Source organism: Akkermansia sp. AE01SA01 (assembly GCF_036417395.1).
Taxonomy (GTDB): Bacteria; Verrucomicrobiota; Verrucomicrobiia; order Verrucomicrobiales; family Akkermansiaceae; genus Akkermansia.
Window position 1 is genome coordinate 2,879,770 of the sequence record NZ_CP143890.1, and the last position, 57,671, is coordinate 2,937,440.

The 57,671-nt window shown below is 56.3% G+C and carries 48 protein-coding genes (2 of these 48 only partly in view); 32 read left to right on the top strand and 16 right to left on the bottom strand.

All coding sequences use genetic code 11. The features are described 5' to 3' along the window. The 5 genes from murG to recA form a co-directional block, all read left to right on the top strand. Nucleotides 1-91, top strand: partial view of an undecaprenyldiphospho-muramoylpentapeptide beta-N-acetylglucosaminyltransferase gene (murG, locus tag V3C19_RS11720; RefSeq protein WP_295932323.1) — the final stretch only. The gene continues 1,034 nt to the left of window position 1, outside the view; 91 of the gene's 1,125 nt are visible here — the last part of the coding sequence; the start codon falls outside the window, past its left edge; its stop codon occupies nt 89-91. Further along, nucleotides 84-2,381 carry a UDP-N-acetylmuramate--L-alanine ligase gene (gene murC / locus V3C19_RS11725; RefSeq protein ID WP_295932320.1) on the top strand — a complete coding sequence of 766 codons (2,298 nt, stop codon included), beginning with the start codon at nt 84-86 and terminating at the stop codon, nt 2,379-2,381. Before murG ends, murC begins: the two co-directional genes overlap by 8 nt. A gap of 21 nt (nt 2,382-2,402) precedes the next feature. Beyond that, entirely contained in the window at nt 2,403-3,338 is a 936-nt protein-coding gene (locus tag V3C19_RS11730) for a D-alanine--D-alanine ligase (protein ID WP_130084302.1), read from the top strand. 47 nt (nt 3,339-3,385) lie between these two features. After that, complete coding sequence (locus V3C19_RS11735; RefSeq protein ID WP_130084301.1) at nt 3,386-4,336, top strand: FtsQ-type POTRA domain-containing protein; 951 nt, start codon at nt 3,386-3,388, stop codon at nt 4,334-4,336. A 132-nt stretch (nt 4,337-4,468) separates the two neighbouring features. Beyond that, complete coding sequence (gene recA, locus V3C19_RS11740) at nt 4,469-5,509, top strand: recombinase RecA (RefSeq protein WP_067572044.1); 1,041 nt, start codon at nt 4,469-4,471, stop codon at nt 5,507-5,509. Between the two features lie 182 nt (nt 5,510-5,691). Here recA and V3C19_RS11745 read toward each other — a convergent pair whose 3' ends face one another. Beyond that, nucleotides 5,692-5,922, bottom strand: a complete 231-nt coding sequence (locus tag V3C19_RS11745; protein WP_161981670.1) for a hypothetical protein — start codon at nt 5,920-5,922, stop codon at nt 5,692-5,694. Between V3C19_RS11745 and V3C19_RS11750 the strand changes: the two genes are divergently transcribed. From V3C19_RS11750 to V3C19_RS11800, 11 genes are all read left to right on the top strand, one after another. Next, nucleotides 5,921-6,907, top strand: coding sequence for an N-acetylmuramoyl-L-alanine amidase (locus V3C19_RS11750; RefSeq protein ID WP_161981669.1), 987 nt, complete (start codon nt 5,921-5,923; stop codon nt 6,905-6,907). The two genes, V3C19_RS11745 and V3C19_RS11750, sit on opposite strands and share 2 nt — an antisense overlap. 28 nt (nt 6,908-6,935) lie before the next feature. Further along, nucleotides 6,936-7,565: a lipoyl(octanoyl) transferase LipB gene (gene lipB / locus V3C19_RS11755; protein WP_295932312.1), complete on the top strand. Its 630-nt coding sequence runs from the start codon at nt 6,936-6,938 to the stop codon at nt 7,563-7,565. Between the two features lie 85 nt (nt 7,566-7,650). Next, nucleotides 7,651-10,260: a two-component regulator propeller domain-containing protein gene (locus tag V3C19_RS11760; protein ID WP_302389305.1), complete on the top strand. Its 2,610-nt coding sequence runs from the start codon at nt 7,651-7,653 to the stop codon at nt 10,258-10,260. Continuing rightward, nucleotides 10,257-11,867 carry a hypothetical protein gene (locus V3C19_RS11765; RefSeq protein ID WP_295932306.1) on the top strand — a complete coding sequence of 537 codons (1,611 nt, stop codon included), beginning with the start codon at nt 10,257-10,259 and terminating at the stop codon, nt 11,865-11,867. Before V3C19_RS11760 ends, V3C19_RS11765 begins: the two co-directional genes overlap by 4 nt. 8 nt (nt 11,868-11,875) lie before the next feature. Next, the gene (locus tag V3C19_RS11770) at nt 11,876-13,489 is read left to right on the top strand and encodes a hypothetical protein (RefSeq protein ID WP_295932303.1); all 1,614 of its coding nucleotides are present in this window, start codon (nt 11,876-11,878) and stop codon (nt 13,487-13,489) included. Between the two features lie 176 nt (nt 13,490-13,665). Continuing rightward, nucleotides 13,666-15,078, top strand: a complete 1,413-nt coding sequence (gene leuC / locus V3C19_RS11775) for a 3-isopropylmalate dehydratase large subunit (RefSeq protein ID WP_295932301.1) — start codon at nt 13,666-13,668, stop codon at nt 15,076-15,078. A gap of 19 nt (nt 15,079-15,097) precedes the next feature. After that, nucleotides 15,098-15,706, top strand: coding sequence for a 3-isopropylmalate dehydratase small subunit (gene leuD / locus V3C19_RS11780; protein WP_130084297.1), 609 nt, complete (start codon nt 15,098-15,100; stop codon nt 15,704-15,706). A 32-nt stretch (nt 15,707-15,738) separates the two neighbouring features. Then, nucleotides 15,739-16,860 (top strand): hypothetical protein, encoded by a 1,122-nt coding sequence (locus V3C19_RS11785; RefSeq protein ID WP_130084296.1) that lies wholly within the window; start codon nt 15,739-15,741, stop codon nt 16,858-16,860. Between the two features lie 37 nt (nt 16,861-16,897). Then, nucleotides 16,898-18,469, top strand: coding sequence for a S1C family serine protease (locus V3C19_RS11790; protein WP_295932298.1), 1,572 nt, complete (start codon nt 16,898-16,900; stop codon nt 18,467-18,469). A gap of 7 nt (nt 18,470-18,476) precedes the next feature. Then, nucleotides 18,477-20,066 carry a trypsin-like peptidase domain-containing protein gene (locus V3C19_RS11795; RefSeq protein ID WP_130084295.1) on the top strand — a complete coding sequence of 530 codons (1,590 nt, stop codon included), beginning with the start codon at nt 18,477-18,479 and terminating at the stop codon, nt 20,064-20,066. A gap of 45 nt (nt 20,067-20,111) precedes the next feature. Next, nucleotides 20,112-21,269, top strand: coding sequence for a 3-dehydroquinate synthase (locus V3C19_RS11800; RefSeq protein WP_295874991.1), 1,158 nt, complete (start codon nt 20,112-20,114; stop codon nt 21,267-21,269). 16 nt (nt 21,270-21,285) lie between these two features. Here the strand turns inward: V3C19_RS11800 and V3C19_RS11805 are convergent, their stop codons facing one another. From V3C19_RS11805 to rpsB, 6 genes are all read right to left on the bottom strand, one after another. Next, entirely contained in the window at nt 21,286-22,500 is a 1,215-nt protein-coding gene (locus V3C19_RS11805; RefSeq protein ID WP_295874993.1) for an amidohydrolase, read from the bottom strand. A gap of 376 nt (nt 22,501-22,876) precedes the next feature. Then, a complete protein-coding gene (locus tag V3C19_RS11810) occupies nt 22,877-23,065 on the bottom strand; it encodes a hypothetical protein (RefSeq protein WP_295932296.1) in 189 nt (62 codons plus the stop codon). Nucleotides 23,066-23,501: 436 nt separating this feature from the next. Next, nucleotides 23,502-24,287 carry an ATP-binding cassette domain-containing protein gene (locus V3C19_RS11815; RefSeq protein ID WP_295874997.1) on the bottom strand — a complete coding sequence of 262 codons (786 nt, stop codon included), beginning with the start codon at nt 24,285-24,287 and terminating at the stop codon, nt 23,502-23,504. A gap of 118 nt (nt 24,288-24,405) precedes the next feature. Next, the gene (locus tag V3C19_RS11820) at nt 24,406-24,846 is read right to left on the bottom strand and encodes a hypothetical protein (RefSeq protein ID WP_295875000.1); all 441 of its coding nucleotides are present in this window, start codon (nt 24,844-24,846) and stop codon (nt 24,406-24,408) included. A 391-nt stretch (nt 24,847-25,237) separates the two neighbouring features. Beyond that, nucleotides 25,238-26,110, bottom strand: coding sequence for a translation elongation factor Ts (gene tsf / locus V3C19_RS11825; protein WP_215434353.1), 873 nt, complete (start codon nt 26,108-26,110; stop codon nt 25,238-25,240). Nucleotides 26,111-26,141: 31 nt separating this feature from the next. Next, a complete protein-coding gene (rpsB, locus tag V3C19_RS11830) occupies nt 26,142-26,837 on the bottom strand; it encodes a 30S ribosomal protein S2 (RefSeq protein WP_067572164.1) in 696 nt (231 codons plus the stop codon). Between the two features lie 318 nt (nt 26,838-27,155). Between rpsB and V3C19_RS11835 the strand changes: the two genes are divergently transcribed. Continuing rightward, nucleotides 27,156-28,547: an MATE family efflux transporter gene (locus V3C19_RS11835; RefSeq protein ID WP_330937108.1), complete on the top strand. Its 1,392-nt coding sequence runs from the start codon at nt 27,156-27,158 to the stop codon at nt 28,545-28,547. 20 nt (nt 28,548-28,567) lie between these two features. Here V3C19_RS11835 and V3C19_RS11840 read toward each other — a convergent pair whose 3' ends face one another. Both V3C19_RS11840 and V3C19_RS11845 read right to left on the bottom strand, forming a co-directional pair. Next, a complete protein-coding gene (locus tag V3C19_RS11840) occupies nt 28,568-29,239 on the bottom strand; it encodes a hypothetical protein (RefSeq protein ID WP_295932289.1) in 672 nt (223 codons plus the stop codon). After that, a complete protein-coding gene (locus V3C19_RS11845) occupies nt 29,230-30,483 on the bottom strand; it encodes a DUF6714 family protein (protein ID WP_295932287.1) in 1,254 nt (417 codons plus the stop codon). The genes V3C19_RS11840 and V3C19_RS11845 overlap by 10 nt, the downstream gene beginning before the upstream one ends. A gap of 336 nt (nt 30,484-30,819) precedes the next feature. Between V3C19_RS11845 and kdsA the strand changes: the two genes are divergently transcribed. From kdsA to V3C19_RS11885, 8 genes are all read left to right on the top strand, one after another. Continuing rightward, nucleotides 30,820-31,638: a 3-deoxy-8-phosphooctulonate synthase gene (gene kdsA / locus V3C19_RS11850; RefSeq protein ID WP_295932285.1), complete on the top strand. Its 819-nt coding sequence runs from the start codon at nt 30,820-30,822 to the stop codon at nt 31,636-31,638. Beyond that, entirely contained in the window at nt 31,632-32,111 is a 480-nt protein-coding gene (locus V3C19_RS11855; protein ID WP_295932282.1) for a hypothetical protein, read from the top strand. Before kdsA ends, V3C19_RS11855 begins: the two co-directional genes overlap by 7 nt. A 12-nt stretch (nt 32,112-32,123) precedes the next feature. After that, complete coding sequence (locus V3C19_RS11860) at nt 32,124-33,056, top strand: hypothetical protein (RefSeq protein ID WP_130084284.1); 933 nt, start codon at nt 32,124-32,126, stop codon at nt 33,054-33,056. Then, nucleotides 33,053-33,799, top strand: coding sequence for an LPS export ABC transporter ATP-binding protein (gene lptB, locus V3C19_RS11865; protein ID WP_130084283.1), 747 nt, complete (start codon nt 33,053-33,055; stop codon nt 33,797-33,799). Before V3C19_RS11860 ends, lptB begins: the two co-directional genes overlap by 4 nt. 23 nt (nt 33,800-33,822) lie before the next feature. Next, nucleotides 33,823-34,707, top strand: a complete 885-nt coding sequence (locus V3C19_RS11870; protein WP_295932280.1) for a haloacid dehalogenase-like hydrolase — start codon at nt 33,823-33,825, stop codon at nt 34,705-34,707. A gap of 32 nt (nt 34,708-34,739) precedes the next feature. Beyond that, nucleotides 34,740-36,122, top strand: a complete 1,383-nt coding sequence (gene mpl, locus V3C19_RS11875; RefSeq protein ID WP_130084281.1) for a UDP-N-acetylmuramate:L-alanyl-gamma-D-glutamyl-meso-diaminopimelate ligase — start codon at nt 34,740-34,742, stop codon at nt 36,120-36,122. Between the two features lie 21 nt (nt 36,123-36,143). Beyond that, nucleotides 36,144-37,463, top strand: a complete 1,320-nt coding sequence (locus V3C19_RS11880; protein WP_295932271.1) for an OmpA family protein — start codon at nt 36,144-36,146, stop codon at nt 37,461-37,463. 76 nt (nt 37,464-37,539) lie between these two features. After that, nucleotides 37,540-39,549: an ATP-dependent helicase gene (locus tag V3C19_RS11885; protein WP_295932268.1), complete on the top strand. Its 2,010-nt coding sequence runs from the start codon at nt 37,540-37,542 to the stop codon at nt 39,547-39,549. A gap of 12 nt (nt 39,550-39,561) precedes the next feature. Here V3C19_RS11885 and V3C19_RS11890 read toward each other — a convergent pair whose 3' ends face one another. Beyond that, entirely contained in the window at nt 39,562-42,159 is a 2,598-nt protein-coding gene (locus V3C19_RS11890; RefSeq protein WP_295932266.1) for a hypothetical protein, read from the bottom strand. Between the two features lie 343 nt (nt 42,160-42,502). Here V3C19_RS11890 and V3C19_RS11895 point away from each other — a divergent pair, with 343 nt between their 5' ends. Together V3C19_RS11895 and V3C19_RS11900 are read left to right on the top strand one after the other, a co-directional pair. Continuing rightward, complete coding sequence (locus V3C19_RS11895; protein WP_295932263.1) at nt 42,503-45,664, top strand: autotransporter domain-containing protein; 3,162 nt, start codon at nt 42,503-42,505, stop codon at nt 45,662-45,664. Between the two features lie 355 nt (nt 45,665-46,019). Further along, nucleotides 46,020-46,763, top strand: coding sequence for a PEP-CTERM sorting domain-containing protein (locus V3C19_RS11900; RefSeq protein WP_130084277.1), 744 nt, complete (start codon nt 46,020-46,022; stop codon nt 46,761-46,763). 162 nt (nt 46,764-46,925) lie between these two features. Here the strand turns inward: V3C19_RS11900 and asnS are convergent, their stop codons facing one another. Together asnS and V3C19_RS11910 are read right to left on the bottom strand one after the other, a co-directional pair. Then, entirely contained in the window at nt 46,926-48,293 is a 1,368-nt protein-coding gene (gene asnS / locus V3C19_RS11905; RefSeq protein WP_192907208.1) for an asparagine--tRNA ligase, read from the bottom strand. A gap of 104 nt (nt 48,294-48,397) precedes the next feature. Beyond that, nucleotides 48,398-49,603, bottom strand: a complete 1,206-nt coding sequence (locus V3C19_RS11910; RefSeq protein ID WP_161981380.1) for a C39 family peptidase — start codon at nt 49,601-49,603, stop codon at nt 48,398-48,400. Between V3C19_RS11910 and V3C19_RS11915 the strand changes: the two genes are divergently transcribed. After that, nucleotides 49,602-49,871 carry a hypothetical protein gene (locus tag V3C19_RS11915; protein ID WP_161981379.1) on the top strand — a complete coding sequence of 90 codons (270 nt, stop codon included), beginning with the start codon at nt 49,602-49,604 and terminating at the stop codon, nt 49,869-49,871. The two genes, V3C19_RS11910 and V3C19_RS11915, sit on opposite strands and share 2 nt — an antisense overlap. A gap of 234 nt (nt 49,872-50,105) precedes the next feature. Here the strand turns inward: V3C19_RS11915 and V3C19_RS11920 are convergent, their stop codons facing one another. From V3C19_RS11920 to V3C19_RS11935, 4 genes are all read right to left on the bottom strand, one after another. After that, nucleotides 50,106-50,708 carry a hypothetical protein gene (locus V3C19_RS11920; protein WP_295932260.1) on the bottom strand — a complete coding sequence of 201 codons (603 nt, stop codon included), beginning with the start codon at nt 50,706-50,708 and terminating at the stop codon, nt 50,106-50,108. A 481-nt stretch (nt 50,709-51,189) separates the two neighbouring features. Continuing rightward, nucleotides 51,190-51,630 (bottom strand): hypothetical protein, encoded by a 441-nt coding sequence (locus V3C19_RS11925; protein ID WP_130084273.1) that lies wholly within the window; start codon nt 51,628-51,630, stop codon nt 51,190-51,192. A 756-nt stretch (nt 51,631-52,386) separates the two neighbouring features. Next, entirely contained in the window at nt 52,387-52,704 is a 318-nt protein-coding gene (trxA, locus tag V3C19_RS11930; RefSeq protein ID WP_067572089.1) for a thioredoxin, read from the bottom strand. A gap of 38 nt (nt 52,705-52,742) precedes the next feature. Then, nucleotides 52,743-53,438, bottom strand: a complete 696-nt coding sequence (locus V3C19_RS11935; protein ID WP_130084272.1) for a hypothetical protein — start codon at nt 53,436-53,438, stop codon at nt 52,743-52,745. Between the two features lie 189 nt (nt 53,439-53,627). On the opposite strand from V3C19_RS11935, the gene V3C19_RS11940 reads away from it, so the two are divergent. The 4 genes in view from V3C19_RS11940 to V3C19_RS11955 are tightly spaced (at most 27 nt apart) and all read left to right on the top strand, a layout consistent with a single transcriptional unit that may run on beyond the window. Next, nucleotides 53,628-54,308 carry a hypothetical protein gene (locus V3C19_RS11940; RefSeq protein ID WP_130084271.1) on the top strand — a complete coding sequence of 227 codons (681 nt, stop codon included), beginning with the start codon at nt 53,628-53,630 and terminating at the stop codon, nt 54,306-54,308. A gap of 27 nt (nt 54,309-54,335) precedes the next feature. Beyond that, nucleotides 54,336-55,520: a hypothetical protein gene (locus tag V3C19_RS11945; protein WP_130084270.1), complete on the top strand. Its 1,185-nt coding sequence runs from the start codon at nt 54,336-54,338 to the stop codon at nt 55,518-55,520. 14 nt (nt 55,521-55,534) lie between these two features. Continuing rightward, nucleotides 55,535-56,758, top strand: a complete 1,224-nt coding sequence (locus V3C19_RS11950; protein WP_130084269.1) for a prenyltransferase/squalene oxidase repeat-containing protein — start codon at nt 55,535-55,537, stop codon at nt 56,756-56,758. 2 nt (nt 56,759-56,760) lie between these two features. After that, on the top strand, nt 56,761-57,671 hold the 5' portion of the coding sequence (locus V3C19_RS11955; RefSeq protein WP_295932254.1) for a prenyltransferase/squalene oxidase repeat-containing protein. The gene runs 346 nt beyond the window's last position; 911 of the gene's 1,257 nt are visible here — the first part of the coding sequence; the start codon lies at nt 56,761-56,763; the stop codon falls past the right edge of the window.

Consider the following 57,671-nt stretch of genomic DNA (forward strand, 5'->3'; position numbering starts at 1 on the left):
TGAATGTGCTTTACGTCTGGACATGCCTGATGCAGTATCCCGCATCGCCAACGTCATTGAAAACACGGACTCTCCAGCCAGCCATGATTAAAACCCTGCACAAACGCCTCATCAACAGGAAGTCCCCGGCGCGCCTTCACCTCATCGGAGTGGCGGGGTCCGGCATGTCCGGCCTGGCTCTCATGCTCATGGAAATGGGGCACAGGGTCAGCGGCTGCGACCGCGTAACCAGCACGGAAACGGAACGTCTGCAAAGCCTGGGGCTGGCTTTCTCCTGCCCGCACTCTGCGGACGCCGTGGCGGACGCGGAAATCGTCATCTATTCCAGCGCCATCCGGGAAGACAATCCGGCGCTGGCCGCCGCGCGCCAGCTCAATATTCCCTGCATGCGCCGGGCGGAATGTCTGGCAGCCATCCTGAACGGGAAAAAAGGCGTAGTCGTCTCCGGCACACACGGTAAAACCACCACCTCCGCTCTTTGCGCCCATCTGATGAGGGAAGGCCGCATGCGTCCCTGCCACTACGTAGGGGCGGAAATCCCCGTGCTGGGCACCAACGCCCACTGGAATGAAGACAGCGAATACCTGGTGGCGGAAGGGGATGAAAGCGACGGCACGCTGGTCAACTACATTCCGGAACACAGCATCGTCCTCAACGTAGAGCCGGAACACCTGGACCACTACAAGGACCTGGATGAAATCAAGACGGTGTTCCACCAGCTTTGCACCCAGACCCGCGGAAAAATCATTTACTGCAAGGCCCATCCCGGCGCGGCGGACGTCTGCGGCAGGTTTCCCAATGCCGTTTCCTACGGCTGGTCTGATGCGGATTACACCGCGGCCGACGTGGTGGAACGCCGCGGCCGCACCCTCTTCACCGTTTTCAAGGGAACGGAAGAACTGGGCCGTGTGGAACTGGGCATTCCCGGCCGCCACAACGTACTGAATGCCCTGGCCGCCATCGCCCTGGCCACGGAACTGGGCGTGGACTTTCCGTCTGTCACGCGCGGCCTGGCCTCCTTTGCCGGGGCCAAACGCCGCTTTGAAACCAAATACCTTTCCCCCTCCATCCGGATCGTGGACGACTACGGCCACCATCCCACGGAAATAGCCGCCACCCTGCAGACGGCCCGCTCCCTCCAGCCGGAGCGCCTGGTCGTGTACTTCCAGCCGCACCGCTACACGCGCACCCAGATGCTGGCGGAAGACTTCGGGAAAGTGCTCCAGGCTGCGGACCTCGTCTTCGTGGCGGACGTGTATCCCGCCAGCGAGCTTCCCATTGAAGGAATCAGCGGCCAAACCATCATTGACGCCATGCACAGGCACGGCGGGGTGGAAACCCGCTACCTGCCGGACCTCAACACGGCCCACCACGCCATCGGCAACACCCTGAAACCCGGCGACCTGTTCCTGACTCTGGGAGCGGGCAACGTTCACGAATGCGGCATGCGCATCGCCCGGGACCTAGCCCTGCTGGAAGACCTGGAACGCACGGCGGGAGAATCCCTGAACGGAACGCTGTATGAACCCATGTCCCGCCACACCACCATGGGAGTGGGCGGCTGCGCCCAATTCTGGCTGGAGCCCTCCACCTTTGCCGCCATGCAGACGGCTGTCAACTATTGCCGGGACAGAAACATCCCGGTTCACGTCGTGGGCCGCGGCTCCAACATCATCGTGCGCGACGGCGGCCTGCGCGGCGCCGTTATCCACCCTTCCGGCGGAGAATTCGACACACTGGAAATCCGGGACAACTTCATCACGGCAGGAGCGGGCGTACGCCTGAAAAAAATGGTCTCCGCCGCTCTCCGCAGCGGCCTCGGCGGCCTGGAATGGATGGACGGAATCCCCGGCAACGTGGGCGGAAGCCTCCGCATGAACGCCGGAGCCATGGGAAGGGACATGATCCGGAACCTTGTCTCCGTCACCTGCCTGGATGAAGACGGGGAGATCCGCAGCCATCCCTCCAGCGATCTCAACGCCCAGTACCGCTCCATTCCGGACCTGGCCCACAACTTCGTGCTGCAGGCCGTCTTTGAAGGAAGCCCCTGCGCCAAGGAAGAAATTGAAGAAAAACTGGAAAACGCCCGCGCCAAACGCAGGCTGTCCCAGCCTTCGGGCGCCAGCGCCGGCTGCATCTTCAAAAATCCGGAGGAAATCCCCGCAGGCAAACTAATTGATGAACTGGGGCTGAAAAACGCCTGCGTGGGGGACGCGTGCGTCTCCAGCGTGCATGCCAACTTCATCATTAACCGGGGCCATGCCAGGGCACGGGACATCACCATTCTGATCGACATGATCCGCAAGGAAGCCATGGAAAACCGGGGAATCGACCTGAAATCGGAAGCCCAGGTCATCGGCGACCGCGAACCTCAATTCTAACCAACCATTTACTGTTTCATCATGAGCACCCTCAAACGCGACCTCAGCATCGCCCTGCTCCTCGGCGGACCGGGCGCGGAACGGGAGGTATCCCTCGTCTCCGGCAACTCCGTTTACGACGCCCTGGCCCGGGCCGGATTCACCAACGTCACGCGGGTGGACGTGCAAGGCCCGGACTTCCGTTTGCCGGAAGGCACGGAACTGGCCTACAACATCATTCACGGCACCTTCGGGGAGGACGGAGCACTCCAGTCCATCCTGGAAAAACGCGGCATCCCGTACACCGGAGCAGGCTCCCGTTCCAGCACCGTCTGTTTTGACAAGACCAAATCCAAAAAAATCTTCACGGCAGCCGGAGTCCCCACCCCAAAGGCAGAAATCCTGAACTGTTCCAACGGCATCATGATGCCGTCCCTTCCGCTGCCTTTCGTCATCAAGCCGCCCTGTGAAGGGTCCAGTGTGGGCGTCCACATCGTTCACCGGCAGGAAGACGTGCTGCCCGCCATGGAGGAAGCCGTCACCCACGGCCCGGAAGTGTTGGTGGAGGAATTTATCCAGGGCAGGGAACTTACCGTAGGCATTCTGGACGGAGAAGCCCTGCCCGTCATCCATATTTGCCCCCGTTCCGGTTTTTATGACCTGAGTAACAAATATCCCTGGATGAACATGGGCGGCGGAACGGACTACATCTGCCCGGCGGACCTCCCGGAGGAAACCGCAAAAAAAGTTCAGGAAGCTGCCCTTCAGGCCTATCGCGCTGCGGGCGTGGAAATTTACGGCCGCGTGGATGTGCTGCTCCGCGACGGAGACGAAGCCCCCTTCGTCCTGGAAATCAACACCATTCCCGGCATGACCCCCTCCAGCCTGCTTCCGAAAGCCGCGGCGGCCGCCGGTTGGTCCTATGAAGCCCTCTGTGAAAAAATTGCAGAATTATCGCTAGCCACCCCCAGGAAATAGCGTAGTATTTGACAAAGGGCGGGGAGTCGCCCATCCCACACCCCCCGATGTCTCATAAAGTCACAACGCCAGTCCCTTCCTCCGCCAAAAGGCAGGAAATGCTTCTGCTGGAACGGGAGGCCAGAAAAGAGGCCATAGAACGCAAGGGCAAGAATTACCGTTTCTGGCTCTTCCGGCGCAAGCTGTACCACATCGTTGTCGTTTACACGCTCATCATCGGCCTCATCAGCGCCATCGTCTTCCTGTGGGCCAACTACATCCTCAAGTACGACTGGCTTTCCATCGACACCGTTACGCTGAACAGCAACGGCATCTTCAATGCGGAACAGGCCTTCGCCGTCATGGGTATCGGGCCACAGGACAACATCTTTTCCATAGACGCCTCCGTACTGGAACAGCGCCTGCAGAAATGCCCCGCCATCCGCCGGGCAGACGTCAAGTACCAGGTTTCCTCCAACCCCACGCTGATTGTGGACATTGACGCGCGCATTCCCGCGGCCTGGATTGACTGCCCGGAGCTGGGAATCCATCCCGGAGACGCCAAATATGGCGTACTGGCGGACAAGGACGGCGTGATGTTCCCATGCATGGAAACGATCCACATGCCCTACATCCAAGAGAAAAAGCTGCCTTCCGTCTCCCTCCGGCCACCCAGTTCCGGACAGCTCGCCTACGGCGTCCGTACCCGGGATCTGGAAGCGCCCATGCAGTTGATTGAACTGTTGTCCGGTGCCGTATCCGAATTCCTGCCCGGCATCGTCTCCATCTCCACGCCCAACGACTGGTCCTTCTGCGTGCGCTTCTCCAACGACTGCCAGGCCACGTTCAGCCACTACGGTCTGGAACGACAGGTGGACAAGCTGGAACAGGCGCTGGAACACGCGCGGCAAACCCACCGTAAAATCAACGCCATCAACCTCATCCCTGAACATAACGTTCCCGTCCTTTTTGACGGTGCCTACGAGGACATCCCGCTGGCGGAGCCCATTGAGGAATAACCCTGCTCCCGCGGGTTTTCACAGGATTTCCCACATGTCAGAATTCTACTCTACATCAAGGGAAAATGACTCTGGAAAGACCCACTGAACGCTTGCAAACAGGCCCCGTTCAGCTATAATTTTCCACGATATATGAGTAACGATACACCCTTATCTCCCGAAGCGGAAAAACTGTCGGCCGCACGCAAGCGCAACCTTGACCTTGCCCTGACCCAGATTCAGAAAGACTTCGGTGAAAACGCCATCATGCGTCTTGGCGACAACGCCAAAATGGAAGTGGACGTCATCCCCACCGGCAACCTTCTCATTGACCGCGCCCTGGGCGTGGGCGGGTTCGCCCGCGGACGCGTCGTGGAAATCTACGGACCGGAATCCTCCGGTAAAACCACCCTCACCCTCACGGCCATTGCCCAGGCCCAGAAATCCGGCGGCCTGGCCGCGTTCATCGACGTGGAACACGCCCTGGACCCGCAATACGCCGCCCGCCTGGGCGTCAACCTGGATGACCTGCTGGTCTCCCAGCCGAACTCGGGGGAAGAAGCCCTGCAAATCTGCGAAGCCCTGGTGCGTTCCAACGCCATTGACGTCATCGTAGTGGACTCCGTAGCCGCCCTTGTCACCAAACAGGAACTGGAAGGCGAAATAGGCGACTCCACCGTGGGCGCCCAGGCCCGCCTGATGTCCGCCGCCCTCCGCAAGCTGACCAGCTTCATCTCCAAGGCCAGGACCGTCTGCATCTTCACCAACCAGATCCGTGAAAAAATCGGGGTCATGTTCGGCAACCCGGAAACCACACCCGGCGGCCGCGCCCTGAAATTCTATGCCTCCGTGCGCGTGGACATCCGCCGCATCGGCCAGATCAAGGGCAGCGACGGCTCCGTAACCGGCAACCGCACCAAGATCAAGGTGGTCAAGAACAAGGTGGCCCCTCCCTTCACGGAATGCGAATTCGACATCATGTACAATGAAGGCATTTCCTCCGTGGGAAGCCTGCTGGACTTGGCGATGGAATACGACATCATCCAGAAGCGCGGCTCCTGGATCAGCTACAACGGCAGCCAGATCGCCCAGGGGCGCGACGCCGCCAAGGAGGCCCTCAAATCCAATCAGGAACTGTACTCGGAAATCGAAGAGCAGGTTAAAGCCAAAATGGACGAAAAGGCGGCCAAATAACTGCCGTCTTTACTTTTCCTTCAACCGGGCGGGCTCCTCTTTGCGGGGAGTCCGCCTTTTTCCATCCTCCTTCAAATCCCTGCCACCCTCCCGGAAACTGCATTCTCCGGCTTTCCTGCCGGAATTCAATGATGTGGTGCATCCCTCTTCCGGCGTCCACGCACGCACTGGAAACGTGCCGTTTACAAAAACCCGGAGCTATCTCCCGCACCCCGCGGAAACGGTTTTTCCGGCAGGCCGCTGTCAGGACCCCACACTTCCGGCATGCCGGAAAAAAATGAAAGAATCCCGTTCACTCCCTTTATGAAAGGATCTTTCACGGCAACTTTTCTCTTGTACGTCATGAAAAATCCGTTAGTCTGTGCCTGATATCGTCCTATGTATCCGTCCTCTCGTACATCCTGCACAGCCATGCTCGGCATTCTGGGCATGTTCCTGTTGACGCTGTCCACGGCGCTCGGATGGAATCCGGAAACCATCAACGGAGTGCAGTACATCCCCATGTCGGAAGTGCGCACCCATTACAAGCTTACCCGGGAACGGACGGAGGGACGCCAGAAAGTTTACGAGGTGCCGGAAAAAATTCAGATACGCATGCAGGCACACAGCCAGGACATGTACATGAACAACATGAAGTTCATCCTGTCCTACCCCGTGGCTGACCACCCCTCCAAGGGACTGATGGTCTCCAACATGGACCTTCACAAAATCATTGACCCTGTCCTGCGGCCCACGTACATCGCCAACCGCCGCGGATTCAACACGGTAGTCATCGACCCCGGCCACGGCGGCCATGACAGCGGCGCGCGCAACCGCATCAGCCGGGAGGCGGACCTCACCCTGTCCGTGGCCAAAAAACTGCGCGACCGCCTCAAGGGCATGGGCTACCAGACGGTAATGACCCGTGAGACGGACAACTTCATCTCTCTTCAGGACCGCGTGCGCATTGCCAACAAATATTCCAACGCCATCTTCATCAGCATCCATTTCAATGACGGCGGTTCGTCCGCCCGCGGGGTGGAAACCTTCACGCTGGCCCCTGCCGGAACGTCTTCTTCCATGTCCCGCAACATCCGGCAGGAAGCCTTGCAAGGCAATGCCCAGGACAGCATGAACATCGCCTTGGCCACCGCCGTGCAGGGACACATGCTGAAAGGCCCTCTCGCCATCAAGGAAGGAATCTCCATGACTGACCGCGGCATCAAGCGCGCCCGCTATTCCGTGCTGTGCACCATCAAGCACCCTGCCATTTTGGTGGAGGGAGGCTTCATGTCCAATGCGCAGGAAGCGCTGCTCATCAACACGGAACGCTACCAGAAATTCATGGCCTCTTCCCTGGCTGCCGCCGTACACCAATACCGCACGGCCCTGGGTCAGCAGGTGCGCAGAACGCGCTGAGGGCCTCATTCCCCGCCCTGCCGTACACATGAACATCATCCGCATTCCCGGGCTGGCAGACTACCAGAAAACCCTGCGCATGCAGGAGGAACTGGTACGGGCCCACCAGGATGACCCGGAACGGGAAGACGAACTGCTGTTGCTGGAACACGCCAGCGTATACACTATCGGCCGTACGCGCGACCATGCCAGCCTCCATCCAGGCACTGTGCTGCCCTTTCCCATCCATGAAATCAACCGGGGAGGGCAGGCCACCTACCACGGACCAGGCCAGCTTGTGGGCTACCCCGTCACGGACCTGAACCGCCGCGGCAGGGATCTGCACGCCTACGTCACCTCTCTTGAAAATGTCCTGATAGAAGCCTGCGCCCGGTTCGGCGTCACCGCCCGCATCCGGGAAGGGCTGGTAGGCGTCTGGGTGGAAGACCGCAAAATAGCCTCCATCGGCGTGGGAGTGAAAAAGTGGATAGCCATGCACGGCTTCGCCATCAATCTGACGCCGGAATCCCTGCCTCCCTTCCAGGCCATCACCCCCTGCGGTATCCAGGGCGTGCAGATGACCTGCCTGGAAAATGAAATCCCCCCCTCCCTACCGAAAGAGGACTTGCTGAAGCGCTTCGGAGACGCATTTGGTCAACTCTGGGCGGAGAGGAATTAGGTTTGCCGGGTTCTCACCAACCACCGGTCGCATCAGGATACTGTGCATCTCCTTGGTAACATCTTGATTACATCATTTTTCTAACTTGTGTTTTCCAAGAAGACGATTATTCTTGGAAAACCTAATGAAGTTCAAGTACTCTCTGTTCTTTACATGGCTGGGCCTGTTCCTTTTCTTTTCCTCTGGAATCATAGAGGGTGGAACGCCGCAGAACACCCTGGCTATTCCTCCATGTCCGGCGCCTTTCCTGATGGATGCTCTGGTGGACAATGGGGGTACCTTATGGGCAGTCTCTGAAAACCAGGGGGTCTGGCATCTGACCTCCAATGGCGCCTGGGAGCAGATGAATCTCAAACCCGGCTTCCCCGATACGCTCAACTGCTATGCGATCGCCCAGGATCGTCAGGGCCTCATTTGGGTAGGCACGGACAACCAGGGCGTGGCCGTCTGGAATGGCGCAGCCTGGAAGCACTACGACCGCCTGAACGGACCACAGGGGGAACGCATTTTTGATATTCAGGTAAATCCGGCAGATGGAACCGTCGCCATGGCCACTTCCTCCGGACTCTGCTTTTATCATCCGGAACACCAAACCTGGACGCCCGTTACACGTGCTGAAGGGCTGCAGGAAGACCAGGTGGAATCCCTGGCCTTCACTCCACAGGGGGGACTTTACATCGCCTATCAGTGCGGGGGCGTCAGCTACTGTCCTCCCCGGAAAAACTACCGGCAATGGACTCACGTTCAAACCCGCTGGTACTGGGACGAGGGGCAACGCGTCCGCCAGCCCGTGGAACCGTTCGGCTACGGCCTACCCTCCAACCTGTGCAACGCCGTCATTGCCCCGGATGCCAAAACCACATGGGTGGCCACCACTTGTGGTCTGGCACGGCGCCGGGGGCCACAATGGATTTTTACACGAGGGAAAGACTATAAAGCCAAAAACAAGGGAATCTATCAGGGAATGCCCTCCGGGTGCAAATCCTCCGGGAAACCTCCCGTCACTATTCCTCCCGATTTGCTGCCGGAAGACTATGTAACGGCCCTGCATGCCTGCCCGGAAGGAATCTGGCTGGGGTTCCGTGAACAGGGAGCGGTCCTTCTGGATGCTGACACCATGAAGATCAAGGGAAAAGCTGAACAGTTGAATAAATCAAAAAATCCGCGTGCTAAATGGATAAAAAACTTCGTAACTTTGCCTTCCGGAGATATTTATGCCGCCACCAACGGAGGCGGCATGCAATATGTCGGCAAGACGGAGGCAAAGCCCTCCATCCTTTCCGCAGGAAAACCAGCAGCCTTTCCCAAAGAACTGCCCCCTGTCACAGAAAAAAATTTGGATGAACTGCTAACATGTGCCAGCAAATTCAATGGAAAAGACAGGCCAATTTTCTGCGATTATTACGGAGAGGACTGGGCCACCAGAGGTGACTGGATAGGTAGATATGGTTGGAATTACGCCATTTTATGCGCTCTTAACGCCCCCGACAGTGTCTCCTTTCCCCGAACCGTCTATCCGTATGGAGACGCTCCTTCCTTTAGGAATATAGACATACGCGGCTACATAGGACGCCATAAAACCAAAGATGATGCCATTCGCAACTGGTGTCATTGGTTCAATAAACCGGAGAACAGGAATGTCTTGTACTGTCCGGATACGGCTACCCGAACAGAAGCGGAATGGGACGATCATGGCGAAGCATACGCCCGTACCCATGATGGCCCCGACCTATGGATCGTTTTTGATATTCCGGAGGGGCTTCATGAGCTTTCTCTATACTTTTATAATCCGAACGGAAGGGAAGGGAATGGAGGATACAGGGATTACCTAGTGGAACTTAGACAATGGAAATCCCGATTCCTCAGTCCCAGTAACTTTAACTTGAAGTACCAACCAAGATACATTCCGAACAAAGACCCGGAAGATCCATTCGGAACTCCTGACGCCAGACATCAAAATCTCTTTATCAAACATTTCAACGGACGCGTGGATGAACTCCGGTTCATGCACCGGCCCCCTGTTCTGGCACGCTGCCGCGTCAATAATTTTACCGGAAGCGGAGTTTACAAAAGTTTTCTTGTGACCGGTCCAGCCACCTTTACATTAAGAATTCTGCGAAATTATTCCTTCAACACAATCATCAATGGGGTTTTTGTTTCCGATTTGACAGGGAAATCCTCCAGTAGGCCTGTTTTCATGCATACGGAACCTTATTCCTCGCCTGGCTGGTTCATGTACGTGGACGAGACCCTGCCGATGAAGGCCATGAATGTATGGTCCTGTTACCTTCCTTTTCCTGGTATGACAAGGCTGCGAATGTTGCAGTCAAAATACGCCATGTTGCAGGCATTTCGGTTCCTCCGTGACATGGGTGGTTCAACTCCCATCTTCCAGCAGAAAAAAACTTCCCTGCTCCGGCAATGGAGTTTTCAAACAAGATTTTGGGACACTCTATCGCGGCGGGAATTTGATAAAGTATGCCAACGGGATTGGAAGCACATGCAGGATCAATACATAGAACGGCGCTCTGCGGAGTGGCGTCCATACAGTCCCAACGTTCTTCCATTAAGTACTAACGAACTGCGCCTGATGGAAAAACTCAACATCAACTGGAGAGACTATCTCCCCGGTTCCGGCCGGGCTTCCATGTCTATAGAAGAATTAAAACAATACCTTGAACAACATAAAAAATGAATACGTATTCATCCTCTCTCTTAATCATCCCCTTCTTCGCTTTTTCCATTCCGGCCCATGCTGATGTGAAAGAAGTTGATCGGAAAGATCCTCGTTGGAAACAGGCGAAACAGCTCACCATCAAAACGGATAACAAAACAAAACGAATTTTTGAGGCGGAAAAGGCTCAGGATAACTCTTTCTTCTATATTGCATCCCAAGAAAATACAGAATTTTTTTGGACTGAATATCAATTCAAGCCCAAAGGAAATGATGAAACCAAAAACAGAGTAGAACCTATGTTTGAATGGGGAATCATTCCTCCCGGAAAAACTCAGGCAATTAATAAAAAAGAATTGGCATTAGGAGAAACGGTCAAGGACCAGGCAAGATATGAAGCTGACCTCAGTTCTTTACAAAAACCCGACTCGCTCAAAATTGCCTGCCGCATGATTGCCTACTGGTACAATGACGGAGAAAAAGTCAACCAGCCTGATACGGGAAAAGCCAAGACATCTGTCATTAAACCGCCTTCCTTCAAACTTAAGGTCAAGGAACTGGCATTCAACACCGTGAAAGGGGAAATTGATTCCGACTCCTTTGACATTCAAGAGACAATCAACGGAAAAGACATTTCCGTGCCGGAATTCAAGGACGGCAAAGAACAACAGGGAACCGTGGTGGCTTATCCCGCCCAATCCAGACCAATTATTAGAATTTCTGCGGAACTGTCCTCTGACGATATTCCAGCCGAACAATGGAAAGATCTCAGCATCAAACTCAACGCCGTCGGCTCCAATGGAGATGAAAGTCTGGTCCAAGGCAAAAAATTCCACTCACGAAAGGAAATGGACATGGAAGCGGGAGCAGAGAATAATACCCAAACGGTCAAGGGAGACATTCAGGCAGCAGATGCCCTGGAAAATGAAATGAAGCAGGGAAGTCTTCAGCTGACCTGGAGCGCCGAGTTGGAAGGTGGGAAACTGGACTGCAAGGCGGAAACAAGTATAGCGAATGCTTTCCTCATCCTGCGCCAGCAGGAAATCGAGGCTGGAAAAGGGACTCCCAAACTATGGAAGCAGGCTCTTTTGGCCGGGGCGGGACATCTGTTAAAAATGAGTGATAATAAAACGGCTCTTTCCCGCGTCACCAGTAATGTCGAATATGCAAATGCCCTCGTCAAAGGAATCATTTATCACAGCCAATATCCAGATGTTGCGAAGTCAGCTTATACCACAGCTTCCGATAGATTTTCCTTTACGATCAACCTTTCTTCAATCGTTGACCTTTACCAAGGCAATTCCGGTCCCAAACTTATTTGCATTGATGCATGCGGGACACTCCAGGCTCTCTATCAGCTGATGACTGATGATTCCATCAGCGCCCGCCTGGCAGACCCAGAGGCAAAAGAAGGGCAAACGCTTCCTGCCAATGCCGCCGGACATGCTTTTAACGCATTAAATAATAAAGTTTACGATGGAACTCCGCAACGAGGAGCACTCCATGGAGGCATTGCGCCTGCTACGGCACGTGGAGGAAATATCCAGCAACATCTTAAGAACATGGGGGATGCCAATAATATCAAGCTTAACTTGCTTGATCAGGAGGCTACGTTTACCATTAAATAAAGACTCTCATGAAATTTCTTCTCCTGTTCCTTATTGTTGCACATCCATTATTTGGTATTGAAGATCAAGACGATCCCTTCAGGCAGCATGCTTCTCCATGGGTAAAAACATGGGAAAAGGAATGGGACGGAGAACCATGGCTCATCTGCGTGGAAGGGGAGGAACAGTATCTCCTGCACAGCAAATCCGTCAAGGAATGGGCGGACCAGCGCCCATTCCTGGGCCATCCGTTCGACCGTGCCAGAAATGCGGAAGAATTGTTCGGCCCTCTGGTTAACCAGCTTCCCCTGCAACCGGGAACGTACGATCCTCCCTTCAGGAGAACATTGCATCCTTATTTAAAACTGGAAGATGCATTCGTGTTCCAGGCAACCCTGGAAAGTTCGGACGGGGATCCAAAACCTTTCTGGATCGTTATGGACAGGGACGGCCATGTATTATTCACATTCCACTGGTGCTATTCCTCTCGCTATGAATTCCCCCTGGTATTTGCTGCTGCCAGAGAGGAAAACCTGTTGCGGTTCAATTATCCCTATCCGTCCAGCCGCAGACTGTACCCCAACTTCAAGGACGAGGATTTTCCCCCTCCTTTCAAACAACCGACCTCCCTGGTGCAACGCGCCAAAAACCGGTCTTTGTATGCCTTGGATCCAAAAACAAAACAACCCATCCGGCTTTATATCTATAACAAGGGGGCCTGTGTCGTGTATGCCTCTCCTTCGGCAGAACTAGCCACCTTGGACTGGAGTTCCTCTTATTGGAACCGGCATGTCCGCCAGACTCCGAAAGAAATAGAACGGTTGGAAGCAATATTGGATCAATTCATTGATTTCCAGATGGACTCCAAGGCGGCTCCTGCGGATTGCCGCAAGGAAATCGAATTACTACTCATCAAAGGCAGGGAACGCGGACGCCTTTTCCATCAGGAAAGGGAAAAAGAACGGAAGCAGTACTTTCAACTCTTCGGATGGTGCCACCAGCTGATTGCCGGAACCTTGCCGCAATATCAACAAGAAAGCCTTCATTATCTATCTCTTGCTAAAAAAGAGGACATTCAGTCCTTTCTCCTCCCTTTGAACCTTCCACTCAACCGTTTCTATCCGGACGCCAAAGTCGATGTCAAATGTCAGGTTCCTTACTGTACGGAACGCTGGATTCAAAAAATCTGGAAAGGAAAAATCCAGATTTACGAGACGGATTGGCGCCAAAAACGTTCTTTCCGCTGTACTCTGATTCCGGATAATACGGGAAAGAATATACGCATTGCCTATTCTATCGTGGAATGCTCCACAGAAAACATGTGCCGTGAAGCTCTTGCGGACAGAAGGTTCTGGAGACCGTTCAACGAACATGAAGAATCCGTGGAAGAAGTACTGCTCCACACAAGGGTCCATCCGGGCCTAGTGGGAGAATACGACCTAAGCTCCTCTCTCCGTATGAACTACCGCGGCATGATCATCCCGGAAAGTGAAACGGCCACTATCATCTTCCGCCGTGGAAATACCATTGTAGCTCTCGTTGCCTCGGATCCCCACTATTCCGTGCTGTCCTTGGCCAAGAAGATAGACCAAGAGCTGAAAAAGATTTACATGCCCCGTTATCAATCCAGACGTACTCCATGATTTTCCTCCCTTTCCTTCAAGACGGAAATGCGCCAAAGGCCGGGAAGCGGTCATTTCAGACCATACGCCTCCGGGAAATGTTCAAAAAAACGCTCCGAGTAAGACACAAACCGTGTCAGCAATACATCCTTGCATCTTGACGCGGTTAACGAACGGACGGATGCTTAAGATCAGTTATGGGAAAAACACTTTTCCAAAAAATCTGGGATGCTCATTCCGTCGGCATTCTGCCGGACGGAAGAACGCAAATGTTCATTGCTACACACTTTCTGCATGAAGTTACTTCTCCGCAGGCTTTCGGCATGGTCCGCGACCTCGGTCTCGCTGTCCGTCATCCGGAACGCACCTTCGCCACCGTGGATCACATCATTCCCACGGACAACCAGGTGGAACCGTTCGCGGACGCCACGGCGGACGCCATGATCCGGGAACTCCGCCGGAACTGCGCGGAAAACGGCATCCGCTTCTTTGATCTTCCTACGGGCCTTCAGGGCATCGTGCACATGGTAGGGCCGGAGCTCGGCATCACCCAGCCGGGCATGACCATCGTGTGCGGGGACTCCCACACGGCTACGCACGGCGCGTTCGGCTCCATCGCGATGGGCATCGGCACCACGCAGGTGCGCGACGTGCTGGCCACCCAGACGCTGGCCCTCAGTCCGCTGAAGGTGCGCCGCATCAACGTAAACGGCAAACTGGCCCCCGGCGTAAAAGCCAAGGATGTGGCCCTTCACATCATCGGACTCCTGGGAGCCAAGGGCGGTCTGGGATTCGCCTATGAATACGGCGGCGACGTGATTGACGCCATGAGCATGGACGAACGCATGACACTGTGCAACATGTCCATTGAAGGCGCGGCGCGCTGCGGCTACGTAAACCCGGACATGACCACGGTGGAATACATCAAGGGACGCCTGTTCGCTCCCGAAGGCGCGGACTGGGACAAGGCCGTGGAACGCTGGCTAAGCTTCGCTTCCGATGCGGACGCGGAATACGATGAAATCGTTGAAATCGACGGAGCCTCCATCGAACCTACCGTGACATGGGGCATCTCCCCGGACCAGAACACGAGCATTAACGGCGCAACGCCGGATCCCGCATCCGCCCGGAACGCCGACGAACGGAAAATGATCGGCGAAGCGCTGGAATACATGAAATTCCCCGCCGGAATGCCCCTCAAGGGACTTCCTGTCCAGGTGTGCTTCATCGGGTCCTGCACCAACGGCCGCATCTCCGATTTCCGGGAAGTGGCTGCCCTCATCAAGGGACGCCACGTGGCTCCCGGAATCAGGGCGCTGGCCGTGCCGGGCTCCCAAATGACGGCCAGGCAATGCGAAGAGGAAGGTATTGCGGACATCTTCCGTGAAGCCGGATTCGAATGGCGCCTGGCCGGCTGTTCCATGTGCCTGGCCATGAATCCGGACAAGCTCCAGGGTGACCAGCTCTGCGCCAGTTCTTCCAACCGGAACTTCAAGGGACGCCAGGGCAGCCCCACGGGCCGCACCCTTCTGATGAGCCCCGCCATGGTGGCCGCCGCCGCGCTGACGGGAAAAGTCTCTGATACCCGTGAAGTGTTCTCCATGAACTAACCTTTCATCTCCAGATCTTATGTCTCTGACCAAATTCACTTCCATCACCGGCACCTGCGTCCCGATCCCCGGACCGGACATGGACACGGACCGCATCATCCCCTCGCGCTTCCTCAAATGCATCACGTTTGACGAGCTGGCGAACGTCATGTTCTGGGACGAACGCTTTGACGAAAACGGGAAGTCCAAATCTCACCCGGTGGACGATCCCCGTTTCCGGGGAGCCGCCATCATTCTGGGAGGCACCAACTTCGGCTGCGGCTCCTCCCGCGAGCATGCACCGCAAACTATCAGGCGTTCCGGTATCAAGGCCGTCATCGCGGAATCCTTCGCGGAAATCTTCTTCGGAAACAGCACAGGCATCGGCCTGCCCTGCGTGTGCGCTTCAGCAGAAGACATCGCCGCCCTGTCCCGATACATCTCCGACCACCCGGAAACGGAAATAACCATCGACCTCCTTTCCATGACCGCCTCCTGGCCGGACGGCTCCATCTTCATCCGCATGCCTGCGGAAGCCCGCGAAGCCCTGACCCAGGGCCGCTGGGACTCCATTGCGGAACTGCTCGTCAACATGGAAGCCGTGGAAAAGAAAAATGCGGAACTCCCCCAAGTTTCGGCCTCCTGCTGATTCAACCATCACTCCCCTCCCCCTATCCCCATATGATCTTCAGAATTACAGACTACGTCCAGCGGGGCACATTGGATAACCGCGAACGCGGAACCATACGGCTTGTCCTGCATCTTATGGGGATGCCCCACCCGGTGCGTATCACTCTGCAGGGAAACTGCCTTCAGGACCTGGCGGGCTGCCTGGTGGAATTTGAAAATCCTGCTCCCCACCTGCTTCCGGCGGAACTGACTGCGTTGCCAGACATCATCCGGGGAGTGACGGGAGACATGACAGCCAGCCGCCGCATGCCCGTAAGGGGGAGGAAAACCCTGGAAAACTCCCTGTACATGGAATGGTTCACGGACCATCAGGACATGGTCCTGATGGAAAGCTCCACCTACTCCGTCAGGGTATCCCTGCCGGAATGGACCATGGACGCCTGCGAGGAACAGGTGCAGATCATGGCCAATCAGCAAATGCTCCGCACCCAGGTCAAGACATGGGCCAAAAACTACGCCAACAACCGGGAAGACGGCAACCTCCCGGACCATGCGTGGGACAGGCGGCTGCGAGAGGCAGAAGCCATTGCCATCGCCTACCAGGAAGTCTTTCAGAAATACAGGCTGAACCCTACCGGGGACATCCGCGTAGCCTTTGTCATGGGCTGGGACGAGGTGCTGGACGACATCGCGCAGTCGGAAGAAACGGGCACCCCCTGTTCCTGCAAGAGTACCGGCATGCTCAGCCTCTTTGACATCCTCAATGAACAGGAAGCTCAGGAAGTCCAATCCTGCATGTTCCACCCGCTGTTTCAGCAGGTCATGGAATTGACGGATCTGTGCCAGCGCCAGTTCAGCAAGGAAATCAGCAAATCCCAGCGGAGCAGAACGGAACCGCCGGAACCACTCGGCCAAATCTTCTACTGCATCCGTTACATCACTCCCCGCATTCTTTCCTGCCTTCTGCAGGAAAAGGGAAACGGCGCGGACTACTGCACGCTGGCGGCCAGAATGGCCCTGTGCGTGGAGCAGACGCGCCTGACCGTCTCCGCCCTGAAGAACAACGGACGGCAGATAGGGGACGAAGTCCGGGAACGTTTCTCCTCCCTGCTTGAAGAAGTCAGCTCCTTCCAGGAAAGCCTGGCAACCCAAAGCAGGAAAAGCAACCTGTAATATCCTGCATCCGCACCACCTCCAACCATCTACTATCATGCGTTTTCATACTTGCCTCCAGGGACTCTTCCTGGTTCTCGTCGCAGTATCCCTCTCTCCGGCGGACGAACCGGCCATTTCCCTTTCCGATTTCGGGGTAGACAAAGTCATGTCCGGTCCCGTCGTTTCCATCAGTGACCAGTACAAGGGCGTTGTAAAAATTGAAGTGGACTCCCTGACCCCGGACTACGCCACGCCGTGGGATACGGGCCGCTACCAGGGAGGCATAGGAACCGGTTTCCTGATCGGTGAAAACGCCTTCATGACCAATGCGCACGTGGTAAGCAACGCAGAACGCATCTACATCTCCATGTATGGGGATTCCCGCAAAATTCCCGCCAGGGTCAAATTCATCGCCCATGACGCCGACCTTGCCCTGCTGGAAGTGGAGGATTTCAAGCCGTTCAAGGGAATCAAGCCCTTTGAATTCAGGAAAAACCTGCCCAATCTGGAAGACGAGGTAAGAGTCATCGGCTACCCCATCGGCGGCAACAGGCTCTCCGTCACGCGTGGCGTTGTCTCCCGCATTGACTTCACTCCGTACGCCCATCCCCGGAACATGGAACACCTCACCATCCAGGTGGACGCCGCCATCAACCCGGGCAACAGCGGCGGCCCCGCCCTCATGGGTAACAAAGTCATCGGCGTGGCCTTCCAGGGTCTGAACAACGCCAACAACACGGGGTATGTGATTCCCACTCCCGTCATCCGCCATTTCCTGGAGGACATCAAGGACGGAGTCTATGACGGCTACGTGGACATGGGCATTCAGGCGGCCCCCATCCTGAACCCCGCCATGCGCAAGGCCTTCGGGTTGCCGGACGACGAAAAGGGCGTCCTGATCGGCAAGGTTCTCAAAGGCTCTTCTGCAGACGGCATTCTCCGGAACGGAGACATCCTGATGAAGGTGGACGGCTACGATGTGGACAGTTCCGCCATGATTGAACTGGAAGGCCAGAAAATCAGCATGAAAGAGCTGATTGAACGCTGCTTCAAGGATGACAGGCTGCCTCTGGACATCATCCGGGACGGCAAGCCCATGAAAGTGGAAATGGTCATGAAACCCTCACGGGCCAAGGAACTGCTGATGGAGGAATACGACAAAATGCCCCGCTATATCGTCTTCGGCGGCTTGGTATTCCAGCCCATCCAGCGCAACGTGCTGGCTGCGGCGGACATCTCCATGCTGGACGTAGCCCTGGACATCCGGGACTACCAGGAAGACGGAGGCTGCGTGGACTATGAAGACATGGTCATCATCACCAAGGTATTGGACGATGAAGTAAACGCCCGCCTCTCCGGCTCCGTTTCCAACGCCATCGTGGAAAAAATCAACGGCGTGAAGGTCAAGGGCCTCAGCCATGCCTACAAACTGCTTTACCCGGAAAAAATGCCGGAATATGTCATTATTGAACTGAAAGACGGAGAACGCCCCCTGATCTTTGAAGGAAAAGCCATGGAAGCGGCCAACAAGCGGATCTTCAAAACTTACAATATCCCTAAAAACGCCCGGCTTGACAGCGCCATTCCCGGCCGCCAGCCCTCCCGCAAAGAAACTTCTGCCAACTAACACAGCCATGAAATCCCTTTCTCTTCTTACTTTCGGCTCCCTGATCCTTCTTGCCGGATGCCAGCCGCGCGAATCCTCCATCCCGGCCCCGGCTCCCGAACCAGAACAGCAGCAGGCGCCCGCCATGACTCCGGGGCAGCCGGAGGAAGCGCCTCCCGCTTCCCTTCCCGTGCCTTCCCCCACCAATTCCATGGTGGGCATCAACGCCACCAATCAGGGATATGCCATGGTCCAGCCGTGGAGCAAGGAAAACCCGTCCTACAGTGAAGGCTTCGGCATCTATCTGGGAGACGGCAACATCCTGACGGCCGCCAACATCGTCTATTCCGCCAGCTTTGTGGAAGTAACTTCCTCCGACGGCTCCCAGACGGTTCCCGTGACCGTTACGGCCTTTGACCCGGAAGCCAACCTCGCTCTGCTCCGCCTGAAAAACGAGAAAGACGCCGCTTTTCTGGACAAACTGGTCCCCGTTACGCTGGGGAAAGCCCCCAAACTGGGGGACAAGGTGGAATTCTGGCAGTTTAACGCGGACGGCCTCCCCATCACCACGTCCGGTTCCATTCTGGCGACGGAAAGCTCCTGCCCATTCACCAGCGGCGAACCCTTCGTCCTGTACAATGTCAAATCCTCCGTCACTCCCCTGAGGGGCGGTGCGGGCAATCCGGTCATGATCGGAAAGGAGCTGATAGGTCTGAGCGCCAGCTGCAACCCCTCCGCCCAGAAAGTGCTGGCCGTCACCCAAACCATGATTTCCCGTTTCCTTGAACAGGCACAGTCCGGCAAATACTCCGGCTTCCCGGCGGACGGCACGCAGGTCACGGAACTGACGGACCCCGTTTTCCGCAAATATCTGGGACTGCCCGAAAACGGAGGCGGCCTTTACGTCGCCAAACTGCCCGTTTACAGTTCCTTCTACAAGGCCGGCATACGCTCCGGAGACGTTGTGGAAAGCGTCAACGGCATCCCCCTGGACAGCAAGGGACTCATCAGGGATTCCTCCCTCGGTCCCGTCTCCGCCAACTTCCTGTTCCGCGATTCCGCCAAACCCGGAGACGTCATCACGCTCGGCATCCGCCGCAAGGACAAAAACGGCGCCAGCCAGCCCATGACGGTGGACGTCACGCTGGACCGCGGCGCATTGGAAGGAGACCTGATCAATCCCGCCCCCTTTGTTGCTGAGCCGCGCTACCGCATTTACGGCGGCCTGGTCTTCATTCCTCTGACGGGCGCACTGGTGAGAGAAATCAACAAGCTTAGTAAAAACCGCCCTCCTCTCAATCTGGTTGAGGCGATGGAGAAAAAGGAGGAAATCCGGAAAAAAGGCGTGGATGAAATCGTGGTCTTTCTGGTAGCCCTTCCCACGCAGGCCACCCTGGGCTATGCCTCCATGAGTCCCTCTATCGTGGAAAAAGTGGACGGAGTGCAGGTAAAGAATTTCAAGCACCTCAACCAGCTTCTGGACAGACCCGCCCCCGGAGGCACGCACCGCATTGAAGTCGGCCAGCAGCCGTACACCATGTACATGTCACAGCAGGAGGCGGCCAAGGCGGACCGCTTCATCCAGATGCGGGCCGTTCCCGTACTCCGCAGGGACTGAGCCTGCCGTCCCGATACGCCGCCGTTTTACAGCATACGTTCTGAAATGTCCCTCCACACGCTGAACATCCATCTGGATTTTCCCTACAGGGTAGCCTTCACCCACGGGGTTTTCCGGCCGGAAAACGACGCACTGGCCGGGCTGATGGAGCAGAGGGAGGGAAGCCGCGTCCTAGTCCTGGTGGAAGAAGGACTGGAACGGTTCTACCCCTCCCTCCCGGCGGACATCGACCGCTACTTCACGGAACGGGCCGGAACACCGGGCTATGCCGGGCGCCGGACCGTACCGGGCGGGGAGGCGGCCAAAACCACCTTTGCCGCGTGGGAAACGGGCCTGCGCCACATCGTGGAAGCGGGGATTGACCGCCATTCCCATATCGTTGCCGTGGGCGGAGGGGCCTTTCTCGACGTGGCAGGATTTGCGGCCGCCACCGCTCACCGCGGCATCCGCCTGCTGCGCGTACCCACCACCACCCTCTCCCAGGCGGACTCCGGCGTAGGCGTCAAAAACGGCATCAACTTCATGGGGCAGAAAAACTATTTGGGCACCTTCGCCATTCCCTGGGCCACCCTGAACGACTTTCTCTTTCTGCACTCCCAGCCTTTACCCCTCAAACGCGCGGGCCTTGCGGAGGTGGTGAAAGTGGCCGTCGTGAAAGACGCCGTTTTCTTCGACTGGCTGGAGGAACACGCCGGAGCCCTGGCCGCATGCAAGACGGACATACTGGAACACGCCGTAGAGCGTTCCGCCCTGCTCCATGCGGAACACATCGCCCGCGGAGGGGATGCCTTTGAAATGGGTTCAAGCCGCCCCCTGGACTTCGGCCACTGGGCCGCCCACTACATGGAAACCATGTCCGGCTATACGCTGGGCCATGCGGAAGCCGTCTCCGTGGGAATGTGCCTGGATATTCTTTACTCCGTCAAAAAAGGCTGGCTGCCCTCCCGGCAGGCGGAACGGATCATCGCCGTCCTGAAAGTTCTGAAACTGCCCGTTTTCCACCCTCTTCTCGCCCGGAGGGGGAAGGACGGAGCATGCGAAATCCTGAAAGGGCTGGAAGCCTTCCGCGAGCACCTGGGCGGCCATCTGACCGTTTTGATGCTCACCGGCATCGGAAAGGGAATGGACGTCCATGAAATAGACGCCGCCCTGATGGAGGAATGCATCCGGGAAATGCAAGTACAGGCGGCTTCCGCAGAATGAGCCTTTCCCCGGAAGCCTACTTGCCGTTCAGGTAATCCAGAATAATCCGCACTTCCACCTTCACGCCGTTGAGCAAGGCGCTGTCATCCGCCCTGAAACCGGGATTGTGGTTGGGGGGACCGTCACCGGAACCCACGATCATGAAATAAGTCGGCGCCACCTGCGCGTAATAGGAAAAATCTTCACTGGCGGAAAGTCTCGGGACATCGAACACGTTTTTCGCACCCACCGCCTCCATGGCAGCCTTCTTCGCCAGTTCCCGGAGAGCGGCATCATTCTGAATAGCCGGGTAGCCGAGCACGTAATCCAGCTTGTACGCCGCCCCGTTGGCCTCGCACACATGGCCGATGATGGAACGGACGCGCTCCTCCATCAACTTGCGGGTTTCCGGCGTGACGGTGCGGATGGACGCGGCTAGCTCCGCGTTGCCGGGAATCACGTTCGGAGCGTCTCCCGACTGGAACTTTCCGACGGAAACCACGGCCATTTCCCCGGGCGTTACATTGCGGGACACGACGGTCTGAAGCATCATCACGATCTCAGACCCCGTCACGATGGGGTCCACGCCCATCTGAGGCATGGAACCGTGGGAACCCTTACCCTGAATGGTCAGGAAAAATCCATCCGATGAAGAAGAAGCGGCGCCAGCCGGCAGCATGCCGATGGACCCCGCCGGCATGTTGGGAATGACGTGTGCGCCGAAAATGGCGTCCACCCCCTTCAGCTTCCCGCTCTTGATGATCTGCAAGGCTCCGCCGGGGGACTTTTCCTCCGCATGCTGGAAAATGAAATAAACCGTGCCTTGCAGTTCCTTCTGCATGCCGGAAAGGACCTTGGCCGTTCCCAGCAGCATGGCCGTATGCATGTCATGACCGCAGGCATGGCTGATGCCCGGCGTCTTGCTGGCAAAGGAAAACCCGGTTTCCTCCTGCACGGGAAGGGCATCCATGTCCGCCCGGAAACCCACGGTACGGCCGGGTTTGGCTCCGCGAAGAATGCCTATGACGGAAGTTTCCGCAGGCCGGATGACTTCAATATTGCCGAAGGAGCGCAGCATATCGGCCACATATCTGCCTGTGTTGTATTCCTTGAAGGAAAGTTCCGGATTCTCGTGGAGATGATGCCTCCATTCCACCACATTTCCGGCGACGGACGGCACATCGGGCTGCTGCGCACCCGCCGCGGACAGGCAGCAGCAAAAAAGCGCCACGAACCAATAAGACTTTTTCATGGTTTGAATAGACGAATCGTTGTCTTTTATTCAGACAATTCCTCCACATTTCCATTTCATGAAAATGTGCCATCATATGACGGCCTTTTTAAAGTAACCTCGCCCTGGGGGATGCTGTGGTAAATTCTCCATGACAGCCTCCATCCCCTGAAAAGGCAAATACCATGGGAAACATTTTCCGGATTTCCTTAAAGTGTCCACACCCGGGTTTCTCCGTCCCATTTACGGTCTGCGGACCATGGAATCCGTTTACTTCAGTTTAAAAGAGAAATAATGCCCCGGAATTTTTCATCTCCTTCATCGGCTATGGATGGTATTCCTGGTAAGAATGGCACGGAATGCCGGACAACATACAAGCCGGCGGCTGTACCGGAAATCAACCAGCGCCCACAGCACGGAAAGCGATTCCGGTAAAATAAAAGGCATTGGAAAGATCCGCCGCCTCTCGGCAGGTAGAATTATCCCAACAAAAATTACCTGAAAAAATGAAAACCGTTTTTAAATGGATGGCAGCTCTCCTGATTGCGGCAGGGGCCGTATGGATCGTCATGCCGTTTGCTTTCATATATCTTTTTTATACGTCAAATACAGCTTAAATCCTGATATGACTCCTGCCACGATGGAGAAGATCATTAAGGAAAATCCTAAAGACATATGCGAAATAGAACAGCGATTGAATAGAAGGAGGGTTCTTCCCGGCCGGAATGACTCCGATTTCCAGTCTTACATGGAACGGCTGGAACGAACTACGGCCAGATATGCGGCGGAGGGAAAACTGACTTCCCTGTCCGTCAACTGGTATTGCGGGAATAAACAGGCCGCTGAAGTAAAATATATAGCCGGCTGTGAGACAAGAACAGCGTGGGAAGAACACAAGCCAACCTGGGCGATCTTTCGGACAAAACGACTTACTATTTCCTTCTTGACGGGAATCTGCGCCTCCTTGGCTGGATGAAAGAAGAATCAGACGAATAGGGACATGCGTGTCAACCGCATGTTCATCACCGTGGAACGGCCGCCAGCAAGGTCTGCGTGTATTCATGGGACGGGGAGGAAAATACCTCGTCGGCATCCCCGTATTCGACGATGCGCCCCTTGCGCATAACGGCAATCCTGTCCGCGATGTAATGGACCACGGACAAATCGTGGGAAATGAAAATCATGGTCAGGTTCAAATCCCGGGCAAGCGTCATGAGAAGATTCAGAATCTGGGACTGGATGGAAACATCCAGCGCGGAAACGGGCTCGTCCGCAATCACCAGCCTGGGTTTCGGCGCCAGGGCGCGGGCAATCGCCACCCGCTGCCGCTGTCCCCCGGAAAATTCATGCGGGTATTTCCGCATCAGGGCAGGGCTCAGCCCCACCCTTTCCATCAATTCCGCCACATCATCCCGCATCTGGGAGAAAGTTCTCTTGCGGCGGCGGCATTCCAAAGCCTCCTTCAGCGTCGCATAAACGGTAAAGCGGGGATTCAGGGATGCGTACGGATCCTGGAAAACCATCTGGAAATCCGGGCGGCGCTTCCTGACCTCGGACGGGGAAAGGGCCGTCAATTCCTCTCCTTCCAGGAAAATACGGCCTTCCGTGGGTTTCTGGAGCAGCATCACCGTGCGGGACAGCGTGGACTTGCCACAGCCGGACTCTCCCACCAGTCCCAGGATTTCTCCCTTTTCCACGGAAAGGGATACCCCGTCCACCGCCACGACGGACGCCGGTTTGCGGGAGGAGAGCATCCCCTGCACCGCAGGAAAGACGACACTCACATGATCCAGTTCCAGAAAAGCCATATCCTCACTTTAACAGGTGTTCCGGAACAAGACAAGATACCAACCGTGCCAGCTTCGTCAACATGGGCGCCGCCAGCCCTCCCGGCAGTAATAAGAACAGGGCGGCCTTCCTGTCTCTTTATGAGCCCGGAGAATCATCTTCCGGCTTGAAAGACCAGCGGAACAGCTGCACCAGAACATAAACCGCCGCATCGCCGAGAATAGCCGTTCCTCCGGCCCAAAAACCACCGAAAATGAAAATAAGCCCGGCCTGGGCGTCGCTCCGCAAATACCCCGGCGTGGCGACCGACCACAACCAGTAAAAATGACAAATGAGGCCGATGATTAAAAAAGTAACCGTCTCCCACCTGTACTTCCGTCCGGTCCCTGCATAAAACCACAGCAGAAGCAGGAAATACCAGCCTCCGGACACAAGCCCGAAGAAGGGCTGCAACAGGCTTGAGGCCAGCACCATGTTCCAGATGAACATGCCGATGATCACTCCCATGAGCAGGCGGAAAACCGGATCCTGCTTCACCGGTTTTTCCACAAGGCCCTTCCTGTCACCCCCAGGCTCCATGAAAGCCGTTTTATCCGCACATTCCCCCGGCAGCAAGTAAAAACGCTTCCGTCCGGGTTGCCTGTATTCCCGGTCAGCTAATTCCGGAGAAACGGGAAATGGACGGACCGCCCGGATTCATCCCTGTGGCAGCAACAGGGTGGTAAAATAGCGGCAAACTATCGCCCTGACGGTTATGACGAGAATCCGAACACCGATCATGGATGATAGATTTTTCCGTCAACAGGCGGGTTTCCTGTTGAAGGGCGGCATGACTGCATGCGCAAGGAATAACCCATGATTCACTCATCAGAAAAAACTGCCGCCCCAGAGGGGGACCAGGGATTCGGCAACATGAAAAAGAGCCGCTCCCCTCGCAGGGAACGGCTCCTGAAATTCAGTTCATGCGGGCTTACGCGCCAAGCTGGTAGCGGACGAAGGAGACGACGGAAATTTCGTCGCCGAGTTCCTTGCCGACCTGCTTGAGCAGGGCGTCCACAGAGACGGAAGGATCCTTCACGAATCCCTGGTTCAGCAGGCAGGACTGGGCATACAGGGCCTTCAGCTTGCCGGGCAAGATCTTTTCCAGCAGGTGTTCCGGCTTGCCTTCCTGAATGAGCTGCTGGCGCGCGATTTCCTGTTCTTCAGCCACAAAGGCGGGGTCCAGGCTGTCGGAGCTGACGCTCTTGGGAGCGGCGGCGGCGATGTGCAGGGTCAGGTCCTTGACCAGGGCCTTGAATGCGTCGCTCTTGACGGTTTCTTCCTTGCCGGCCTTGACGGACAGCAGAACGCCGACCTTGCCGCCCATATGGATGTAGGAGGCGATGGTGCCGTTGCCGTCCACCGTCAGGCGGGCGAATTTGCGCAGGCCCATGTTTTCGCCGATGGAGCTGCACATGGCCTTGATGTACTCTTCCGTGGTGCCTTCAGGCATGGAGACCTGCAGGGCTTCCTCCAGGGTGGAGGCCTTGGAGTCCGCGAGCGCCTTGGCAACGTCGTTCACCAGGCCCTGGAACTTGTCGCCCTTGGCGCAGAAGTCCGTTTCGCAGTTGAGTTCAAGGATGATGCCGCAGCAGCCGCAGGGAGCCACGACGGTGCGGATTACACCTTCCTTGGCGTCGCGGTCAGCCTTGGCGGCGGCCTTGGCGATGCCCTTTTCACGAAGGTACTTCACGGCGGCTTCCATGTCGCCGTTGCATTCGTTGAGGGCCTTCTTGCAATCCATCATGCCGGCGTCCGTCTTGTCACGGAGGGCTTTGACGAGAGCAGCAGTAATTTCTGCCATAGTTTTTCTGTTCTTTCTGAATGGGGGTTGATTAGGCGTTGGCGGCGGCGCCCTTGCCTTCGTTGATGGCCTTGACGATGCAGTCAAGAATCAGACGGATGGAGCGGACGGCGTCGTCGTTGCCGGGGATCGGGAAATCGATGTCCTTCGGGTCGGCGTTGGTGTCAACCAGCACGCAGACGGGGATGTTCAGACGGTGGGCTTCGCGGATGGCGATGTCTTCATGGTCGGCACCGATGGCCACCATGGCGTCCGGAGCGCCGCCCATGTTGCGGATGCCCTGGAGGTTGCGTTCCAGCTTCTGGCGTTCGCGGTCCAGAGCGGCCAGTTCCTTCTTGGACATGCTCTTGAACTCGGGGGTCTTTTCAATCCCTTCAAGATAGGAAAGGCGTTCGATGCTCTTGCGGATAGTGCTCATGTTGGTGAGCATGCCGCCCAGCCAGCGGTGGTTCACATAGTACTGACCAGTGGCTTCCGCAGCTTCGCGGACGGCTTCCTGAGCCTGGCGCTTGCAGCCGACGAAGAGAATCTTCTTGTTGCGGCGGGCCAGATCAGCGAGGAAGGAGCAGGCCTTGTCCAGGCACTTTTCAGTTTCTTCAAGGTTGACGATATGAATACCGGCCTTGTCCTTGAGGAGGTACTTCTTCATGCTGGGGTGCCATTTGCGGGTCTGGTGGCCCAAATGAACACCGGCTTCAACCATCTGGTTAATCAGATCATTAATCATATATGTATGTAGGTGGCTTTCCTTGCGGCAGGAAAAGCGGTTTTTGGGGACTTCGACGCTTTCTACCCCTCCGATCCCCATTGTTTAGGTTGCGCCGAATCGCGCGAGGGACAAATAATATACCGCGTGCAGCCCTTCTTGTCAAAGCATAAATCATTGATTTACGAAACCATTCCGTCATCCGCCGCACTTCCCGGCGCCCGTGCCGTTCCAGACCTTCCGGGAGGCATGCAGACACTTATCGTACAAAAAACATGAACATGCCGCAAAACGGACTTGGAAAAAACGCCGGGCAGGCGTTCCATGCGTCCGCTCCGGATGACCAAGACTCTGACAAGCGGCAATCCCGCCAAATTGATTTTCCTGTTTACCATTCCCCTGCTGATCGGCAATCTGTTCCAGCAATTCTACAACATGGCGGACACCCTGATCGTGGGCAGGACGCTGGGTGTGGAAGCCCTGGCTGCCGTAGGCTGCACGGGAGGGCTGATGTTTTTCATCCTCGGGTTCGTGATCGGATTCACGGCCGGCCTTTCCATTATCACGGCCCAGCGTTTCGGCGCCGGACGCAAACGGGCCGTGCGGCGCAGTTTTGCCGTGTGCATCCTCCTGAGCGCGGCAGCAACCGTCCTGCTGACGGCCGTGAGTGTCGTCTTCGCCCGCCCCGTGCTGGAACTGCTGCAAACGCCTCCGGAAATTCTGGATGCGGCCCATTCCTACATCATCATTATTTTCTGGGGAATCGGCGCGGCCATGCTGTTCAACCTCCTTTCCAATGTCATCCGCGCTCTGGGGGACAGCAGAACCCCTCTCTACTTCCTGGTGCTGGCCTGCGTGCTGAATATCGTCCTGGACCTGGCGCTGATCCTGCGTTTCGGCATGGGGCCCGCCGGTGCGGCCGTGGCCACGGTCACTTCCCAGCTGGTTTCCGGACTCCTCTGCACCATCTACGTGTTCAGGAAGTTTCCCATGCTCCGGCTCACCCGGACGGACTGGAACATGAGCCGCCGCTACCTCTGGGCGCATATCCGCCTGGCCCTCCCCATGGGCTTCCAGGCATCCATCATCGCCATAGGCGCCATTCTCGTGCAGTTCGCGCTGAACCGGCTGGGAGCCCAGGCCGTAGCCGCCTTCAGCGCCGCCCAGAAAATCGACATGGTGGCCACGCTGCCCATGATGTCCTTCGGCATCACGATGGCTACCTACGTAGCCCAGAACTACGGCGCCAGGAATCCGCTCCGCATCCGGCAGGGGGTGCTGCAGTGCAGCCTCATGTCCGTAGGATTCAGCATCGCCATAGCTGTCGTGAACATCATCTGGGGACCGGAACTCATCCGGCTGTTCGTAGGGACGGGCGAGCGGGAAGTCGTCAAGCTGGCCCAGACCTATTTGAACATCAATGCCTCCATGTACTGGGTGCTGGCCCTGCTGTTCGTATTCCGCTACACGCTTCAGGGGCTGGGGCAGAGCATCGTGCCTACCTTTGCAGGCGTCATGGAGCTGGGGATGCGCGCCTTTGCCGCCATTATCCTGGCGCGGTACCTGGGTTTTGCCGGGGCCAGCATGGCGAGCCCCGCCGCATGGATCGGTTCCTGCGTGCCGCTCGCCATTGCCTACTTCTTCACGAGAAAGAGGCTCGCACAATCCATGAAACAGCCCTTTCCCCCATGCTGCGGGGAAGAACGCGAATCCATACGCCAGGCGGCATAACGGCGGAAGGAAAGCCTTCTTTACTCCGCAGCATAACGGCGGACAACGCACGGCGTCCACACCACCGGTTCCCCGATGCCCTGAATGGCTGCGGTCATGGCGCACACCTCTTCCCAGTCGTTTTCCAGCAATCCGAAGGAATTGAACTTCAGTTCATAACTTTCCTCCACGTCTTTGTAAAGGGCGTTGCACAGCCAGGAATGGAAGGAGCCGCATTCATAACCCACGATGTCAAAACCCAGGAATTCCCCGCATTCCGGCTCGTCCGCCTGCGGAGCGGCGCCGCGTTCCCGTTCCACTGCCGCGCGCATGGCCCGGTCATCTTCCCCGGCAAAGGAGATACTGACCAGTTCCAATTCGCGGCCGGAGGAGGACAATAACGAAAGCACGCTGCGGGCTCCCGCCAGAGTGGGGAAATTGTCGGCTACCCAGCAGTCCATGAACTCTTCCGCCGCTTCGCGCAGCTGCTGCGCCTCCCGCGGGGAAAGTCCCATGCTCCGGGGATAATCCTCCTCCGCACGCCCGTACCGGCCCCAGTCCATCTCCGGATGAAGGCGGCACAGGCAATCGCTGACGGAAAGAATGACGGAAACCGGGAAAAATCCGGAATCCGGGGGTACGTGTAAAGGCTCAATCAGATAATAGCCAAAGGCCTTTAATTCGACGGGCAGTGTTTTTCCATTCAATTCCATTGCCAGGGCAGTTTCCTGTTTTCTCCGTCTTCCTCTCTGTGGGAATGGCAAAAATCCACGTAGGCTTCCATGGCCCGGCGCTGGTCTGCACTGAGCAGGGCCGTATCCTCCAAACCCCATTCCGCGAAATCCTCGGGACACGTCACCTCCATGCAGCTCCACATCCTGCATCGCAGATCACAGCACATGAATGCGGGGACCAGAAAACGGTAACCCTCCGGATCCGTAAAGCACAGGGCCGTATAACAATGATTCAGCATCGCGTCCGTCAGCTTTGTCCAGTCGTGCCGTTCATCACTGTCCGCCAGTCCGCGAAAAACCTCCCCGAATCCCCCCATATCCCTGTAATCCGCCTGGAGCAGTCCTATTCCGTTCCCCAGTTCCACCCCGGCAAACGCCTTGGTGATCTGCTCAATGACGGGGGCCGCTCCTTCGCGCATTGCCCCGTATCCCGGTATCCGTTCCAGTTCTTTCTGAGTCTCTTCAAATTGTTGCAAATACCATGCCCGGACATCCTCAAGATCCGTCATGTCCGGCCAGTCGGATTTTTTTCCCGCATCTCTTTCCGGCTCCGCCGGCCGATACGCGTGCTCCGCCTGCAAATAAAACGTGCCGAAGGGCGGCAATATCTTCAACTCCTTGCCGAACCTGGCCGCCAGCTCCGGAGAAGGCATGTCCTCCCTCATGTGCTTGCCTTCCCCGATCAGGAATGGAAGAACAAGCACCTTCTTTCCCTTCAGAGAAGGAAGAACCTCTTCCACGGAAGGAGAGACGCCGAAGTACGCCAGCGCCATCTCCGTTCCCTTCGGCAGCCATACTTTTGAATGTTCCAGAAAATCGGACGGTTCCGGGGGCAGTTCCCTTCCCGTCACGCCGTGGGCCACCACCAGCAGGGAAGCGTCCTGCTCCAATTCATTCTGTAGGGATTTCCACACGCCAAGGTTCCATGTACGCTCCGCTCCCCATACGGGCTGGAATTCCAGAGCCGGGGACAAGCCGCGCTCCGCATACAGGGAACGCAGCAATTCCGGCAGGGTTTCCGTCACCGTCCTGCCGCTCTGCATGAAAACGGGATAAACCCAGACTGCGCCCTCACCGGGAGGAAGCTCCGCAGATTCCAGGTCGCGGAAGGATGCCTGCCAGACAAAATCGCTCGCTCCCTTCACGTTTTCCGCTACCTTCTGCCGCAGCCGGGCCCCCGCCTCATCATAGGAAACGCATAATTTGTAAATCTTTCTCGGCATGTCGTTAAGACCCCGGCGGGGCAATGGCGTTCAGCCCCCGGCGTCATCAGTGGAACGGGAAAGAGGCGGATGATTCGCCGTTTGTAGCAGAAACGCCGGATTCAGGCAATACCATACCTCTTCTTTCACCTTCTTCTGTTTCCCGTATCCGGTCCCCGGCACACAGGCATGAAAAATCCTGTTATTGCGCACGCCGTCATGGAATTACGCACTCCTTCAAAAAATACTCCGGACGGGACGGCCCCCGGAGGCCGAATCTCCCGCCGGAGGCAGGATAGCGGCTTGACCGGAGAGGCCGGAACAGTCATGATAGAGGGACATACAGGTTTCCGTCTTATGTCGTTTTATATTCAATCCGTTGAAATCGGCGGCCCCCGGCCGTTCTACCTTCTGGGCCCCTGCTCCCTGGAATGCGAATCCTTTGTCTGGGAAATGGCCCGCTCTATCAAGTCCATCGCTGAAAAGATGGCCGTGCCGCTGATTTTCAAGGCATCCTACGACAAGGCCAACCGCACCTCCGTCACCTCCTTCCGCGGACCGGGCGTGAAGGAAGGCTGCCGCATCCTGGCGGAAATAGGGAAAGAACTCAATCTCCCCATTGTCACGGACGTTCACACCGCACAGGAAGCGGAGATAGCCTCCGAATACGTGGATCTGCTCCAGATTCCCGCCTTCCTGTGCCGCCAGACGGACCTGCTGGAGGCGTGCGCCAAAAGCGGACGCGCCGTGAACATCAAGAAAGGCCAGTTCCTGGCCCCCTGGGATACGGTAAATATCGCGGAAAAGATGAGAGCTTTCGGCTGCGACAGGTTCATGATGTGCGAACGCGGCACCACCTTCGGCTACAACAACCTGGTGGTGGACATGCGGTCCCTGTACTGGATGAAGAAGGAAGGCTTCCCCGTGGTGTTTGACGCCACGCACGCCGTCCAGCGTCCCGGCGGGCTGGGCGGGACAACGGGCGGAGACAGCGAGCTGGCTCCCGTTCTGGCTTCCGCCGCCATGGCAACAGGCAGCGTTGACGGCGTGTTCATGGAAGTGCACAAGAACCCGTCCAAGGCGCTTTCCGACGGTCCCAACCAGATTCCCCTCCACCTGCTTGAAGGCGTGCTGAAACGCCTCCAGGCCATTCATCAGGCAGTCCGTTCATGCTGAAACCATTATCCACATGTGCGCTGGCGTCCTTCATGTTCTGCATGACGGTCTCCGCAGACACGGTCCTGCCGGCAGAAACTCCACTGGCCGGGGTGGATAAGAAAATGCCCATGCTGGAACTTCTCCCCGTGGGCAGTACGCTGACCAAAATCAGCATGACCGAATACGAAGGGCCGCGTCTTTCCCTGCTGCTGACCGCCTCCAGCATGACGATGGTCGCTCCCCAGCAAGCCGCGGGAAAAACCCTGAACATCTACCTGTATGGGAAAAACAGCCAGGTTACACACCTGTTTTCCGGTGACGCCTCCTACTTCCTGGACAGGAAACTGGTTGTCTCACACGCGAAAACCACCATCCGGGATGAGAATTTCTCCGCCACGGGCGCAGGGCTTTATCTGGATACGGAAACCAGACGGGGTATCCTGCTGGGTCCCGGCAAGACCATCCTTCACGTAAAAAATCTCAATAAGTAACGTCACCTTACCATGATCCGAATTCTCACCCTGCTGGCTTTGGCCGGAGGCCTTGCCTCCGGCGCATCCGACATTCCGTCTCACATCGTTCAGCCGTTGCCCCAGGAGCTGGACCCCATGCTCGAACCCGCCTTCCAGCCCCCGGCAGACATCGTGCGTCCCCTGACTGCGGAAGAAACGGCTCAAAGGGAAAAAGACCTGGCCCCCATCCCTTCCGCCCCCCTGACGGAAGACGGAGAGAAAGCCCTTTCCGTCTCCAATGCCCAGGACGCGGAAGTGGACGAACAAATCAACGGATTCCGGCAGAAATACAATGTCTCTATTCATGCCACCCCCGCGGAAGTCACGGCCGCACCCGCCGATTCCGGGATGGAGAAAACCGACAAGGAGACCCCCACGGAAATAACGTACGATGACGGCCTGTATTTTGACATGAAAGAGGGGGTGCTGGTGTACATGAAAAACGTGCATGTTCGCAATCCGGAATTTTCCCTGGACTGCACTGGCCCTTTGAAAATCTATATGCAGTATGTAGAAAAGAAGGGCAAGAAAAAGCCTTCCGACCGCAAGAAGGAAGAAGGAAAGGAAATTGACAAATCCGGGCCCGTGCTGCCCAATGACGGCAACTTCGATTTCAATTCCATCAAAAAAGTCACGGCCTCCGGCAACGTAGTGCTGCGTTATACGGATAAAGACGGAAACCTCTGCACGGCAAAAGCGGAAAAGGCCACTTACGATGCCAATACCGGGGAAATCATTCTTGCGGGCAACTATCCCTCCCTTTCCCGCGGCGGTTCCTTCTTCAAGAGCGACGCCAGGGACGGCTTCATCCGCGTTTACGGGAATGGAAATGTTTACATTCCAAAGGGAGGCAAATCCTCCTTCCGGGATCTGGACAAGCAGCTCTCCGAACGGAAACAACAAAAAACCGCCCGCAAGCCGTGACCGACTCTTCCTCCCACTATCTGCTGAACGCCGAAGGAATCTGCAAAACATACAAGACCCGGACCGTCGTGGACCAGGTCAGCCTGAACGTGGGCCACGGGGAAATCGTGGGGCTGCTGGGACCGAACGGAGCAGGCAAGACCACCTCCTTTTACATGGTGGCGGGGCTGGTGCGGCCGGATGCAGGCCGTGTGATATTCGCCGGAGAAGACATCACGGAATTGCCGATGAACCTGCGCGCCAGGCGCGGCATGGGCTACCTGCCGCAGGAGGAATCCATCTTCCGCCGGCTTTCCGTGGAAGACAACCTTATGGCCATCCTCCAAACGCGCAAGGACATGACCGCCAAACAGCAGAAGGACCGAGCCCAGGAACTGATGGACCGCTTCGGCATCGCCAAGCTGCGCCGTTCCATGGCCATCCAGCTTTCCGGAGGGGAAAAGCGCCGCCTGACCATAGCCCGCGCCCTGGCGACGAACCCTAAACTGCTGATGCTGGACGAACCGTTCAGCGGCGTGGACCCCATCGCCGTTTCCGACATCCAGAAAATCGTCATGGAACTGAGCGACAGGGACGGGCTTTCCATCCTGATTACAGACCATAACGTGCGGGAAACTCTGCACATCGTGGACCGCGCCTACATTCTGTTTGAAGGAAAAGTGATCAAGCATGGCTCTTCCGAGGAAATCGCCAACGACCCCATCGCCCGCAAACAGTACCTGGGCGACCAGTTCCGCATGTAACCGCACATTCCGCTTCATTTTCCATGTCCGTTCCCCAAAACACGATCGCCCTTGTTTTCGACTATGACCAGACGCTGAGTCCGTCCTACATGCAGGACCAGGCCATTTTCCCGGAATTCGGCATCTCCCCTGAGGAATTCTGGACCAGGTGCAACGCCACCGGAGAACGGGAAGGATGGGACGGAGAGCTGATCTACATGAAAAGCCTGCTGGACGCCCTTTCCCTGGACCGCGTCAGCAATGCGCGGCTGACCCAGCTCGGAGAGCGCCTTACCTTCTATCCCGGACTGCCGGATTTTTTTGAATCGTTCCCGTCCATGACCCTGTCCCCCCTCCACGCGGACCTGGGCATCAACATTGAATACTACATCATTTCTTCCGGATTGAAGGCCCTGATTGACGGGTCCGCCCTGCGCCCCTACTTCAAAGCCGTCTTCGGCTGCGAATTCAGCGAGGTCAACGGCCACATCGATTTTCCCAAGCGGGTCATCTCCCATACCACGAAGACACAGTACCTTTTCCGCATCAATAAGGGAATGCTGGACTACGACCAGGACGTCAACGACCATATGCCGGAAGACATGCGCCCGGTCCCCTTCGCCAACATGATCTACATCGGGGACGGTCCTACGGACGTTCCCTGCTTCACCGTCATGCGCAGAAACGGCGGCCACGCCGTAGCCGTCTACAACCCGGAAGACAAGACCGGCCGCAGTTTCCGCAAATGCTACAACCTGGCTTCCAATTCCGACCGCGTGAACTTCATCGCCCCGGCGGACTACAGGCCCGGCAGCCATCTGACCCGCGTGCTGGGCGGCATGGTCACGGACATCGCCAACGGCATCGTGCGCCGCCGGGACCGGGCCCTGGCGGACTCCTGCGTCTCCGCACCCTCCTTTTCCAAATAAAACGCATCCAGCGCACCCATTCCTTACCTGACATGAACAAACATTTTCATTTTCTGGGCATCTGCGGCACCGCCATGGGGGCCGTAGCCGCCGCCATGGCGCGCCGGGGCTATACCGTCACCGGATCCGATGCCAACGTGTATCCCCCCATGTCCACCTTTCTGGAACAGGAAGGCATCACGCTGTTTGAGGGCTACAGGGCCTCCAACATCCCGGCGGAAGCGGACGTCATCGTCATCGGCAACGCCATGAGCCGCGGCAACGAGGAAGTGGAAGCCGTGCTCCAGCGCCGCCTGCGCTACCTTTCCCTGCCGGAAACGATGAAGGAATACTTCCTGCGCGGCAAGCGCAACTACGTAGTGACCGGAACGCACGGCAAAACCACCACGACCTCCATGCTCGCGTGGCTGATGGAGGACTCCGGAATGAACCCCAGCTTCATGATCGGCGGCATCGCCCGCAACCTGGGCCGCGGCGGCCGCTTCACGGATTCCGACTTTTCCGTGCTGGAAGGGGACGAATACGACACGGCCTTCTTCGACAAGCGTTCCAAATTTCTGCACTACCTCCCGGAACTCGTAGTCATCAACAATATTGAGTTCGACCACGCGGACATTTACAACTCGCTGGAGGAAATCAAGCTCAGCTTCAGGCGCCTGACCCAGATCATCCCCCGCAACGGGCTGGCGCTGGTCAACGCAGACGATCCCAACTGCCTGGACGTGGCGAAGGGCGCGCCCTGCCCCGTCAAGACGCTGGGCTTTTCAGACAGTTCCAACATCCGCATCCTGGACGTGGAAACCTCCACGGACGGCAGCCTTTTCACGCTGGAAGGCACCCGCTATTACGTACCCATGATCGGGGAATTCAACATCCGCAACGCGGCCATGGCCATCGCGGCCGCCCAGTTCGCGGGGCTGAGCGTCAAGCAGCTTGCGGGTTCCCTGGCCCGGTTTGAGGGCGTCGCGCGCCGGCAGGAAGTCAAGGGAGTTGTGAACGGCATTTCCGTCGTGGACGACTTCGCGCACCACCCCACGGCCATCAAACAGGCCATCCTGGGCCTGCGCCAGCGTTATCCAGAAGCCCGCATCTGGGCCGTTTTCGAACCGCGCTCCAACACCACGCGCCGCAATATCTTCCAGAACGAACTGGCCCTGGCGCTCGCCACGGCGGACTTCCCCGTGGTCGCCGCCGTGGACCATCCGGACAAGGTGACACTGGCGGACCGCCTGGACCTGCATAAACTTTCCGGCGACCTGGCCGCGCTGGGCAAGGATGCCCTGATTGGCGGGCATGCGCAGGAAATCGTAGCCGCCGTCTGCAAGAAAGCCCAGCCGGGAGACGTTATTCTGGTTATGAGCAACGGCGGCTTTGAAGGCATCCATTCCAAACTTCTGGAGGCTTTGCAAGACTGACCCCTTCACCATTCTCCGCCAATGAAAAACGCATCCACCATCACCGCTTTCATCATCAGCTTCCTGGTCGTGGGCAGCCTGGCCCTGGTCTTCCTGTTCATGAATCGCCAGGAGGAAGAACCCGGACATACTTCCCCAGCGGCAACTACGGAAGAGCCGGCGCGCCAGACCGTGACGCCCCAGCCTACCGTGGACCCGCTCACCAGGGACGACATTGAAAAGCAGACTTCCACCCCGGCAACGCTGGTCAACCTCAGCTCCCCCCAGACGCTGGCGCAGGCCATTGCCAAAGTAATCCAGGACAGGGACCTGAACACGCTAAAGGCCCTGGAAGTGCAACAGGCCGTTACGGAGGCCCAGAGCCGGACCATCCGGGAACTCATGGAGGCGCGCCACGTGCGCCTGTCCTCCCCCGGCATCACCAGCATCGGCGCCAACAACCAGGGCACCAATCCCACCGCCAGATATACACTCAACTTCAGCAGCGGCGCGCGCGGCTACCTGGACATGAAGCGCAACGACAAACAGCAGTGGACGCTGGACACCCTCACCCTCCCCAGCAAGCAGGATCTGGCCAAGGACAAGGCGGCCCCCATGGTCATGAATGACCCAATGGGCATCGTTAGCTCCTTCATGGACGCCGTGGCCAAGGCGGACTTCCGCGGAGCCCGGAAATTCGTGGACGGCTCCAAAGTACAGGACGCTACCGTGGCGGGCCTGTGCATTCTGTTTGAAGAAGGCACCTTCCGCCTGCGAGACGATGCCCCCATTAAAACCGCCTATGAGGCGGACACCAATGCGGGGTTCTTCGTGCATCTGCAGGACGCCCAGGGCCGGAAAGCCGGCAATGTGGGCCTGACCGTAGCGAAAACGGACGGCCAATGGCTTATTGCGGAAGCCTCCCTGGACAGCATGCTGGAAGCCTACACCAAGCGGCAGGGCGCCGGGGACGATTTCTTCATCCCCATCGTGAAAAACCCGCAGGGCGGAGATTCTCTGGCCCTGTTCTTCGGCTTCAATGAAGACGCGCTCTCCAAACGTTCCGCACGCCAGCTCCAGATTGTGGCGGAAGCCATCAAGATGGACGGCGGTAAAAAGCTGGAAATCAGCGGCCATACGGACGACGTGGGCAGCGAACGCTACAACCTGGGACTTTCCGAACGCCGGGCCGCCGCCGTGAAGGCGCAGCTCATTGAATTCGGGGTGCCGGCGGACCGGATCGTCACCAAGGGATTTGGCAAATCCCAGCCGCGCCGTACTTATCCCACCAATGCGAACGAAGAGGAACGCGACGAGGCCCGCAAGGAAAACCGCCGCGCAGAAATGTACCTGGATTTTTAAAAACGGCTGGAGAATGGAAGATTCACCACCCAAAATTCCCAGTCGCTACCATCCGACCGCCAGCCGCTGAAACTACATGGCCCGCCGCTACGTCATCAAGCAGGATTCCGCTCCTTCCGCCCCCATTTCCGGGATCGACTACCACGCGACCCTGAATGAAGAGCAGTATGCCGCCGTTTCCTCGGCACCGGGGGCGGCGCTCGTCATTGCAGGCGCGGGTTCCGGAAAGACGCGGACGCTTACCTACCGCGTGGCATGGCTTCTGGACCACGGCACGGACCCTTGGAACATCCTGCTGCTCACCTTCACCAACAAGGCCGCCAGGGAAATGACGGAGCGCGTGCGTGCCCTGATTCCCATCGACCTCTCACGCCTGTGGAGCGGCACCTTCCATTCCATCGCAAACCGCATTCTACGCCAGCATGCGGACTACCTGGGCTATACGCCGGCCTTCACGATCATGGACTCGGACGACCGCAAATCCATGATCAAAAACATCGTGAAGACCCTCAAGCTGGACGAAAAATCCTCCCGCTTCCCGAAGCCGGAAGTGCTCTCATCCCTTTTCAGCTTGGCGGACAATGAAGGCGCCGGCATTCAGGAAACGCTGGAAAACGCCTATCCCTACCTCTCCAACCATCTGGACGCCATTCTGGACGTGCATGAACAGTACGTCCTCCGCAAGCAGGAAACCAACAGCATGGACTTTGACGACCTGCTGCTCAACGTCGTGCGCCTCTTCCAGGAACAGGAGCACCTGCGCGCCCTGTACGGCGCGCGCTTCCACCACATCCTGGTGGACGAATACCAGGATACCAACTACCTCCAGAGCCGCTTCATCGACATGCTGGCCCGGGAGCACGGCCAGCTCATGGTCGTGGGAGACGATGCCCAGAGCATCTATTCCTGGCGCGGCGCGGACATGGAGAACATCCTCAGCTTCACGACGCGCTACCCGTCGGCGAAAACCTTCAAGATAGAAACCAACTACCGCAGCGTGCCGGAAATCCTGGAACTTTCCAATGCGGCCATTGCCGCCAACGAGATGCAGATTGAAAAACGCCTGCGTTCCGTGCGCCCCACCGGGGAAATGCCGCCCGCCCTCGTGCCGCTCAACGACGACCGGATGCAGGCCAAATTTATCTCCCAGCGCATCCGGGACCTTGTTGAAGAAGGAACGGACCCCAATGAAATAGCCGTGCTCTACCGGGCGCACTTCCACAGCATGGAATTGCAGATGGAACTGACGCGCAGTGAAATACCCTTCCGCATCACCAGCGGCATCAGGTTCTTCGAGCAGGCGCACATCAAGGACGTGGTGGCCTTTATGCGCTTCGTCGTCAATCCGCGGGACGAGCTGTCCTTCCGCCGCATGGTCATGCTCCTGCCCGGCATCGGCCCCGGTATGGCGCAAAAACTCTGGGCGCGCTGGGCCGCATGCCCGGAAAGCAGGGCGGAAACGCCTCCGGAATCCTTCTCCGCCCTGATGATGGAATTCCCGGTTCCCGCCAAATCCAAGCCGGGATGGATGCAGCTCTGCTATACGCTGGACGAGCTGGCTCCCGGCGGGAAAACAGCCAATCCGGCCTCCATGCTCGTCTCCATCAATGAAGCGGTTTACGACGAGTACATGCAGTCCGCCTTTGAAAACTACGACCAGCGCAGGCAGGACCTTCTGCACCTGGCCGGGTTTTCCGAAAGGTTCGACTCCGCGGAAGATTTCCTGTCCCAGCTTTCCCTGCTGGGCAATACGGATGATGAAAGCGCGGCGGCCGACCTTTCCGGCGGGGCGGTCACCCTATCCACCATTCACCAGGCCAAGGGGCTGGAATGGTCCGTCGTCTTCCTGATCGGCCTGTGCGACGGCATGTTCCCGCACCAGCGCGTCATTGATGACGGCGACCTGGCCGGGCTGGAGGAAGAACGCCGCCTGTTCTACGTGGGCATCACCCGCGCCAAGGACCAGCTTTACCTGACCTATCCGCGCTGGAACTGCCGCGCCCAGGGAGGCACCTTCATGCAGATGCCTTCCCGCTTTCTGGACGAAGTCCCCGCCGCGCTGGTGGAGGAATGGGAGGTGGAATAATCCGCAAGGCCCTCATTCCTTCTCTGTCAAACGTTCTTCCACCTCTTGCATGAATTGGCCGCTCATCCCGGCATTGCGGAGAAGCTGGCGGATTTCCTCCGCATCCTCCGGCCCTTTGCCATATCCGTAACGGATATGTGAAAAAAAGTCTGTACGCACTTTGTCCCGGATCAGATCCAGCTCCAGTTCCATGCGCCGCAAGGGAGGCAGCTCATTATTCCATCGCCCCCCCCATTGGGAAACGGGCTTTCTCTGCATATCTACCAGTTCCTGCGGACGAAAGCGGGAGGCCACCCTGAGCAGGTTCAAATAAGTTTCCGTCTTTCTCCGCCGGTCAACAGGAAGTTCCTTCCCGAGTTCCCAATCACGCGTGATATCATCCAGGCTGACACAGGCGGTGTGTAAATCGTCCATCTGCCCCTCTTTTTCAAATGTTACAAGTTTTTCATGAAAAAGCTCTTCCTTCTTATCCAGCCTTTGTTGAAACAGAGTGGCTATGGCTGTTTCCAAAGGGCACCCTTCAGAACGTTCCAGGATATATCTCCACGCTAAAAATCCTTCCTGATTATCCGCGATGGAGGTGCTTACAGCTTCCATAACAGCTGCCTGGAAAGACGAGCCAAAACCCTCTTTCCCGGAATTCCCGCTCTTGTGCATGGCTTTCAACAAAGAAAATTGGAGACCCAGCTTTTCTACAAGACACCCATAAGGAGAGTTGCAGTATATTTTCTCATGTTCCACCCATTCGTCAATGGCGGCTGCTATCCGTTCCGGACTGCCCTTTCCCTTTTCTCTTAATTGATCAAGATCTTCACGCAAATTGCGGCCGTCAAACCGATGTTTGAAATACATCAGGAATTCGGGTTCCGCGCCCATTCCTTCCGCAAGCTTCAAAAATTTCTGCTGTGTTTCCCTGGATTTTTCGTACTCCGATTCCACCTTGTAGCTCAGATCTGAAAATATTTCCGCGTGCAGACCGTACAGCAATTCCTGGGCGCCTTCGTCATACTCTTCTTTCAGACCCTCCCCCGGTATTTTAAATACCAAATTCACCTCCTCCCGCCTCTCATGGGAAGGATCCAGGCGTTTTTCCAAAATGAAAAGCAGGCGCAGCCAAGAGGCTGTTTTGAAATTCAGTATTTCCAAGATATTCTTATGCCGCTGATAATCATGATGCAGTAAAGACTCAATCAACCGGTCTGCCTTTTCCAAACCTCCTCTGGAAAAATTCTCGTCCAGAAGCAGAAGGCTGTCTTCAATCCTTTTCTTTTCCATCTCCAGAATACGCTGGCATTCGTCATGAATGTACGAGGCGCGGGCCTTCAATCCATAGGCCGCCAGCCACCATCTGGCCTCCTGCAAATAGAAACGGGAATCGCCGCACGTGCACCTGATGTTCTCCATCATTTTTTCTTCCAGATCCTGTGTTACCAAGGAGCCGTCCGGCCACGACGTTTCCGTGGCGACGATGTGGTTAAGCCGCAGCCAGCGTTCCAACTGGAAAAAGGTGGATGACTCCTTTCCCCACAATACTTTCCGGCATTGTTGAAATGCTCCGATCAAAGCATCCGCGTCCTGCATGTCCTTCCTGTCTTTCGTTTGTGAAAAACGGTCAATCGCTTCATCAATATCCTTGCGCGCGCAGGCATCCCGCAGATTGTCCCTGAAATCGTCATTCATCCCCAACATTTCCGCCGTGTGCAACAAAGCCTGCCTGGATGCCTGGTCCATGAACTCGACAGATTCAATCCGCGTAAAAACGTTCCAATAGGCATCCGTCAGCTTATCCTGCACCTTTTTCTTCAGGTCAGCTCCACGGCTTTTCCTGATATTTTCCCGGCGGGCAATCAGATACTGCCTGCGGGATTCCGGCTCATGGAGACTGTCCGGAGCCTGACCGGAAAAGGCCATGCCGTCCTTCCCCACAGGAGGTGGCGGATCAATGTTGCTGAATGCGACATCCTCCTCCAGAAAAAGGGGATCCCGGGCATATTCCAGAAAATGCATGTATTGCAGGCAGCTTATCATTTCCCGCAGCTTTTCTTCCGGCGCAGGCTTGTCCAGGCAATTGAAGTCTTTGTCCGGCATCCAGCTCACATCCGTCTGCGTCCAATTCTGGAGAAAGGTGAAAAATTCCTTCTCCACTCCTTCCGCAAGGGCCAAAAGCTCCTTTCGTTCTTCCGGGGATGGCTTGCCGGAATACGCGGAGCGGATATAGTCCATGACGGCCACCCTGGTCTGAAAACGAAGCACCCGGAGTCCGGACTGGATATAGTCGTAAAGATAGGCGCTTCCCACCTTGGCGGGAACAGGGCGCGGGACTTTTTCCGGCAGGTTTTTTTCCCCTTTTCCCGTCAGAATACGGTACATTCTCGGAAGATAGCTGGCATCCACGGACTCTGTGATCATCCGGAAAAGGCGGAAGTAGTTCTGAAGCTTGTACCTCCGGATTTCCGGCGCCGCATTCCCCTGCCCGTCACGGTCGTCCAGACCTTCCAGCTCCTCCAGCACCTTGTCCAGATGACCGGGCACCATCGACTGGTCAAACAGGCTCATATTTTCCTCGATGGCCTGTGTGGCCCGTACATGCGCCGCACATTCCCTCCCCATGCAGACATTTTTAATTGAACACACCAAAAGAGAGCCCGTAAAAAATGCCACCAATACACATATAATTTTCATAATCAATAGTATAGTTGTTTTGTAAAGAAATCTTCATCTGTTCCGGGTTAAAATGACTTTCTTTTTGGGGCTATCATGAAAACATCGTCATGAATGACACATGATAAATATAAATGCAATCATTTCATTGTTAAATATTTTAAACACCCGTTCCAACAAAACCCTCCTTGTCATCCTCCTGAACATGCGCTCGCAGGGATCATCTAAAATGCTGGACGCCGTGATTGTCACGAATGCGTAACCACCTAATCATTAAACAAATAAAAAAAGCATGAAATTAAGACTCCCACAGATGTTGCTGGCAGCCGTCATCGCCTGCCTCGGCAGCTTCTCAGTTGCCACAGCGGCTGACTACACTGCAAACAGCGCCGATTCGCTGGTGACAGCCTGGAACCAGGCTGCCGCTTCCAATGAAGCGTCAACCATCACCATCACCGTTCCTGCCGATTCAGACAACATTACGCTGACCCAGGAACAGAAGGCCCAGCTGGCGGCCATCTCCGGTACGGGAAGCATCACCGTCCAGATGACTGATGCAAGCGGCAAACTGGTCAATTTCAATTACGACCTGGTCAACGAACAGGTCAAATTCAACGACATTACGCTGAGCGAACCTGCGGACAGCGCCAATGAAATCGTTGTCACCAACGCCTCGAACACCACCATTGACGGCCGGAACATTTCCATCGTGGGATCTGAAGACCCCAGGGCTCCCAAGGTTTTCGGCACGGCCATCAAATCCACGAACGGCCAGGTGAACGTCGGCGACAACGTTGCCATTGATCAGACCATCACGGTAGAAGGCGTAGCCACCACTACGCAGGATCCGGCGACTCCTCCCACAGGCCAGGCCTATACGAAAACGACTTCTTCCTCTTATCAGGACTCCAATGAAGTAGCCGTACAACTGGGTGACAATGTGTCCCTGCAGGGTGCCGTCACGGCAACCGGACAAATCACCAGCGACCCTGATTCCAAGATTACGCTGAACGGAGACGTGACCTCCAACGCGGGAATCGGTTCCGTAACGACGGAAGGATTTGACGCTTCCAATACCCAGACGAGCAAAACCGTCACGCAATCCATGGACAACAGCGTTTCCGGAGGCATCGTGCTTGGTGAAACGGCTGCGGGAGCCATCACGATCAAAGCCAACGGCGGACAAATCTCCCTGGGAGATAACACCATTCTGAACGGAACCACCGTTCAGGCAGATTCTGCTGACCTGACCAAAACCGTTTACAACAATACGGACAACTCCTGGGGTACCGTAGAAGGTACTCCCGAAGTGCTGGATACCATCGAAGGCAGCATTGCCCTCGGCCAGAATACTACGGTTAAGGAAAATGCCACGCTGACGGCTGACGACGACATCGCCATCGGGGAAAATAGCCTGATCTCCGGCAATTCCGCCGCTGACGGCATCGTAACGGCAGGTGGAGAAATCACTCTCGGCAACGGTACGCAAGTACTGAACAACACCGCCACCAACGCCGACAAGTCCGCTATCAACCTGGCGGACGGCCAAACGCTGAACATCGGTTCCAACACCGTTCTTTCCGGCAATACGGCCAACGGCGTAAGCGGTTCCGTTCATGCGGGCGTAAACACCCAGATCAACGTATTCACGGACGCCGGCGCCTACACCTACATCAGTGACGGCATCGCTACCGCGGCTCCCACCGCATCCGCTGCGGACGCAGTTTCACGGGCCGCCGACCAGGCCGCCGTGATGACCAAGACCGGAGCCGGCACCCTTGTGTACGGCGGCACGGGCGCCACGGATACCTTCGGAGGCACCTACCAGCAGCTTGAAGGCAACCTGATTATCGGGAACGCCACCTTCGGCACGCCGGACGCCACCACCGGAAGAGTTGCAGGTCCTGAATCCATCAACTCCGCCGTCATGGGCACGGACACCACCGTATATGACATCCGGACCGGCAGCGTGACTCTGGCCCAGGATTCCACGATGAAGGGGGCTTCCGCCACTTTCAGCGGTGATTCCACCCTGCTTCTGAGCGACGGATCCGTTCTCGACTTCGGCACCCCGGCCACCTTCACGGACGATTCCCGCGTGGGCATCCAGGTTTCCGACTCCGAAGGCAATTCAGTTCCGATCTCCCAACTCAAAAAGGGTACGGAAAGCGTAACGGTGACGCTGAACGGCACGGATATTTCCGGCCGTCTGCAGAATGGCCTGTTCCTGACCACCACCATGGCTCCCGGAACGGTTGACGGCACCACTACCATCACCCAGAACATGAGGGGCATTGACGGTGTCATGTCCGGTTACAACGGCAACGTTTACACCACGGCCGTCGGTCTGGAAAACAACCGTCTGAACGCGGCCGCAGGTTCTCCCGCCGCCGAGTTCTACGAAGAACTGTTCCGGGCGACAAATGCCGACCAGGCTGCCCACATGATTCAGTCCGTGAGCGGTGAAAACATCGTGAACTTCACCTGGGCTGCAAGCCGCACCCTGAGAAGCTTCGCCGACCTGGGCCGCATCCAATCCGCCGCCTCCATGGCGCGCCAGACGGAAGACACCATTGAAGTGGTGGACGCCAAGGGCTCTCCCATCGCCCGCAAGACGATTGCCAGGGGCAACGGCAATATCTGGGTAGGCGGCATGGGTATCTGGGACGACCAGGACGCCCGCGGAGGAGTTTCCGGCTACAAGTACAATGCCGGCGGCTATGCCGTGGGTATCGACTACAAGGCCGCACAGGGTTCCCTGATCGGTATCGCAGCCGGCCAGAGCTTCGGCGACATCAAGGACAAGTCGAACTTCGGTTCCGACTATGACGTCGACTCCTTCCTGGCCATGATCTACGGACGCATGCATCCCTTCAGGGAAAGCAAGTTCACCCTGGACGGCTACGGCGCCTACGGACGCTCCAAGTTCAAGGGCAATTCCTACATCATGGGTTCCGATCTCAACGGCAACGTCAATTCCGACACCTTCAGCGGCGGCCTGTACGCCACGTGGACGGAACGCTTCGCCCTCGGAAAGGCCTACGTGACACCCTACACCGGGATTGAATTCATGACTTCCGAGCTCAAGGGATTCTCCGAAAGCGGTCCTTATGGACGCACCTTCGACCACGCCCGGGCCCAGAACTGGACCATTCCGGCCGGCATCACCATCGCCCGCGCCTATCAGACGGACGGCGGCACCACCATCACCCCGGCCCTGACGGTAGCCGTGGCCCAGGATGTAAGCCGCATGAATCCCAAATCCAATGTCACCGGGCCTCTGGGCGCATGGAACGTACGCGGCGTCAACATGGGCCGCACCGCATTCCGCCTGAACGCCGGCATTGACGTGCTCTTCTCCAGCAACTGGGGAGCCCGCGTCTGCTATCAGTTCGAGACCCGCAACAAGCTGACCGCCCACGGCATCAACGGCGCCATCAGCTACACTTTCTAAGTACGACGGCGTTTCAACGCATGCTTTTACTTGGTTATGGTAGGCCCTTTCCCGCCTTGTGCGGGAAAGGGTTTTTCCATGCCCGCGCATCCACTTTTTCATGTTCCTGCTCTTTGTATGTTGCAAAGAAGATAAAATATTGTTTCCTGCGGATTCTCAATCCGGCGTCAATTCAAATATTTTTTAAAGAACCCTTTAAAAGAAAACATTCCTGCTTTTAAAAACAAATGAAGGAAGTTTTCAATAAGCTTTTTTTAATTTATAATATGCTCCAAATAAATGTTTAACAATTAACTTAACTATAAAGCCGGATTGAGAATCCGTTACATCCGCCCCGTTGAACTATTTATTGGAAATGAAATTATCTGCATTTTGTGTTTTCTGCTGCATGCTGGGCGGTATCTCCCAGGCAGCCACCTATATCTGGAGCGGAGCGGCCAACAACGGGATTTACGGAGATTCCGGCAACTGGACGGTAAACGGTTCCCCGAACGGCTATTATCCCCAGCACAGCGCCAATGACGATGCCGTCATCGGGCAGAATGCGGGCACCATTACCTGGTCAGACAGCGAGGCTTTTTTCGGAGCCACCAACACCATCCAGATCGGTTCCGGAAGTACATTGGTCTGCAGTCCGGCCAAGGGGGATCTCAATGTCAATTCCATCACCCTGGAAGGCAATGCCCATCTGGTTTTTGAATCAACGAACGCTTTTGGGTTGGGCCGCGACTTTACTCTCAACTTCGGAACGTTTACCGCCTCGGAACACGGTTCCTGGACCGCTACTGACATCACCAATTTCTGGGTCAATCACCACTCCGTCCATTTCACCGGAACGCTGGACATGAACAGCCTGACCGGAAGCGGTACCATTGAGCTGGCCAGCATTAAATCCGACCAGTGGGACGGTCCCCTGACACTGGATCTGAGCGGCCTGAACATTGCCAGCACCTCTCAGGTACAGGCAAACGTCACCCAGATCACTGAAAACGGCGTTACCAAGGTAATTATCAATTATGAAACCGTCCCTGAACCCGCCACTTTTTCCCTGGGCATTCTGGGGTTGGGAGGCTTGCTCTTGAGACGCAGAAGAAAATAACCACCGTTTCCCGGCAATCCATTTTGCCCGGCTTTTCCCCAGGGAAAGCCGGGCTTTTGATTTTCTCCACTCCGCGGAAAGACCGTTTACCCTATAAAAAAGGGGACTGCAGGTCCATATGCTTCACGGCCGGAAACGGCGGCACGGCCTGCCGCCTGAACGTTAAAACTCGCAATTCCGCGGCGTGCGGGCAAACGGCAGCACGTCCCGGATGTTCGTTACGCCCGTGATGAACATCAGCAGGCGTTCAAACCCGGCTCCGAATCCGGCGTGGGGAACGGAACCGTAACGGCGCAAGTCGGCATACCAGCGGTAGGCTTCCTCGTTCATGCCCTGCCGCTTCATGTTTTCCAGCAGAATGTCCAGCCGTTCCTCGCGCTGGCTTCCCCCCACGATTTCGCCGATTCCGGGAACCAGCACATCCATGGCGGTGACGGTCCTGCCGTCGTCATTGAGACGCATGTAGAAAGGTTTGATCTCCTTGGGATAATCGTACACGATGACCGGGCTCTTGAAATGTTCCTCCGTCAGGAAGCGTTCATGCTCGCTCTGCAGGTTGATTCCCCAGGAGACCGGAAAATCAAATGTTCTCCCGCTCTTGAGAAGAATGTCCACGGCTTCCGTATAGGAACAACGCACGAACGGCGTATCCTTCACGTGCTCTAGGCGCTCCCGCAGACCCTTGTCCACAAACCGGTTCAGGAATTCGATCTCTTCCGCGCTGTTCTCCAGGGCGTCACGGACCAGCTCCCGGACAAATGCCTCCGCCATGTCCATGTCCCCGCGCAGGTCGCAAAAAGCCATTTCCGGCTCCACCATCCAGAACTCCGCCGCATGGCGCGTAGTGTTGGAATTTTCCGCCCGGAACGTGGGGCCGAACGTATAAATATTGCTCAGGGCACAGGCAAAAGCCTCCCCTTCCAACTGTCCGCTCACGGTCAGATAAGCCGCTTTCCCGAAGAAATCCCGGGCGGCGTCGCGGGAGGCGGCATCACCCACGTCCAGCGTTGTTACGCGGAACATTTCTCCCGCCCCTTCACAATCGCTGGCGGTAATGATGGGCGTACTGACCCAGACAAAGTCCCTGGACTGAAAAAACCGGTGGATGGATGCAGCCAGACGGCTGCGCATGCGGAACACCGCGCCGAACAGGTTGGTGCGAGGGCGCAAATGGGCGATGGAACGCAGAAACTCCGGCGTGTGCCCTTTCTTCTGCAGAGGGTAGGATTCCGGAGCGGCGCCGACCAGCTCCAGGGAAGAAGCGCGCAATTCCCAGCGCTGCTTTCCCTGCCCGGCTACCAGGGCGCCGCGGATGCTCACCGCGGCCCCGGTCGTCATCTCTGCAATCCGTTCATAGCCGCGGATGCCCGCATCCGCCACCACCTGGAGGGAGGCCACGCTGGAGCCGTCATTGATCTCCAGAAAGGAAAACGCCTTGGAATCCCGGCGCGTACGCACCCAGCCCTGCACCAGCATGTCCGGAATCTCCGCTTCACTGGACAGGGCGTGTTTTACCAATGTTCTGCTGATCATGGCGCAAGTATAATACGCTCCTGCCCGCAAGCCAGCCAGAAGTGCCCCGGAAAGGGAAATATTCTGCGATTCTTTCGTCAGGCTATAAAAGCCTTCCGTACTTATTTGGACGGCTGCAGGACCTGGCGTCCCGTCGTGATAGCGATGGCGTCAGCCACGGGCATTTCTTTCTCTGTATGCTCCGCGCCCCATGAATCGGAAAAAATGACCGTTTTCTTTTCCTCATCAAAGCCAATGATCAGGCGCAGGTGGCCGCCGCGGGTCTGGGACAGCCTCTTGGGCTCCGGCACGATGCCCAGCTGCACGGACCAGAGAACGGGAATACCCGCAGTAATATAGGGGCGGATGGAATTGATCCATTTGTCCACCTGGCTCTGGGAACCCGCCCGCGCCAGTTTAAGCACTTCACCGTCCGCATTGTCCCAGAAGGCCGGCCAGCTCGTCTGGCTGTCCACTTTCTCCTTCTTCAGCTTGGAAGCCGCCCGGTTGTAGGATTTCAATATATTATTGAAATCACGGTAATCCGTCAGGGAATCCAGAACACGGATCCTGATTTGGAACCGCGCTCCTATTTTCTTCAGGTTTTCCGCCATTTCAGCAGTGCTTGTTCCTCCGGAAGCGGACGTATTGCCCAAGGAGGCCAGTTCGTGCTGATCCACATAATCCATTCCATAATAAGCGAACACACGGGCGGCAGTAGCCACCACGCAGTAGCCTTTCTGTCCCTGGTCCACCATGGGGATGTCCTGAATCACGATGCGCTTCCCTTCCTTCTTCACATGCTGCTTGATGTCCGCCTTTTTCGCGCGGGAGGACGTGTCCGCCCGGGCGATGGAAGCTTCCGTAGGCCCTACTTTCAGACGGATGAATTCCGCCTCGAACTCCCGGCCCTCACGCGACGAGTTGGCCTCCACCACGGCGGCTCCCTTGTCCCATACCCAGGACCAGCCGTTCACCTTCACCACGGCTTCACGGCGGGAGGCGCGGTATTCCTTGGACTTCACGCCGGTGAGGGTGTCCAGGGCCGCCTTGACACGCTCCAGGCGCGCTTCAAACTCATCCCGGTCAATCGCCCCGTTGTCCCCCTTGTTGTAAATCATGACGGTCATGGATTGGGGTGTATTATCCTTCCAGTTCACCAAAGTCTCTCCCAGGGAAATTTCCCCTATCTTGATCCGGGGCCTGGCCATGCGGAGCTGGGTTTTCTCCTTGTCCACCCAGCCGCCCGCTTCTCCATTAAAATACTTGCCGAACAAGTCCTCCCTGGACGAACTCCAGAAGGAACCGGACTTCAAATCCGGAGCCATGTCACCGCCTGCCAAAGCAGCGGACAGCAGGCAGCAACTCGTGAATACGGACAAAAAGAAAGAAATGAATTTCATGGCGTCAGGGATGTTGAAAGGCAACTCCACCCAGTGGAATTTATTCTTCAATGTATGTCGCAATGCTCCTCATGCCAAGCAAAAAGGAATGAAGCAAGCGGGTGCGTCACCGCCGGACAGGAACAAGTTTCGCAACGGCCTGCATCCCCGCAGACGGCCCGATATACATTGTCTGCCGGATTCATCCATTTAAACCCGCCTGTCCGTTAAAATCCCGGTTCTCCCCATCCTCTCCGGGAATGCCTCTTGACCGAAAAGGACTGGAAAACCTGAAACACGCATAGAAAAGGCTGGATCAACAATTCCTGGAATACAGCCCTCAAGCAACCCCGCGGTTCCTGAGAAAGAACTTTACAAGATTCTATATCTAATAATCTCCAACTCCGGCTCCCCAACCTTACCCCGGGAGAAACACCGCCCACATGAACTAGTCCGAACGCGCAAAATACGGGATAAACCCCTCCATGATTTTCTTAACAATTTCCTCATGATCCTCAAAAGTGGTGCCATTGCGAAATAAAAATGTGAGAGTTTGATAGCTCGCATTCCAGCCTTCCTTTCGATACAGATAAAGTGCGCACACTCTCTTGTCCGTTTCACTGTAAAAAAGATCGTAATGCTTTGTTCTAATAATTTTAGTTATCGGTCTGTGAGTGAAAAGGTCAGCCAGTATGACCTCCCTCGGGGTCTCAAAACCGCGCGGGACGTAAAAGTCCTCGGTTATAAATCCGTAGGTGCTGGCCCTGACTTCCAATGATTTTTTCTCATCATGCAAAACAAGGGTGTACAGGTTTCCCTCCGGAATGCGAACATCTCTTCCTATATCGGGACTAAATGATATTCCACTGGCGGGATCAATGGTGAAACTGCTTGGATAACTGATGATGAAGCACCGGGCAAAACGCCCCCGTTCTTCTCCTTTTCCGAAAGTCGTCCATTTGCCGGGGAGTTCAGCATCTCCAGCAGCGATGCAATTCCCCAGTCCCAAAAACAGTGCTACGGGAACAAGAAGAAATTTGATCGGCTTCATAGCAATAAAAACGGATAAAATGAAAATTCATTTCTTCCCATTCATTTATAATTCTTCATTTTGTATTATATATTCCTGAATATTCAGGAGATTTCAATTTACATTAGTTGAAACTGCTTTAAAAATAACAAAACGAATCCCCTTGCTGATAAAAAACAATAATACAAACAACAATAATCCTGCAAGCAACCCGTATGCTATTCCATGGACCAAACATAGTGTAAGCGTAATTAAAACAACAGGAACACTGCCGAAGATGATAGCTATGATATTAAAAATGAGCGATATTTCCGAATCTTTCGCGATGGCGGAAAGAAACAAGGGGATCAAGTACAATATAAAAAATAAAAATATTAAAGGCATGGCTTCAATTTCTTAAGAAAAAATAAAAATATACGTTACGCGAAATAAATTTTATAAATGGTGCGACCGATATGATTTTCGAATAAGAAGCGGGGTTATTTCCTGTTTTATCCATTTTTCATAAATGATAAAACATACTCTGGGATGGAGACTTTTCCGTACTGATGATAACTTTAATAAATTTATTCTCCTCATTAATTTCCATATCAATGGTGGGAGAAGCTCCGATGTATATCCACAAATTATAAAATTCTTTTTCTATCGTCCCGTCATTAATGCGCCGTTTCAATTCTTGCCAGGCTTCAGGATTGCCTTCATTTTCAAAAGCCAATCCATATGACTTCGTGAATTTTTCCAGGGACCAGGTGCCGCCCAAAGTAGAGAAACGGCAGTGGTACTGATGGGAAACGGACGATAGAAACATACTTGAAATTGCCGCCGTATTAGCCATGGATCTTTGTCTGCTGTCCACCGTCTGCTGTTTAATATACAAGTAGGCTGCAAACAGCGCTGCGGCACCTAATAAAAATAAAATCATTATTTTTATTAATTTCTTCATATTAACTAAATTTATATATAATACAGAAGGAAGTCAAGGAAGATAATATCTTCCTTTTTTACCGATATATTGTTGCTTGCAAATGTTTTAGAAATTATTCCTACTATTCGTCATGAGATGTTTGTCTTGAAAAAATCAAATTAATGGATCATATGCAAATTTATGGATTTATTCCAGCCAATTCAACATATGGGATAAACAAATATCATGGTTCTGATAAGAACGAATATTGCTTTTCCCTATTTCTTATCGTCCGTCCATTCCCCCACAAGAATGGGAAACAAGCTGCAGGTACTGCATCCGGCAGCCAATATGCCTGACGGCTCTTTTTCCTTGATCTTCTTTCCGCAGGGTTTCTTTAAGAAAGGCCCTGCTGCCAGCTACGTACCGCTATGCAGGAATGAGGCGCGTCCGGAAGGACCAGAATATCCTCTCTGCTCAATTGTAAGGGAAACCGCTTGTTTTCACAAGAAACCCCGGCTGTGCCTACGAAATATAATCACATGGGAAACTAATAACCGGACACGAGAAATAAAGGATAACCACGCTTTTCCCGCCTTTTCAGGCACATGTTCTGCGCAAATTCTGTCTTGTCCCAAGTTTGTTTGCTAAAAACAAATTCTGCTTTTCCGGCAGATCAAGAGGCACCCCAAGCGCCATCCAGAAGAGGCAGAGGAAGCACCCCCGGATAAAAAATACGGCCTTCGGCAGGATTTTCCCACCGGAGGCCGGTATTAAATCAATAATCGCGAACGGTTACATGACCGGGCGCAGGCGCTGGAGAATGGCGTCCTTGGAAGTGGCGCCCACCATGGTGTCCATGATTTCTCCATCCTTGATGATCAAAAGAGTAGGAATGGTGCGCACGCCATAGGTAGCGGCCAGGCCGTTGTTGGCGTCCACATCCACTTTGCCCACCTTGACCTTGCCGGCAAGTTCCGTAGCCAACTGGTCAATGATCGGAGCGATCATGCGGCAGGGGCCGCACCATGTAGCCCAGAAGTCGACAAGCACAGGAATGTCAGACTTCAGGACTTCATCCTCAAAATTTGCTTCAGAAAATACGTTTGCCATAGTACCGCTTAGAGTATTTGGAGAACCGTTATGTTCACTTATTCTTCGTCGTCGGCGACATCGGAGGACGCATCATCAGCAGGGGCATCCGCAGCGGCTTCGTCAGACGTTTCAGACGCTTCCTCGGCGGCGGCGTCATCGGCAGACTCGTCGCTGGCGGCGGGAGCTGCGGCGGCAGGCTTTTCTTCACTGCCCAGCCAGCCCGTCATGCTGCGGGATTCCAACGTATCCGTAGCATACTGGTAACCGACGAATGCCAGGGCAAAAGCCAGGGCAACAAAGGAAAGAACATTCAGAAGGGTATTGGAGCCCTCCTCGGAGTCCTGTTCAAATTTTTTTGCCGTAAAGGAAGCGGAAGAAACGGGAGCCGCGGCGGGAGCCGTATTCAGGCCGATGGTGGCCTGCGGAAGCTGCGCGGTAGCCATCCCTGCACCGGGAGGAGCCAGGGGAACGGTAGGGGCCGCTGCTGCGGGAGCCACAGGAGTGGTGGCGGAGCCAAGGGCAACCGTCTTCAGGCCGCCGCCAAGCTTGATCCCTCCTCCCAGGCCGGCAGGGCGGAGAGGAATGGTAGGAGCGGCAGCTGCGGGCGGAGCAGCCGGCGCGGGTGCTCCGGACACGGGAGGCGCGGCAGGAGGTACGGGCGGCTGGGGTACGGAAGGCGCTGCCGGAGCCGGCGGAGGAGTGGGCGGCGGCGGAGTACCGCCCGGAATGGAGGGGGGTGGTGGATTACTCATATCGGAAAAAATAGCTGTGCTGAAAGATAGCTCTCGCTTATTTCCGTCCGTAAATCAAGAAAAAGAATGCGCAAAGTTCGTTTTCCATGCAATTTTTTTCAATTAGGCCCGTATTCCTCTCCAAACACGCTGTCCGGACTTGCCCTGAAAAGCGTTCTTCCCTACGCTGTCCGACCGGCATTATTTGATATGAAACCCATTACCAAACTAGCTTCCACACAATTGCCCGACGGCTCCATTCTTGAACTCTGGGAACGGGACGGCTTCCATTTTCTGCTCAGGGACGGCATGCAGACGGCTTCCAGTTTTTCCCACGGAAGCAATGAAACGGCGGCGGCCATTGCCACGGCGCCCGTCAAGAGGGCCAACCAGCCCTCCTTCCTTCTGGACGGCCTTGGCCTGGGCTTCACCCTGTTTTCCCTGATGGACCAGGTCCAGAGGGAAAAAGCCAGCTTCGTCGTGGCGGAACCGTGCAGGGAGCTGGTGGACTGGCACCGGGAATTTCTGGATGGGGAACGTCCCGGATTCCTGCATGATCCCCGCGTCAGCGTGGAATTTTCCACCGCTCTCCAGGTAGCCCGCAAGCAGCAGAAGGCCTTTCACGCCATTTTGTGCCGTTCCACGCACGACCGCATGAACCTGAGCGTAGCGGAAGCTTCCGATTATTTTGCCGCCCTCAAGCAGGGGGGCCTGCTGGTCATCACCGTAGCCCGTCCGGACACCCGGCTGGTGCGCACCCTGCAGAAAGCGGGCTTCGAAGTCAGCACGGAAGCGGTGCCCGCTTCACATAAAGGAAAGAAAACTACGTTTCACACCGTTATTCTTGGAAAGAAGGGGCGCTTCGTCCCATTCTCCGCACGCCAATCCTGATTCATCTCCGATTGCATACCATTGTATATGAAGCATACATCCCTTACCGCCACCGGCCTTCTCGCCGCTCTCCTCATGGGGGGAGCCGCCCTGGCCGACTCCATCGCTCCAGGCATTCTGCTGCCCAAAAAGAACACCAAGTCCATCTCCTTTGCCCCCAAGGGAAGTTCCGACATTTTCCTGATCGGCATCATGCCCCAGGGCAGCTCCGTCAAGAAGGGAGATTCCGTGGCCCAGGCGGATTTCCGTACGCTGGACAAGAGCATTGAAGATTACGAGCGGGCCATCAAGAGCAAGAATCTGGAAGTGCTGAAACTCCGTTACGCGCTGGACCAGCAGAAGGAGCGTTCCGCCATGAGCCTTCAGAAATTCCAGACGGCCCTGACGCGCACGGAGGAGGACCAGAAGGATTTCCTGGAAAAGCGCAAGGCCCGCATGCTGGCGGAAGAGGAGGAACGCGTCAACAAGGCCCTGCGCTACATGTCCTACAAGCAGGAGGAGTTGAACCAGCTCACCAAGATGTACAAGGACGACCAGGTGGCGGAAGAAACGGAGGAAATCATCCTGAAACGGCTGAAGAATGAACTCGGAGAAAGCGAGTTCGCCGTCCAGGGTGCCAAACTGGTCGCGGAACTGGCCAAGCTACGCAATATCCACCGCCTGGGCGAAGACTTCGCCACGGCCGTGAAGGAAAAGCAGACGGACCTGGCGGAAGCCCGCAAGCAGGCGGAATTCGACCTGGAACAGAAAAAAATAGCCCTTACGGAAGCGGAGGTGTCCCTGCGCCGCCTCCAGGACAAATACAACGAATTAAAAGCCGACCGCGAAATGGCCTCCTTCAAGGCTCCGGAAAACGGCATCCTGCTTTACGGAGGCTACGTGGCGGACAAATGGGTGGCCATTCCCGTGGCAGAAAAGCTCAAGCCCGGCGGCAAGCTGGAAGCCTTTGACAAAATAGCCACCATCGTTCCCCCGGACTCGGAACTGATCGTGCAGGCCACCCTTCCAGACTCCACCGCCACGCCTAAAGTGGGGGAAACCGTCGTCATCAAGGTGACGAACATGCAGATTCCCGGTGTCATCACGGAAGCCAGCCCCATTCCCGGAGCAGACGGCAAACGCCGCATCATCGTGACGCCCAAGGTTCCCGCCAGCCAGATATTCGCTCCCGGACTGCCCGTCCAGGTGACCATCAAGGATCAGCAGGCCTGATCTCTTTTCCGCGCATGAACAAGGCCGTCCTTTTCCTCTCCGTTCTGAGTGCCTGCACGGCGCTTGGCGCACCTGTGCCGACGGAAGGCGGGGAAAAAAGAGACACCATTCCCATTGAAAAGGTTCCGGACGTGGAGCCCCCCTCCCGGGAAACGCTGGACCAGTCCATACGCAGGGCGGCGGATTTCCTTCTGGCCAGCCAGAACAAGGACGGCTCCTGGGGAGACCACACGCGCACCAAGGGGCTGAATGTGATCTGCCCTTACCCGGAAGGCCCCAGGTCATTCAGGACCGCCTGCACGTCCCTGTGCGTCATCGGCCTGCTCGCCAGTCCGCTGAAGGATGAACCCGCCGTCAAGGGAGCCATTGACCGGGCCGTCCAGTACCTGCTTGCCACCCTTCCCCTGCTCAAGCGCGGAGACACGCGCACCGTCCTCGGCGTATGGGGTCATGCCTACGGCCTCTCCGCCCTGTGCCGCGCCGCTGAAAATCTGCCTGAGAACTCCCCGCAATACACGGAGCTCAAGAAAGTGGCCGCACTGCAGGTGGAGGCGCTGAACTGGATGGCGGACGTCAAAGGCGGCTGGGGCTACTACACCTTTAAAACTTTTTCCAGACGGCCGATGGGGGAACCCACCTCCTTCCTGACGGCTACGGTGCTGATTGCCTTCAAGGACGCCGAACGCGCATTCGGCCTCCAGGCCGACCCCCAGATTGTCAAGCGCGCCGTCGCCAGCCTGGAAAAACAGCGGACGCCGGCCGGGAGCTATGTGTATTCCATATCCCACATGTTTTATCCCGGCAGGCCCATCAACCGCCACACCGGCAGCCTGGCCCGCACCCCCGCCGGAGACCTGGCCCTGATCCAGTACGATCCGGCTTTTGTTTCCAGACGCCAGCTGGAAGACGGGCTGGAACGCATCTGGAGCCGCTCCGGGTGGCTCTCCCTGGCGGTGAAGAAACCCATCCCTCATGAAAGCTTCGCGCAAAATGCAGGCTATTTCTTCTACTACGGGTATTACTACGCCGCCCGCTGCCTTGACCAGGTACCCCGGGAACGGCTGCCGCGCCATGCAGCCCATCTGGCGGACGACATCCTGCCCATGCAGGAGAAGGACGGCTCCTGGTGGGACTATCCCCTCTACAATTATCACAAATTTTATGGCACCGGCTACGCCCTGTTCGCCGTTTCCCGGGTCCGGAGCGCGCTTTATCCCACCACCCCGCCCGCTTCCTGACCATGTTCCGCCTTTTGCTTTCCAGCCTGCTTCTGCTTGCGTCCCTGGCTGTTTCCGCCAGAGAACCGGAAACGGTACCCGGCAACCGGAAGGATACCATTTCCATTGCAAAAATTCCGGATATTCCTCCTGCTGAACGCGGACAATTCAGCGCGGCATTCCGCCGCGGCGTGGATTTTTTGCTGGAAAAACAGAACAGGGACGGCTCCTGGGGAGACCACCGGGTGATCGGCACATGGAACATTCTCTGCCCCTATCCGGACGGCCCGCTCACCTTCAAGACGGCGAGCACGGCCCTGTGCATCGCGGGACTTAACGCCACTCCCCTGCGGGACGAACCAAAGGTACGGGAAGCCATGACCCGCGCGGAAGATTACCTGATCCGGACGATGCCCCATTTGAAGCGGGGGGACGCCCTCTGCGTTTACAACATCTGGGCGCATACCTACGTGCTGGACGCCATGAGCATGCGTGCGGCCGGGCTGGACCGCGAAAGCCCGCGCTACAAACAACTCATGGACTGCGCCCGCCTCCAGGTGGACAGGCTCAACGAACTGGCTTCCGCCAAGGGGGGCTGGGGCTATCTCACCTACATCGGATTCAGCGAACGGCCAGCATCGGAACCCACCTCCTTCCTGACCGGGACCGTTCTCATTTCCGCATGGATGGCCGGTAAGACATTCGGCCTTTCCCTGGATGAGAAGGTATTCCGCCGGGCCCTGAAATTCCTCAAATCCCAGCGTACCCCGGCCGGAACCTATGTTTACTCCCTGAGCCACTCCTATTATCCCGGCAGACCCATCAACCGCCACACCGGCAGCCTGGCCCGCACCCCGGCCTGCGATTACGCCATCAAGCTGTGGGAACCGGAAGATGTTTCCATGCGCCAGCTTGTGGACGGACTGGACCGCCT

What these genes read in the sequence shown, in the direction of transcription:
- V3C19_RS11855 (WP_295932282.1), top strand. Translation starts at nt 31,632, where the DNA reads ATGCTGAAACCATTATCCACATGTGCGCTGGCGTCCTTCATGTTCTGC.
- V3C19_RS11750 (WP_161981669.1), top strand. Translation starts at nt 5,921, where the DNA reads ATGCTCGGCATTCTGGGCATGTTCCTGTTGACGCTGTCCACGGCGCTC.
- V3C19_RS11845 (WP_295932287.1), bottom strand. Translation starts at nt 30,483, where the DNA reads ATGCCGAGAAAGATTTACAAATTATGCGTTTCCTATGATGAGGCGGGG.
- V3C19_RS11815 (WP_295874997.1), bottom strand. Translation starts at nt 24,287, where the DNA reads ATGGCTTTTCTGGAACTGGATCATGTGAGTGTCGTCTTTCCTGCGGTG.
- V3C19_RS11895 (WP_295932263.1), top strand. Translation starts at nt 42,503, where the DNA reads ATGAAATTAAGACTCCCACAGATGTTGCTGGCAGCCGTCATCGCCTGC.
- V3C19_RS11860 (WP_130084284.1), top strand. Translation starts at nt 32,124, where the DNA reads ATGATCCGAATTCTCACCCTGCTGGCTTTGGCCGGAGGCCTTGCCTCC.
- V3C19_RS11785 (WP_130084296.1), top strand. Translation starts at nt 15,739, where the DNA reads ATGATCTTCAGAATTACAGACTACGTCCAGCGGGGCACATTGGATAAC.
- V3C19_RS11880 (WP_295932271.1), top strand. Translation starts at nt 36,144, where the DNA reads ATGAAAAACGCATCCACCATCACCGCTTTCATCATCAGCTTCCTGGTC.
- V3C19_RS11925 (WP_130084273.1), bottom strand. Translation starts at nt 51,630, where the DNA reads ATGAAGAAATTAATAAAAATAATGATTTTATTTTTATTAGGTGCCGCA.
- V3C19_RS11790 (WP_295932298.1), top strand. Translation starts at nt 16,898, where the DNA reads ATGCGTTTTCATACTTGCCTCCAGGGACTCTTCCTGGTTCTCGTCGCA.
- V3C19_RS11800 (WP_295874991.1), top strand. Translation starts at nt 20,112, where the DNA reads ATGTCCCTCCACACGCTGAACATCCATCTGGATTTTCCCTACAGGGTA.
- leuC (WP_295932301.1), top strand. Translation starts at nt 13,666, where the DNA reads ATGGGAAAAACACTTTTCCAAAAAATCTGGGATGCTCATTCCGTCGGC.
- leuD (WP_130084297.1), top strand. Translation starts at nt 15,098, where the DNA reads ATGTCTCTGACCAAATTCACTTCCATCACCGGCACCTGCGTCCCGATC.
- tsf (WP_215434353.1), bottom strand. Translation starts at nt 26,110, where the DNA reads ATGGCAGAAATTACTGCTGCTCTCGTCAAAGCCCTCCGTGACAAGACG.
- V3C19_RS11890 (WP_295932266.1), bottom strand. Translation starts at nt 42,159, where the DNA reads ATGGGGAGGGAATGTGCGGCGCATGTACGGGCCACACAGGCCATCGAG.
- V3C19_RS11735 (WP_130084301.1), top strand. Translation starts at nt 3,386, where the DNA reads ATGTCTCATAAAGTCACAACGCCAGTCCCTTCCTCCGCCAAAAGGCAG.
- V3C19_RS11900 (WP_130084277.1), top strand. Translation starts at nt 46,020, where the DNA reads ATGAAATTATCTGCATTTTGTGTTTTCTGCTGCATGCTGGGCGGTATC.
- lipB (WP_295932312.1), top strand. Translation starts at nt 6,936, where the DNA reads ATGAACATCATCCGCATTCCCGGGCTGGCAGACTACCAGAAAACCCTG.
- V3C19_RS11810 (WP_295932296.1), bottom strand. Translation starts at nt 23,065, where the DNA reads ATGAAAGCAAACGGCATGACGATCCATACGGCCCCTGCCGCAATCAGG.
- V3C19_RS11940 (WP_130084271.1), top strand. Translation starts at nt 53,628, where the DNA reads ATGAAACCCATTACCAAACTAGCTTCCACACAATTGCCCGACGGCTCC.
- V3C19_RS11765 (WP_295932306.1), top strand. Translation starts at nt 10,257, where the DNA reads ATGAATACGTATTCATCCTCTCTCTTAATCATCCCCTTCTTCGCTTTT.
- rpsB (WP_067572164.1), bottom strand. Translation starts at nt 26,837, where the DNA reads ATGATTAATGATCTGATTAACCAGATGGTTGAAGCCGGTGTTCATTTG.
- V3C19_RS11745 (WP_161981670.1), bottom strand. Translation starts at nt 5,922, where the DNA reads ATGGCTGTGCAGGATGTACGAGAGGACGGATACATAGGACGATATCAG.
- V3C19_RS11935 (WP_130084272.1), bottom strand. Translation starts at nt 53,438, where the DNA reads ATGAGTAATCCACCACCCCCCTCCATTCCGGGCGGTACTCCGCCGCCG.
- V3C19_RS11840 (WP_295932289.1), bottom strand. Translation starts at nt 29,239, where the DNA reads ATGGAATTGAATGGAAAAACACTGCCCGTCGAATTAAAGGCCTTTGGC.
- recA (WP_067572044.1), top strand. Translation starts at nt 4,469, where the DNA reads ATGAGTAACGATACACCCTTATCTCCCGAAGCGGAAAAACTGTCGGCC.
- V3C19_RS11910 (WP_161981380.1), bottom strand. Translation starts at nt 49,603, where the DNA reads ATGGCTCCGGATTTGAAGTCCGGTTCCTTCTGGAGTTCGTCCAGGGAG.
- V3C19_RS11820 (WP_295875000.1), bottom strand. Translation starts at nt 24,846, where the DNA reads ATGGAGCCTGGGGGTGACAGGAAGGGCCTTGTGGAAAAACCGGTGAAG.
- V3C19_RS11915 (WP_161981379.1), top strand. Translation starts at nt 49,602, where the DNA reads ATGTCACCGCCTGCCAAAGCAGCGGACAGCAGGCAGCAACTCGTGAAT.
- V3C19_RS11920 (WP_295932260.1), bottom strand. Translation starts at nt 50,708, where the DNA reads ATGAAGCCGATCAAATTTCTTCTTGTTCCCGTAGCACTGTTTTTGGGA.
- trxA (WP_067572089.1), bottom strand. Translation starts at nt 52,704, where the DNA reads ATGGCAAACGTATTTTCTGAAGCAAATTTTGAGGATGAAGTCCTGAAG.
- V3C19_RS11950 (WP_130084269.1), top strand. Translation starts at nt 55,535, where the DNA reads ATGAACAAGGCCGTCCTTTTCCTCTCCGTTCTGAGTGCCTGCACGGCG.
- V3C19_RS11835 (WP_330937108.1), top strand. Translation starts at nt 27,156, where the DNA reads ATGACCAAGACTCTGACAAGCGGCAATCCCGCCAAATTGATTTTCCTG.
- murC (WP_295932320.1), top strand. Translation starts at nt 84, where the DNA reads ATGATTAAAACCCTGCACAAACGCCTCATCAACAGGAAGTCCCCGGCG.
- V3C19_RS11795 (WP_130084295.1), top strand. Translation starts at nt 18,477, where the DNA reads ATGAAATCCCTTTCTCTTCTTACTTTCGGCTCCCTGATCCTTCTTGCC.
- kdsA (WP_295932285.1), top strand. Translation starts at nt 30,820, where the DNA reads ATGTCGTTTTATATTCAATCCGTTGAAATCGGCGGCCCCCGGCCGTTC.
- V3C19_RS11945 (WP_130084270.1), top strand. Translation starts at nt 54,336, where the DNA reads ATGAAGCATACATCCCTTACCGCCACCGGCCTTCTCGCCGCTCTCCTC.
- V3C19_RS11730 (WP_130084302.1), top strand. Translation starts at nt 2,403, where the DNA reads ATGAGCACCCTCAAACGCGACCTCAGCATCGCCCTGCTCCTCGGCGGA.
- V3C19_RS11885 (WP_295932268.1), top strand. Translation starts at nt 37,540, where the DNA reads ATGGCCCGCCGCTACGTCATCAAGCAGGATTCCGCTCCTTCCGCCCCC.
- mpl (WP_130084281.1), top strand. Translation starts at nt 34,740, where the DNA reads ATGAACAAACATTTTCATTTTCTGGGCATCTGCGGCACCGCCATGGGG.
- V3C19_RS11805 (WP_295874993.1), bottom strand. Translation starts at nt 22,500, where the DNA reads ATGAAAAAGTCTTATTGGTTCGTGGCGCTTTTTTGCTGCTGCCTGTCC.
- V3C19_RS11770 (WP_295932303.1), top strand. Translation starts at nt 11,876, where the DNA reads ATGAAATTTCTTCTCCTGTTCCTTATTGTTGCACATCCATTATTTGGT.
- V3C19_RS11870 (WP_295932280.1), top strand. Translation starts at nt 33,823, where the DNA reads ATGTCCGTTCCCCAAAACACGATCGCCCTTGTTTTCGACTATGACCAG.